40 protein-coding genes, 1 tRNA gene and 1 pseudogene are annotated in these 47,746 nt (G+C 54.4%); 22 read left to right on the top strand and 20 right to left on the bottom strand.

The genetic code is table 11. The features are described 5' to 3' along the window. From ABIE29_RS18710 to ABIE29_RS18660, 11 genes are all read left to right on the top strand, one after another. The coding region (locus tag ABIE29_RS18710; protein WP_429620199.1) for a hypothetical protein at positions 1-214 on the top strand (214 nt) is incomplete at its 5' end. Between the two features lie 32 nt (positions 215-246). Then, positions 247-630 carry a hypothetical protein gene (locus ABIE29_RS18705; protein ID WP_429620197.1) on the top strand — a complete coding sequence of 128 codons (384 nt, stop codon included), beginning with the start codon at positions 247-249 and terminating at the stop codon, positions 628-630. Positions 631-867: 237 nt separating this feature from the next. After that, positions 868-1,584 carry a DUF4123 domain-containing protein gene (locus ABIE29_RS18700; RefSeq protein ID WP_429620195.1) on the top strand — a complete coding sequence of 239 codons (717 nt, stop codon included), beginning with the start codon at positions 868-870 and terminating at the stop codon, positions 1,582-1,584. A gap of 21 nt (positions 1,585-1,605) precedes the next feature. Continuing rightward, positions 1,606-2,697 carry a hypothetical protein gene (locus ABIE29_RS18695; protein ID WP_429620192.1) on the top strand — a complete coding sequence of 364 codons (1,092 nt, stop codon included), beginning with the start codon at positions 1,606-1,608 and terminating at the stop codon, positions 2,695-2,697. Positions 2,698-2,715: 18 nt separating this feature from the next. Continuing rightward, positions 2,716-6,705: an RHS repeat-associated core domain-containing protein gene (locus tag ABIE29_RS18690; RefSeq protein ID WP_429620190.1), complete on the top strand. Its 3,990-nt coding sequence runs from the start codon at positions 2,716-2,718 to the stop codon at positions 6,703-6,705. A 15-nt stretch (positions 6,706-6,720) separates the two neighbouring features. Further along, positions 6,721-7,041 carry a DUF7716 domain-containing protein gene (locus ABIE29_RS18685; protein ID WP_429620188.1) on the top strand — a complete coding sequence of 107 codons (321 nt, stop codon included), beginning with the start codon at positions 6,721-6,723 and terminating at the stop codon, positions 7,039-7,041. 401 nt (positions 7,042-7,442) lie between these two features. Then, entirely contained in the window at positions 7,443-7,589 is a 147-nt protein-coding gene (locus ABIE29_RS18680; protein WP_429620207.1) for a DUF7716 domain-containing protein, read from the top strand. A gap of 280 nt (positions 7,590-7,869) precedes the next feature. Next, positions 7,870-8,055, top strand: a complete 186-nt coding sequence (locus ABIE29_RS18675) for a hypothetical protein (RefSeq protein ID WP_429620186.1) — start codon at positions 7,870-7,872, stop codon at positions 8,053-8,055. A 155-nt stretch (positions 8,056-8,210) separates the two neighbouring features. Next, positions 8,211-8,993, top strand: coding sequence for a DUF4253 domain-containing protein (locus tag ABIE29_RS18670; protein WP_429620183.1), 783 nt, complete (start codon positions 8,211-8,213; stop codon positions 8,991-8,993). A 93-nt stretch (positions 8,994-9,086) separates the two neighbouring features. Then, positions 9,087-9,419: a transposase gene (locus ABIE29_RS18665; RefSeq protein ID WP_112197747.1), complete on the top strand. Its 333-nt coding sequence runs from the start codon at positions 9,087-9,089 to the stop codon at positions 9,417-9,419. Next, positions 9,416-10,258, top strand: a complete 843-nt coding sequence (locus ABIE29_RS18660) for an IS3 family transposase (protein WP_429620180.1) — start codon at positions 9,416-9,418, stop codon at positions 10,256-10,258. The genes ABIE29_RS18665 and ABIE29_RS18660 overlap by 4 nt, the downstream gene beginning before the upstream one ends. A gap of 48 nt (positions 10,259-10,306) precedes the next feature. Here ABIE29_RS18660 and ABIE29_RS18655 read toward each other — a convergent pair whose 3' ends face one another. Together ABIE29_RS18655 and ABIE29_RS18650 are read right to left on the bottom strand one after the other, a co-directional pair. Beyond that, on the bottom strand, positions 10,307-11,500 hold the full coding sequence (locus ABIE29_RS18655) for a tyrosine-type recombinase/integrase (protein ID WP_429620178.1): 1,194 nt from the start codon (positions 11,498-11,500) through the stop codon (positions 10,307-10,309). Positions 11,501-11,663: 163 nt separating this feature from the next. Then, a tRNA-Sec gene (locus ABIE29_RS18650) sits at positions 11,664-11,758 on the bottom strand. Positions 11,759-11,932: 174 nt separating this feature from the next. On the opposite strand from ABIE29_RS18650, the gene ABIE29_RS18645 reads away from it, so the two are divergent. From ABIE29_RS18645 to ABIE29_RS18635, 3 genes are all read left to right on the top strand, one after another. Further along, positions 11,933-12,517, top strand: coding sequence for a DJ-1/PfpI family protein (locus tag ABIE29_RS18645; RefSeq protein ID WP_021181316.1), 585 nt, complete (start codon positions 11,933-11,935; stop codon positions 12,515-12,517). A gap of 504 nt (positions 12,518-13,021) precedes the next feature. Then, entirely contained in the window at positions 13,022-13,186 is a 165-nt protein-coding gene (locus ABIE29_RS18640; protein WP_429620176.1) for a hypothetical protein, read from the top strand. 10 nt (positions 13,187-13,196) lie between these two features. Continuing rightward, complete coding sequence (locus tag ABIE29_RS18635; protein WP_429620205.1) at positions 13,197-13,964, top strand: Rpn family recombination-promoting nuclease/putative transposase; 768 nt, start codon at positions 13,197-13,199, stop codon at positions 13,962-13,964. A gap of 367 nt (positions 13,965-14,331) precedes the next feature. On the opposite strand, the gene ABIE29_RS18630 is transcribed toward ABIE29_RS18635, so the two are convergent. The 4 genes from ABIE29_RS18630 to ABIE29_RS18615 form a co-directional block, all read right to left on the bottom strand. Further along, a complete protein-coding gene (locus tag ABIE29_RS18630) occupies positions 14,332-15,684 on the bottom strand; it encodes an amino acid permease (protein WP_059199219.1) in 1,353 nt (450 codons plus the stop codon). A 72-nt stretch (positions 15,685-15,756) separates the two neighbouring features. Then, the gene (locus ABIE29_RS18625) at positions 15,757-18,093 is read right to left on the bottom strand and encodes an Orn/Lys/Arg decarboxylase N-terminal domain-containing protein (RefSeq protein ID WP_429620173.1); all 2,337 of its coding nucleotides are present in this window, start codon (positions 18,091-18,093) and stop codon (positions 15,757-15,759) included. A 123-nt stretch (positions 18,094-18,216) separates the two neighbouring features. Continuing rightward, the gene (locus ABIE29_RS18620) at positions 18,217-18,906 is read right to left on the bottom strand and encodes a response regulator transcription factor (RefSeq protein WP_429620171.1); all 690 of its coding nucleotides are present in this window, start codon (positions 18,904-18,906) and stop codon (positions 18,217-18,219) included. Between the two features lie 260 nt (positions 18,907-19,166). Further along, positions 19,167-20,513 carry an esterase-like activity of phytase family protein gene (locus ABIE29_RS18615; protein WP_429620169.1) on the bottom strand — a complete coding sequence of 449 codons (1,347 nt, stop codon included), beginning with the start codon at positions 20,511-20,513 and terminating at the stop codon, positions 19,167-19,169. Between the two features lie 240 nt (positions 20,514-20,753). Here ABIE29_RS18615 and ABIE29_RS18610 point away from each other — a divergent pair, with 240 nt between their 5' ends. Then, positions 20,754-21,305: a cysteine hydrolase family protein gene (locus ABIE29_RS18610; protein ID WP_429620167.1), complete on the top strand. Its 552-nt coding sequence runs from the start codon at positions 20,754-20,756 to the stop codon at positions 21,303-21,305. A 2-nt stretch (positions 21,306-21,307) separates the two neighbouring features. Beyond that, positions 21,308-22,144 carry a GlxA family transcriptional regulator gene (locus ABIE29_RS18605; RefSeq protein WP_429620165.1) on the top strand — a complete coding sequence of 279 codons (837 nt, stop codon included), beginning with the start codon at positions 21,308-21,310 and terminating at the stop codon, positions 22,142-22,144. Here the strand turns inward: ABIE29_RS18605 and ABIE29_RS18600 are convergent. Continuing rightward, a complete protein-coding gene (locus ABIE29_RS18600) occupies positions 22,141-23,133 on the bottom strand; it encodes an acyltransferase (protein ID WP_429620163.1) in 993 nt (330 codons plus the stop codon). The genes ABIE29_RS18605 and ABIE29_RS18600 overlap by 4 nt on opposite strands. 230 nt (positions 23,134-23,363) lie before the next feature. Between ABIE29_RS18600 and ABIE29_RS18595 the strand changes: the two genes are divergently transcribed. Next, on the top strand, positions 23,364-24,596 hold the full coding sequence (locus ABIE29_RS18595) for an MFS transporter (RefSeq protein WP_429620161.1): 1,233 nt from the start codon (positions 23,364-23,366) through the stop codon (positions 24,594-24,596). A 55-nt stretch (positions 24,597-24,651) separates the two neighbouring features. On the opposite strand, the gene exaC is transcribed toward ABIE29_RS18595, so the two are convergent. The 8 genes from exaC to fdnG form a co-directional block, all read right to left on the bottom strand. Then, positions 24,652-26,190, bottom strand: a complete 1,539-nt coding sequence (exaC, locus tag ABIE29_RS18590) for an acetaldehyde dehydrogenase ExaC (RefSeq protein ID WP_429620159.1) — start codon at positions 26,188-26,190, stop codon at positions 24,652-24,654. 219 nt (positions 26,191-26,409) lie between these two features. Further along, positions 26,410-28,251, bottom strand: a complete 1,842-nt coding sequence (gene selB, locus ABIE29_RS18585) for a selenocysteine-specific translation elongation factor (protein ID WP_429620157.1) — start codon at positions 28,249-28,251, stop codon at positions 26,410-26,412. Further along, positions 28,248-29,639: an L-seryl-tRNA(Sec) selenium transferase gene (gene selA, locus ABIE29_RS18580; RefSeq protein WP_429620155.1), complete on the bottom strand. Its 1,392-nt coding sequence runs from the start codon at positions 29,637-29,639 to the stop codon at positions 28,248-28,250. Before selA ends, selB begins: the two co-directional genes overlap by 4 nt. Before the next feature lie 71 nt (positions 29,640-29,710). Then, entirely contained in the window at positions 29,711-30,361 is a 651-nt protein-coding gene (locus tag ABIE29_RS18575) for a DcrB-related protein (RefSeq protein WP_429620203.1), read from the bottom strand. 181 nt (positions 30,362-30,542) lie between these two features. Then, the gene (gene fdhE / locus ABIE29_RS18570; RefSeq protein WP_429620153.1) at positions 30,543-31,472 is read right to left on the bottom strand and encodes a formate dehydrogenase accessory protein FdhE; all 930 of its coding nucleotides are present in this window, start codon (positions 31,470-31,472) and stop codon (positions 30,543-30,545) included. Next, positions 31,469-32,107, bottom strand: coding sequence for a formate dehydrogenase cytochrome b556 subunit (fdoI, locus tag ABIE29_RS18565; protein ID WP_021181336.1), 639 nt, complete (start codon positions 32,105-32,107; stop codon positions 31,469-31,471). Before fdoI ends, fdhE begins: the two co-directional genes overlap by 4 nt. After that, complete coding sequence (gene fdxH, locus ABIE29_RS18560) at positions 32,104-33,015, bottom strand: formate dehydrogenase subunit beta (RefSeq protein ID WP_021807291.1); 912 nt, start codon at positions 33,013-33,015, stop codon at positions 32,104-32,106. The genes fdoI and fdxH overlap by 4 nt, the downstream gene beginning before the upstream one ends. Before the next feature lie 12 nt (positions 33,016-33,027). Next, positions 33,028-36,075: a formate dehydrogenase-N subunit alpha gene (fdnG, locus tag ABIE29_RS18555; protein WP_429620150.1), complete on the bottom strand. Its 3,048-nt coding sequence runs from the start codon at positions 36,073-36,075 to the stop codon at positions 33,028-33,030. A gap of 235 nt (positions 36,076-36,310) precedes the next feature. On the opposite strand from fdnG, the pseudogene fdhD reads away from it, so the two are divergent. From fdhD to yiiM, 4 genes and pseudogenes are all read left to right on the top strand, one after another. Further along, positions 36,311-37,075 (top strand): annotated as a pseudogene (fdhD, locus tag ABIE29_RS18550) (formate dehydrogenase accessory sulfurtransferase FdhD); the annotation flags it as partial. A gap of 127 nt (positions 37,076-37,202) precedes the next feature. Beyond that, a complete protein-coding gene (gene sodA / locus ABIE29_RS18545; protein WP_248945171.1) occupies positions 37,203-37,826 on the top strand; it encodes a superoxide dismutase [Mn] in 624 nt (207 codons plus the stop codon). 200 nt (positions 37,827-38,026) lie between these two features. Continuing rightward, on the top strand, positions 38,027-39,949 hold the full coding sequence (locus ABIE29_RS18540; protein ID WP_429620147.1) for a methyl-accepting chemotaxis protein: 1,923 nt from the start codon (positions 38,027-38,029) through the stop codon (positions 39,947-39,949). 101 nt (positions 39,950-40,050) lie between these two features. Continuing rightward, on the top strand, positions 40,051-40,722 hold the full coding sequence (gene yiiM / locus ABIE29_RS18535) for a 6-hydroxyaminopurine reductase (protein ID WP_429620144.1): 672 nt from the start codon (positions 40,051-40,053) through the stop codon (positions 40,720-40,722). 390 nt (positions 40,723-41,112) lie between these two features. Here the strand turns inward: yiiM and ABIE29_RS18530 are convergent, their stop codons facing one another. Continuing rightward, positions 41,113-41,475 carry a YibL family ribosome-associated protein gene (locus ABIE29_RS18530; RefSeq protein ID WP_024483275.1) on the bottom strand — a complete coding sequence of 121 codons (363 nt, stop codon included), beginning with the start codon at positions 41,473-41,475 and terminating at the stop codon, positions 41,113-41,115. Between the two features lie 67 nt (positions 41,476-41,542). Further along, complete coding sequence (locus ABIE29_RS18525; protein WP_429620142.1) at positions 41,543-43,012, bottom strand: PLP-dependent aminotransferase family protein; 1,470 nt, start codon at positions 43,010-43,012, stop codon at positions 41,543-41,545. 136 nt (positions 43,013-43,148) lie between these two features. On the opposite strand from ABIE29_RS18525, the gene ABIE29_RS18520 reads away from it, so the two are divergent. Next, on the top strand, positions 43,149-43,757 hold the full coding sequence (locus ABIE29_RS18520) for a LysE family translocator (protein ID WP_429620140.1): 609 nt from the start codon (positions 43,149-43,151) through the stop codon (positions 43,755-43,757). Here ABIE29_RS18520 and ABIE29_RS18515 read toward each other — a convergent pair. From ABIE29_RS18515 to ABIE29_RS18505, 3 genes are all read right to left on the bottom strand, one after another. After that, complete coding sequence (locus ABIE29_RS18515; RefSeq protein ID WP_024483278.1) at positions 43,754-44,311, bottom strand: MltR family transcriptional regulator; 558 nt, start codon at positions 44,309-44,311, stop codon at positions 43,754-43,756. The genes ABIE29_RS18520 and ABIE29_RS18515 overlap by 4 nt on opposite strands. Positions 44,312-44,474: 163 nt before the next feature. Further along, positions 44,475-45,623 carry a mannitol-1-phosphate 5-dehydrogenase gene (locus ABIE29_RS18510; RefSeq protein ID WP_429620137.1) on the bottom strand — a complete coding sequence of 383 codons (1,149 nt, stop codon included), beginning with the start codon at positions 45,621-45,623 and terminating at the stop codon, positions 44,475-44,477. 63 nt (positions 45,624-45,686) lie between these two features. Beyond that, positions 45,687-47,603 carry a PTS mannitol transporter subunit IICBA gene (locus ABIE29_RS18505; RefSeq protein ID WP_429620135.1) on the bottom strand — a complete coding sequence of 639 codons (1,917 nt, stop codon included), beginning with the start codon at positions 47,601-47,603 and terminating at the stop codon, positions 45,687-45,689. Positions 47,604-47,746 lie beyond the last annotated feature (143 nt).

The raw sequence follows: 47,746 nt of genomic DNA, 5'->3' as shown, positions 1-47,746 counted from the left end.
GCCCGGCAGTGGCTGGGCCTCGACAGGCGGTGTTTCTCAAGCATTGCCTAACGTTGGCTCTCTGCCCATCAGTGGACTGACCTCAATGGTTAACGTAGGCAACCTCTCTGGAGCCACAGGTAAAGACTATTTTAACAGGCTCGGCGAGCAACTAAAAAGCTCGCAATCTACTGATGTAGAAGAGTTATTCAAAAAGATGGGCAAAAAGCCATGAACAAAAGATCTATTTTTTTATTCTGGGGGATAATGGATATCTTTTATATCCTGCATTTCGCGTGGTTGAATATCACTCACGGCCGGGTCCCTTTGTATGATGATATCGTGGAGTTGAGCCGTTATCTCCCTGAGCAGGGATGGTATCGCATCGCGATCATCGTGATATTTTCCCTGTCGTTATTATTAACCGTATCAATAGCGTTCTCTGCATTTTTTTTCTTGGCCAGATACCCTATTGCGACCACATTGGCGTATGTACAAATTCCTGCCCGGCTATTGCTGATTGTGCCTTCTTTATCTTTTTTGCCCTGGTTAGTGAAAACGCTAGGTGTTAACCCTGACGTACTGGGCATTGGAGTGGTTTTGGTCCTCATCTCTGAGGCGCTCAAGATATGGACGCTAAATAGAAAATGAAAAATTTAAATGCATTTTCATGGACCATCCCTCTATACCTGCCGATCTGCATGTCCTTATGTATCTTGGGTTATTTTTGGTTTTCAGATAGCGTTAGCAGGCTTTTTAATTTTATGTTTTTTCATCTGTTGTGATGTTTGACTTTCTTATCGGCGCAATGAGCGCAGTACTTGTCAAATATCTCCGGTGTGAATTGGACACAGAGGGACGTACTTTTTAATCAGGGAGAAGATGACCATGTCAAATCGTGTACAGGACTGGGTAAGAAACACGGCGGGAACACAGTTGTACGCCGTACTGGCCAATACCAACGGTGCGCAAGGTATCAAAGCCTATTACCGAGAAGACGGAAGTCGCACACCGCACGGGCTTTACGCCAATACACCCTATGCCAACTGGTTCGAGGTGATGCCGGTGCTGGTGCAGCTCACTGACGGCAGCCCATTCTTACACTGGGTGGCGGAAACGCCCCTGCGCAACTGGGGTTGGCTGGCACGCTCGCCGTTGCCGCAGGCTGCCCTGGCGGACCATCTTGCGGGCTTGACCCAGGTGATCATGCCCAGCGGCAAAGCGGTGTTTTTCCGCTATTGGGATGGCCAATATCTGCCGGGCCATCTGGATTATTATGGCGATCACTGGTGCGATATTCTGCCAGTGTTCTCCGATTACTGGATTAATGGCCGAGCCTTCACCTGCCCGGTTATCCCCGATGCTTCGGTTCAAGCATTCCCCTGGTGGCACGTCCCGCAAGGGGTACTGGATGCGTTGCTGGATGAGGAGGTATTGCCTTTGGTGCTTAACATCCGCCAGACCCTGCAACAGGATTACCCCGATGTGGTTGCCCGTTGGCCCGACGCAATACTGGATAAAAAAATACGTCGCCTGCTGACCCCGCAGCGCCGTCGCGATCCCCAGATCCTGGCCGAGATCCTGCGTACCCTTGAGCACGCTTAATTATCATGGAGAACCAATATCATGGATTTCTTTTCTCAACAGGTTCGTACCCAGGAAGAGTATAACCGCCTATTGCGCGGGGAGTCGCCGCCGAAACCGACCCCGGCCGACAAAGAACGGGATTTTGATCGCATCCTGTCGGAATTCCGTCAGGTAATAGCGCACTACAAAAAGGCCAATGAGCATTGGTGGTATGGTTCACTGCTGAACATGAAGCAGCAGTTTCTTATTGGTGATATGCAGCGTGAGACAGCTGCTCTGAAGGATAAACAGGTCGATATCGCCATGACCTGTAGCCTTGCCCCCAAAACCATCACGGTCACCCACGGTTTTCGATCCACCCGGCTTATTCCTATTCCCAATGCAAGCTATCGCGTGGTCAAACGCCCGGTTATCACGCCTATGCACCACCCCTCGGGCCGGTATATCGATTTTCCCCGTAACGGATACACGCTCAACGACAAGCCGGTCACCCAAGGCAAGTTTGATGGTCAGGGCAAGGCCAATGTGGAATTGCCTGCCTGTGAAGCGGGCCATCAATACCACCTGCTGATCAATACCGATATTACCCCGCAAGACCGGGAGGCGTTATTTAGCGCTTATCAAGGGGTGATCGATAAATACGCGACCTGGTTAACCACCAAGTGGAACGATCAGCAACGGGCAGCCTGGGCGACTTATATTAAGGATGGGATCAACCTGGCAGAGGCGGCCAGTGCCTTTATTGATGGGATGGTATCACAGCTTAAACTGCTGTATGACACGGTCAAAGAGGTGTGGAAGTGGGTCAGTAATGCGGATAAATATGCCACTAAACTGGTCGACTTTATCGGCAGCACCGGGGTTGAACAACTGAAGGCGATGACCAAAAATGGCGAAGAAGCCGTGGGGAAAGCCCTGACTCTGCTCAGCGATGAAATCCTCGTTTTCATCCTGGCTGATGCGCTCTATTGTTATTTTCAGCTCCTCACCCCGCAACAAATCGTCAATTTTATCGCCGACGCCTTTGGCAGTCTGGTGGTGATGATTGTGCTGTATCTGGTGCTGCCCGGGGGCTTGGGCAAACTGGTACTGGATAGCGTGGACAACCTCAGCATGGCCGTCCCGGCATAAAAATAAGGAACGTTACCGATGGCAAAGATATTCAGGACGCCTAAAGACGCCCGGGCAGCAAAAGAAGCCACAGGCTTGGTGTCCGATGTAAAAACATTAGTCAGCATGGCCACCGAACCCGATGGGCATGTCGCGCGCATCAAGCCCGTGGCGGCCACCAAGATCGATCCGCAGAAACAGGTACCGGTGCAGCAAGACCTGTTGGGCAAGATTGAACACAATACCTCGTCAGAGCTCAACTATGACAAATCGGTCCATAAAACCGAATTTGGCAGTTCTGTGCCCAACGACAATGCCAGCGCAGTCACCCCCAATGGCAAGCCCGCCCAGCCCGTTGGCGAAACCCTGCAGCATGGCGATCCGGTGTCGCTGTTCTCCGGTGAGGAATTACTGACCCTGACGGATTTCACCCTGCCCGGCGTCCTTCCCTTTGCCTGGCGGCGGCTCTACCGCACCAGTGCCGTGGAACAACGCGGTGGAATGGGCCCTGGCTGGATGCACAGTGCCAGCCCTTATCTGTCCTTTGGGCGCGATAGCCAGAGTCAGGAAGAGATCGTCTGGTTCTGCGACGATGAAAACCGTGCTACCCGTTTCCTGTTGCCCACGCAGGAGATGCCGGTCGTCACCAACCGCGCAGGCGGCGGGCTGATGAGCCTGAAGCTGGATGAGTTTGGCAACGAATATTGCGTCCAACTCGCTGGGGGACAAGGTACCTACCATTTTCTGCGCGATGGTGACATGGCCTGGCTGCGCTGCATTCGCGATCGCCACGGTAATTCTGTGGACGCCAGTTACGACAGCGAAGGTCGCCTGGCTGCGATTGGGCATGATGATGCCCGGCTCTGTTTCAGTTATGACGACCCCGCGTACCCGAAAGGGATCAGCCAGGTGCTGTTACAGGCCCGCAATCCCGGCAGTACCCGCGCAGAGACTCACTGGCAATCCGGCGTGGTGGTGGCACACTACGGTTACAATGAACACCAGCAACTGATTAGCGCCACCAACGCCGCTGGCGACACCGAGCACTATCGTTACCGCGACGATCACGTGATCCTTTGCCGTACCCTGGCAGGCGGTGCGGAATTTCACTGGGAGTGGCAGGGAGAAGGTAAAGACGTCCGTTGTCTGCGCCAGTATGGCAACTTTGGCCAACTGGATACGCGTTATCACTGGGACGAAGCCAGCCATAGCGTCACGCTGACCCACCAGGATGGCAGCCAGCAGCGTTACCGACACTCGGCACAGGCACTGCTGCTACTGGAGAAAAACGCCGACGGTGCTGAAACCCACTACGAGTACAACGAGGACGGTGCCTGCATCCGGGTCACCGATGCGCTGGGGTATCACACTGATTCGGTGTACGGTGATGATGGCGCGTTGCAGTGTGTTATTACGCCGGATGGCCAAGTCACCACCTATGACTGGCTGTTTGACCGGTTGTTTAGTCGGACGCAAGGTGACGGTGACGAGGCGCAGACCTGGCGTTACACCTATTACCCCAATGGGACATTAAAGAGCGAAACCGGCCCAGCGGGTACCACCACGCATTACAGCTATACCCCTCGCGGCCAGGTCAGTCATATCCGCTTCCCTGATGGCAGCGAACAACATCTGCAATGGGATACGTTGGGCCGTCTGCTCAGTGATAGCTCACCACAGGGAAGCCGCCGGTTACGCTATCAGGGGCTACAGACTCAACCCAGCGAAGTGGAAGAGAATGAGCAGCTCACCCGCTACCAGTGGGATGCACTGGACCGGCTGATAAAGATCACCCACCCGGATGGCAGCACCCGGCAATATCAGTACAATGCCTATGGTAAAGTGACGCAACTCACCGACGAGGCGGGCCGCGTTACGCAATACCACTATGCAGCCCCCCTGCATCTGCTGACCGAGAAACGTCTGCCGGACGGCGGTAGCCTGCGTTATCGCTACGATAACGTGCATCTGCAAGTCAGCGAAATTGAAAACCAGTTGGGCGAAAAGTATCGCCTTGGCTACACCGGCAGCGGCCTGCTGAGTGAAGAGATTGGTTTTGATAACAGCAAAACCACCTATCACTATGACGCCTGTGGTCGCCTGAGCGAAAAACACGAGTACGGTAACGACCACCAAAGCCCGCCTCTCATCACGCAGTACCAACGCGACCCGATGGGCCGCCTGACGCGTAAAATCCTGCCCGATGGCAAAGAGGAAGAATACCGCTACGACGAGGCTGGCCGTCTGAGTGAGATATTGGACGGTGAAAACCCGCTAGCCTGGCAATATGACGCAGCCGGACGCCTAGAAGCAGAGCACCAGTCCTGGGCGACAATGCGTTACCGCTATGACGAAGACACCGGACGCTTGACCGGCATCAAACAACCTAACGGGCAATGGCAGGAGTTCCACTACCAGCACGGCAAACTGCAAGCCTCCAGCCTGGAAGGTCAGCCACTGACAGCATATGGCTACGACCATCACCAGCGTCTGCAACAACTGCGTCAGGGCAACCGACTGGTCAATACCTTCGGGTATGACCCATTGGGTCGATTGAGCCAACACAGCCTGCTCGAACCTGGGGCCATGCCGGAAGACGATCGACTGCACTGGCAACAACAGTATACCTATCAGGCAGACGGTGAACTGGCCAGCATCGAGGGCAACGATGCGCGCCAGTATCACTACAATGCCACCGGGGCGTTAACCTCGGTCAGTTACCTGAACCCGAAGTCAATCATTCCCCCTGCCAGGCAACCCGTTCACCGTTTACCGCAGTTTCAACCCGCCGCCAGGGCAAAGGACCAACACCACGCCAACCCGAACGAGAGCTTCCGTTGGGATGGCCGAGGAAACCCGGTCAGTGATGTCCAGCAGCACAGCGCACCGGGCAACCGACTGGCGTTTTATGCCGATCGCCATTTTGAGTATGATCGCTTTGGTAACCTGATTGCCGAACGGCGCGGCAAAGGCCACAAACTGGTGACACGCTATGAGTATGACTGCCGTCATCGCCTAATCCGTCACGAAACCCCGGACGGAAGCGTTAACACTTATACCTACGATGCCTTTAACCGCCGCTTAAGCAAGACCGTCAACGGCAAGCTGATGGAATTTGTCTGGCGTGGCAATCAGCTGGTGGCAGAAACCGATGGCAAGGGCTATTGGCAGAGCTACCTGTATGAGCCGGGCAGCTATCGCCCGATGGCGTTGGTGGTGGGAGAGCCTTCGCGGGATCCGCAGGACAAGCCCCCGGCGATTTACTGGTATCAGAACGACCATCTGGGCACGCCGCACGAGCTGACCGACGGGAACGGTAACTCGGTGTGGAAAGGCCGGTTCAGTGCCTTTGGACAGATACGGGAAGAGTGGCTGGCAGAGGATGCACCTGCGATTAACCAGCCACTGCGGTTTCAGGGGCAGTATGCGGATAAGGAAAGCGGGCTTTATTACAACCTGAACCGGTATTATGATCCGGGGATTGGGCGGTATCTGACGGCGGATCCAGTAAAACTTGGTGGCGGGCTTAACTCTTATCAATATGTTGATGGGAATCCGGTTGGCTGGGTAGATCCATTGGGGCTGTTTAAAACTGATGCCACAGGGATGGAAAAAAACTCCGTTATAACTGGTGAGCAACCTTTACCAACAGCCGATGCTACAGGCCGCCCTTTAGCCAGTGGAAATTATAGCGTTTGGAATCAATTTAATATTCCAAACGATTTACTGTTAAGTGGAAGGTCAGCTCACTTTAGAAATGCCAACGAACAGCTATACAACATGCTCAAGCTTAACCCTGAAATGAATAGTATAATTCCTAACAAAGTAGTGGAACATGTTCAACCAGGAGCCAGAGGAGGATTCAAATCAACGAGTCCACCAGAACATTCATGGCACCATAATGCGCAAAATCCTGTAAAAATAGAGCTTGTCCCTAGGGCGCAACATAAAGCACCAGGAGACGTACAAAAGAGTTTACACCCTAACCAACAGGGTGGATTTAAGAAGCTACAAACTGGTAACAAGTAAACATAGGAGATTAATATGCAATTAGTAACGATACGAGATGTATTATTGCACCCCAAAAAAAACCCAGAGGGATGGTTCTATTTACCCTCTGAAAAACAAGCATGGAGCCTTGATACATTAGGTATTTTTTCTCTTGATAGTTATGACTACCCTGCTGACTCTGATGAGTATATTCCTAAGCAGGCTAAGGAAGACGGTTGGATTGAGATTTTAGATAACGGAGCAATAGAGGAAGTTGTTGACAATGCTCACGAACAGTTAGGCAAAGTAAGTGATGACGAGTTATTTAAAGCTTTTGTTTTTTATTACGAAAATGATGCCTTCATAGAATTTTGATTTTTTAAGCGCGAATCATCACTCGCGCTTACCTATTATAGATTCACCTTGAAACAGGTCTGGGAATTATATCCAACCAAGATTTTTATAAAAATTTAGAAATTTTTCATCTAAATATTACTGAGGGTATACGGCCGGGTGCAAAAGGGGCACTCCCGAACTTATATGGCATCCCTCATAGGCAACTGAACCGAGGTATCATCTTATCCCAATCAAATAGCACAAAGCACCTGGTTCAGTTAAAAAAACATCACATCCGGATCAAAAAGGTGGTATGGAAAATTGGGGGGAAGAAGAAATAAAAAATGATTACATTAAAGCTAGCCGAAGTGTTGGACAATCCTGAAGGTATTGACTGGCGACATGCTCTTTATTTACCTTTAAATAAAGAAACCTAGAATATTAATGTACTTGCATTGGTTATGGATCCGGATGATGTTGATTCAGATGAACCTGACGCTGATCCTGAAGAAGTAAAAAAGATGGGATATATGTATGTTCTTACGATGCAAGATGTAACTTCTGTTGTTAAAAACATCCGTGAGTAAAAAAATATAATCTCATCGGAGGGGCTTTATGAGGCATTAATGTTTTACTATAGAAATGATGCATTTATTGTAGTGTGAAAATTTAAATTCAGCCCTGAGCATAAAAAACTAAACTCAGGGCCGTTTCTCTCAGTGGGGTTGCATGTCGATAGCATAAGAATCTGTAGGACAACGACTCATCAACAGAGAGTTATTTGTTCCCAAGTGGCGGTGTGATTATCCACTTTAATTTTATGCCCCCCTCCCGCTCTTACCAACTGGAGCAGGGATTATGTAGGTAATGAATTTAACCAAGGAAATAGGTATGGCATTCGCGCTAGGTTGGCTTGATCATGATGCAGACGCACAGGTCAAAACGTTACAGGCAGATCTGACCTTGATTTTGCAGGGTGAAACGGTGAACTGTGTGACAGAAAAAACAGGGATTTCACGAGCTACATACTTTCGGCTGAAAAGAAAAATTTAAATGATGATGAAAATTAACAACTTTCTCATTTAAATTCATAGTGATATGACGTGAAGGTGGGGGTTTTGGAGGAAATGTGTACGGAACCCCCTAGAGAGTCCGGGGCGATTTACTTATGATTGCTCACTCACTCGAGTAATGACAAGGGGCACTATATGGATATCGAATTTCGCGGCAATGGGATGAGTGAGAACCCGTCTGTAGGTACATGTGATGAGTACGGCGTGAGCGGGATTACCAGCTTTGACGATCTGACCGAAGCTCGTCGTAATATTGGTGCATCGCACCCAGGCTTTAAACCTCTGTTCTCGCTAGATGACCTGCACCAAGCCCGCTACACCTCATGGCATGTGCGCAATAATTTAGGGATGGACGATGCATCAGAGCAGGACATAGCGGGCTTACCTCCAGAGTGCTTCGAGAATGGCGAATACATAGGCTATCCGACTACGAAAGCGGAGTTCGCAATCTGCCTTCGCAATTTCACAAATTTGGTGGCAGCCACGTCTTTCGAGGATGCTTGCGCTCATGGTTTGACGCTTGATGAGCCTGCCTTGCAGGAATGGATCGGTTACCAACACAACCCTATCTCCCTTCTAGAGCAGCCTCTTTCAGCGCTCCTGGTACCCGTTCAGCATTCTTGCCAGGCACTTGCGGCTTTTCCGAATGGATATTTCACTTCCGACCTTGATCCTGCGAAAAACTTTGCGGTTGCGCGTCACTTTTCAGAAGCGCATGGCTATGAGCTGATAGGCATGGGGGCGTCTTACCTCGGCTTCATGCGTGAGGTGCCGTCTGATACATCAGTCGCTAACGCTGTGGCCAAAGACTTCTGTGCGCTCTACAACACTAGCGATGAAAACCTACAGGCACGTGTTTCCAAAGTTGCGCAGGCGATCTCAGGTCGGACGCATCTTTGGCTGCGTTACGTGGAATGAGCTCCGTGAATAGCCAAGGCCCAGTTGGTTAAATACCTTATGCCGGCTGGATTGTAATGGTCTAATCATTCCGGACACTTTGTTAGAGATATAATGAGCAACGCTAACGAGGTGAGAATGCGAAGAAAAACGTTTACCCATGAGTTCAAGCAGGAATGTGTCAATTTAGTTTTGCAGCATAAGTACCCGGTGACCCAGGCTGCTGAAACGATGAATATTGGTCTTTCAACATTACAACGCTGGTTACGACAATATCGCGGAGAAGTCAGGGGAGATACTCCCATCGCCACCGCGATTACGTCTGAACAGCGGCGAATACAAGAACTTGAAAAACAGGTACGGCAGTTACAAAGCGACAATGACCTGTTAAAAAAGGCTTCGGCCTTCTTCGCCATGGAAATGAACAACGACAAAAAGTCGCGGTGAAACTGAAGAAGGCTGGTGCAAATATCCAACAGGTATGCCGCTGCTTGTCGCTCACGCGCAGCGTGTTTTATGCCCGTAGTCGTCGGCCAATGATCAATCCCGATGTTCTGATGTTGCACGCCGCGGCCAAGCATGTTCACGTTGAAATGGATGCCACATATGGCAGCCGGCGTATGTGCATCGAGTTACGGGAGCAAGGTTTTAACGTGGGCAGATACCGCGTTCGGCAGATAATGAAAAACTTATTACTGGTGGCTAAACGCCCCGGACGTCATCGTTATCCACGCGGCGGTAAACCCGCTGTCGTTGCTGCTAATCTATTGAATCGGCAGTTTAATCCAGAGACATTGAATACCTGGTGGTCAGGTGACATTACCTATCTGCGTACCGCTCAGGGCTGGTTATATCTGGCTATCGTGATGGACTTATGTTCAAGAAAAATAGTGAGTTGGACCTTCTCAGACAAACCGGACAGCGACTTGACCGTCCGAGCTTTAAGGCTGGCAGTCAATAAACGACGACCAGCAGGGTCTGTGGTGTTCCATAGCGATCAGGGGGCGCAATATACCAGTGCTCAGTTCCAGTCCTGCCAGCAAGAACTGGATGTTACAGGTAGTATGAGTCGAAAAGGTAACTGCCTGGATAATGCTGTTACGGAAAGGTTTTTCCGCAGCCTGAAAGCAGAGAGGGTTAACTATCGTCGTTATGAAACCCGAAGTCAGGGTATCGCTGATGTTATCGATTATATCGACGGCTTTTATAATCTGAAAAGGCGGCATTATCGGCTGGGAAATATATCGCCGGATGAATATGAACGCCGATTACAACAATGTGCCTAAATCCGTGTCCGGTTTTAGTTGACCATTACAGTTTTGTATGACCGGTTACTACGCCGGAATAACTCCCCCGCACTCCAGTGAATCCATATAGTCCGCATACCACTGCAGCATCTCACGCCGCCCATCCAGATACTTCGCATGGTTGTAAGTACCACGAATGCTGTTCTTATCCACGTGAGCAAGCTGCGTCTCAATCCAAGCCGAGTTATAGCCCTGCTCATGCAGGATGGTACTCATGGTGTGGCGGAAACCGTGGCCAGTCAGTCGCCCCTTGTAACCCAACAGCTCAATAACTTGATTGACGCTTTCCTTGCTGATTGGCTTACGCTGATCGTTGCGACCAATAAACACCAAGGGATAGCCGCCTGTAATCGACTTGAGAGAGCTGAACAGTTCGATAACCTGCGTTGATAATGGAACGACATGTGGTCGCTTCATTTTCATCACTTCCGGCGGGATGCTCCATACGCCCTTTTCAAAGTCGATATCCTGCCAACTTGCGAATCTCAGCTCCTGGGTTCTTACGCCCGTCAGCAGGATGATCTTGGTTGCGGTTTTAGTGATGACACTGCCAGTGTAACCAGATAGGTCTTTGAGGAAATAGGGCAGTTCCTGAGCCGTCAGGAAGGGAAAATGCTCCTTCTTAGGCGTTGCCAGAGCGCTGGCGAGATCGGGAGCAGGGTTGTAATTAGCTCTGCCGGTGATAATGGCAAAACGAAAGACCTCTCCGCAGCGTTGGCGAACCTTACGCATTTTCTCCAGCGCTCCGCGCTTCTCCATTTTGCGTAGTGCTTCCAGCAACTCCATCGGCTTGAGACCGGCAATAGGCCGCTTGCCAATGTAAGGGAAGATGTCTTTCTCGAAGGTATCAATGATTTCATCACGGTAACGCAGTGACCAGCGGTCGGCTTTAGCCTGATGCCACTCGCGAGCAACGACTTCAGACGTGTTCTCCGAATTCAGTTTCTGTGCAAGCTTCTCTGCTTTTTTGGTTTCACCAGGATCGTCACCTGCAGCCAGAATCTTTTTAGCTACATCGCGTTTGTCACGGGCTTCTGCCAGAGATACATCGGGGTAAACGCCAAAGGCAAGGCGCTTCTCTTTTTCGCCGTAACGGTACTTCAATCTCCAGTAACGAGAACCACTGGTCTTTACTTCAAGGTAAAGCCCTCCTCCATCAAAGAGCTTGTACGGCTTGTCTTTTGGTTTAGCAGTTTCAACTTGTCGGGCTGTTAGCTTCATTGGGGGCACCTCAAAAATGAGGGTATCGCCAGTGCCCCCTATGGTGCCCCAGACTACACTTGATTTGGGTAGACATGAGTTGACACCAGAAGAACGAAAGTGGCTTTACTCACTGGTATTACAAAGGATTTATTGAGTTTTGTGAAATTCAGAAGAGGTCGAATGGCGGAAGATCACAGGAGTCGAACCTGCCCAGGACCGCTGGCGGCCCCAACTGGATTTGAAGTCCAGCCGCCCCACCGGGGACGAGGATCTTCCTCTGGAAACAGGAAGCAAGTCACAGATTATAGCGCGAATCCCCCTAGGTGCTAAGTGGGAATTCTAGTTTCCGCGATCCCCTTCGTACACTTGGCCTGCCGCACAAAACTCCCGCCTTTTATCTGCTACCCTAGCCGAGCCCGGGTTATTAACCCGTACATTGCTGGAGATGCTATGACCAAGAAAGTTGCCGTCCTGCTAAGCGAAGGATTTGAAGAGGCCGAGGCGGTTATCGTGATCGACGTGTTACGTCGTATGGAGATAGAGGTAGAGCTGCTGTCCTGCCAGGATAGGCTGGAGCTGCGCAGCTATCACCAGATACGTATGTTTGCCGATGCTCTGTTGGAACGCCGCATGGACCAACTGTACGACGCCGTGGTGATCCCCGGTGGGCCGCAGGCTACCGCCGCAATGGCGGAAAACGAGCTGGTCGTGGAGTTTATCCGCCGCCACGATCGTGCTGCCAAGCTGATCTGCCCGCTGTGCTCTGCCGCCGCTCGCGTGCTGGCTGCCAACAAACTGCTGCAAGGCCGCCGTTATGTCTGTTCTGGCGATCTGCATCAGGAGATCGAAGATGGTACCTACGTGGCTGAAAGGGTTGTGGAAGATGGCAATCTGATCAGTGGCCAAGGGTTGGGGGCCGCGTTTGATTTTGCCTTCACCGTGGCCTACCGCCTGACCGGTGATCGCACTACCACGCAAGAGCAAGCCGTACATATCTATCACGAAAACTGGCAAGCGCCACAGGCAGTGCATTAATCGCTACTGCTGCTAACTAGGCGCGGCACAGTTTGCGCTTTCCGGTTGTTGACCGGGAACGAAAATTGTTACCGCGCTTTCTGTTTTTTACGGCTACTCCTCGCTATCCAGGTACAGTGTTTTGATCCCGCTTTTGCTACGTTTAGCGGCAACCAACGCATAACATTTACCTATAACTGTTTTGCCAGATTAGGCGAAGCCGTGGTCAGTAATACCACGATCATCTGCATACCGGTAAAATCCCCCCTAACTGGTCTTTCATTTTTTAACCACGAAAAAGAAATGCGGGAATAAGCTGCATCTTTGGCGAAAATTATTCAGATTGATGACGATGCGGCTGTTTTTCTGAATTTTTCGGGGCAAACATATTCGACCGTAGGGTCGAAGTCGGTTGAAGGAAACGTGACGTCTCTAATACTTATTCCCCTGTAGTGATCGGTGGTACATAATTACACCATGCAATGCCTTCACGGGATCTATGCTAAAAAAGAGAGGGAATTCTTTATGGGTATTCCACAAACAAAATCTGAATTAATTTCATATCTTAATAAAAATCTCGGTAAATTAATAAATGGCCTGAATACAGCACAGCCGGAGTTTTCTTCAAATAAATCAATGGAGGGATATGCGAAAAATAATAACGTCAGCTTAAAATCAGTATCGGAGTGAAATGATTATGATGAAAAAGAAAAACAACACGCCAACGCCCCACGATGCCACATTCAGACAGTTCCTGACTCAGCCAGAGGTTGCCCGTGATTTCATGGAACTACACCTCCCGGCAGAGTTGCGTGCCATCTGCGACCTTAACACCCTGAAACTGGAATCAGGCTCCTTTGTAGAAGATAACCTCCGCCAGTACTTCAGCGACGTGCTCTACAGCCTGAAAACCACTGCAGGGGATGACGGTTATGTCCACGTGCTCATCGAACACCAGTCCACCCCGGATCAGCACATGGCTTTCAGGCTCATCAGGTACGCTGTAGCGGCCATGCAGCGCCATCTGGAGGCGGGCCACAAAAAGCTGCCTCTGGTAATACCGATGCTATTCTATACCGGTAAGCGCAGCCCATACCCCTATTCCACCCGGTGGCTGGATGAGTTTGCTAACCCAGAGCTGGCCGGATATCTCTCTTCATCACAGGTAGTATCGCTGGTACACTATATTGTACAGGCGGGCGAAACGTCAGACGCCGAAGCCTTTGTACGCCAACTGGCACAGCGAGTGCCGCAACATGGGGACACACTGATGACCATCGCACAACAGCTTGAACAGAAGGGTATCGAGAAGGGCATTCAGCTTGGTCGGCAGGAAGGGCATTCAGAAGGCGAGCGCGATGCTACGCTGAAAATTGCCCGTACCATGCTGCAGAACGGTCTCGATCGCAACACCGTCATGAAAATGACCGGTCTGACCGAAGACGAGCTGGCACAGATCCGCCACTAATCATATTAGATCAATGTTCTAGCCTTACTGTCAGACCTTACCAATAGTCGGAATAGTCGCAAAGGTACTATTTTATAGTGGGACTATTACCTGATGATATAGCAAGGTTTGGCAAATAACGGCGAAATGTAGAATTGCCGCGTAACCTCACCGCCAGGATATTACGCAAAATTGAAAGCAACGCGTTTAATTAAAATGAACAACTAATACTGGCAGGGTCTTATATCTCCCCGAAAAGGGGTGATTCGCTGTATTTTATTTTTCACCTTCATAAAAAGCCTCCCTCCAAGGAGAAGGCTTTGAGATAAAAGAGCCATTCACTGTTGCAGTAACGCCTTCATTGTTACCGCGCTTTCTGTTTTTACGGCTACTCCTCGCTATCCAGGTACAGTGTTTTTATCCCGCTTTTGCTGCGTTTTGCCGCAACCAGTGCATATAGCGGGATGGTGAGCATCATCATCAATACCCCCCAGAACATGGCATTGCCTCCCGATCCGAACAGGGCAAACAGACTGTAGAGAATGCCAATCACCGCCAGCGTGCAGTAGAAAATGAAGCCTCCGCCCTTATTCAAGGATTTGGCCACCATGATGATCGGTAGCGCGACCAGCGCATAGATATAGGGCAGTAAAGAGGCAAACACCGACATCAGCACAATCACCTGAAACTGTTTTGCCAGATTAGGCGAAGCCGTGGTCAGTAATACCACGGTCATCAGCACGCCGGTAAAAATCAGCCCCTTCATCGGTACATCGTTTTTGTTCACCACGGCAAAGAATTTCGGGAATAGCCCCTGCTTCGCGCCAGCTTTTGGGGCTTCAGACTGCAAGATCAGCCAGCCAGAGATCGAACCAAAACAGGCGATAATGCTCAGTGCGGAAACCACTTCCCCAGCGAACTCACCAAACATATAACGGGCGGCGTCGGCAAAGGGGGCGGCGGAATTCACCAATTCACTATGCGGTACCAACCCCATAATCACCGAACAGCTGGTGACATAGCACACGGCGGCAATCAGCAATCCCAATACCGTCGCCTTGGGCACAGTGGATTCGGGGTTTTCCACCTGTCCGCTAGACACCACTGCGGATTCCACACCCAGAAAGCCCCACAGAGCCAAAGACGCAGCGGAGAGGATCGCCGAAGCGTCGCTTCCCTTGGTGCCATTATAAACTTCGGTGAACAACGCGGGTTTGAACCAGAACCAGCCAATAAAACCGATGCCCAATACCACCACCAGCATGCAGCAGGCGGTGAATGATTGGGAGCGGCCGGCTACCCTGGCCCCTAAAGAAGCCAGAGCGATAAATCCCCAGAGGATAACAATGGCGGTGATAGAGCTGACAAGCGGATCTTTGAGAATGGGGAAGAAATAACTCAGATAGCCCACACCCGCCACCAGCAGCGCAACGTTACCCACCCAGGCACTGATCCAGTAACAGATGGTGGTCTGAAAGCCAATAAATGGCCCAAACGCGTCGCTGGCATAGGCAATAATGCCGCCATCACGCGGTGTGACCATGCTGTTCTTCGCAAACACCAGCGCCAGGGCAATCACGCCGACAATGGTAATCACCCAGCCAAATAAAGAGATAGAACCGATGCCTGCCAGATTGGTTGGCAGCATAAAGACCCCGGATCCCATCATGTTAGAGGCGGTCACCAACGTCAGGGCGACCAACCCCATTTTTTTCACGGAGGCAGTATTAACAGAAGCCATGATATTTCCCATCATTATTGAGTGGATTCAAATCTTGAAGAGGGTGCGAAACGCACCCATGGGGATAAACGACTAACGCATGGAATCAACAGGAGCCTTGCCGGCGGCGCTGGCAGGCTTTTCTTTTATGCACCGCACCCAATAAGTGCCGTTCTCATCCACTTCCACACCCTGCAATTCATGTTCAAAGCCGGGGAAGCGCTGGCCGAAGGTCTGCAAGGCCACCAGGTAATCGACGATGGCCCGTGATTCTGACGTCACCTTTTCACCCGGCATGATGAGCGGAATGCCGGGTGGGTAAGGGGTTATCATCACGCCCAGCGTGCGGTTGTTTATTTCGGCAGCCTTGACCAGTTCGGTTTGGTCGGAGATCAGGTATTGATACGCCTGTGAAGGAGTAAGAACGGGGATGGCCTCTGCAGAACAGGCAAGCTCCAAAAGCTCGGCAATTTTCAGTTCGATATTTGCCTGATGGATCGACCGGCATAAATCGCCGATACCCATATTGCGATAAACGGGGGAACTGTCCGCAACCTGCGGAAGCGTCGAGGTCAGCGGGGTATTATCGTCATAGTGATGTTTAAATATCATCAGCATATCGATCAGGGTATTCCATTTGCCCTGGGTAGAACCCAATGCAAATAACACCAGAATGGTGTAGTCGCCGTTACGGGCCGGGATAATACGCTGGGTATCCAGGAATTTTGCCACTACCGGCGCGGGGATGCCGAAAGCACTCATCTTTCCTTGTGCGTTCAGCCCAGGGCAGGTAATGGTGACCTTGATAGGATCCAACATCGCATAACCATCCGGCAAATCGCAGAAACCGTGCCATGCCTCTCCGGCTCGCAGCTGCCAGCAGGTGGGATCGTTAGCTAGTACTTCGTCGGCAACCTGGGTGAAGGGGATCTTTTTGCCCTCCTGCAGCAACGTGCTCGGTTGCCAGACATCGAAGAACCACCCCTTGGCACTGTCCGCTTTGAGCTTGTCTGCGACGGTAACCAGCGTCTTACGGAAGCTGATAGCATCGTGAATAGCTTCATCGACCAATGTCTTACCGGCTTGCCCCTCCATCATGGCGGTCGCCACATCCATCGAGGCAATAATCGGATAGAACGGTGACGTGGTGCCGTGCATCATAAAAGCCTGATTGAAAATGTCGAAATCCACCGGGGCACGCTTGGAATTGCGGATATGTATCATCGAAGCCGAAGAAAAGGCCGCCAGCATCTTGTGTGTCGATTGCACGGCATACAGCGTTGGGCCGTTGTCTTTATCTTCGGGGACATCCATGGCGAAACGCCCCTGATACAGGGGGTGGAATTTCGCATAGGCATACCAGGCTTCATCAAATTTGATCCGTGGTACCGACTTGGCCAGCGTTTGGGTGACGGCGGTCACGTCATAAATCAAACCATCGTAAGTGCAGTTAGTGATGATGGCATAAGCGGGGCAGCGGTCTTCTGCCTGATAAGCCAGCACGCTGTTATCGATTTTTTGCTGGATCGCTCTGGCCTCAAACTGATCGGGAGAGATCAGGCCAATAATACCTAGCCCATTACGCGAAGGCTGGAAATAGACGGGTTTAGCCTGGGTGATGGTCAGCTCATGGTTGACGGACTTGTGGCAATTGCGGTCAACCAGGATGATTTTATCTTTTAAATCAATTGAGTGTCCTACTATCTGGTTAGACTGGGAAGAGCCTCCTGTCACATAGAAGGTTTTGTCCGCGCCAAACAGTTTGGCAGCTCGCTTTTCCGATTCGCCCGGCGCTCCCTTATGTTCAAGCCAGTCCCCCATTTCCGGCGTAGAGATGCCGATGTCTGCCCGCATCAGGTTTTCGCCAAAGTAATTGATAAACTCACGGCCTACCGGGTGCTTAAGGTAGGCAACGCCCCCTTGATGCCCCGGGCAATCCCAATAGTAAGGGCTGTCTAACGCGTAACTTTTTAGCGCGGCGAAGTAAGGTGGCAGCAGGTTCTCAATATACTGACGTATAGCCAGATGAATGCGGCCAGCAATAAACCTGGGCGTATCTTCGCTGATATTGATGTACTCATGGATCTCTTTAATCACCTCCGTCGATAAACGCCCTAACAAAGGGACACTTGACGAAAAGAAGATTGGCACCCGGCTGTTTTTAGCGCGGATCACACGAATAATATCCTTGATAAAGGTAGAACCATCACCCAGGTTAGTCCCATCACACTCATTAATAATGATACAACCGATACCCGATTCTTTTCTGGCCATCGACAGGGCCGTTTCATTCGTCTCCGCGTGGATAAAATGGTGGTTATTTAATGCCAACTCCGCCTTAATCGCATGATATGCGTTATCGACCTGTATTTTATTATCGCGGACAGAAATAATTAATATTGGAAAATCAAGATTGCTTGCATAACTCATTGTATGACCTCTTCTCATCCATGTCATTGAGATATCAACTGGGATGCCAGATGATGAAGGTGAGCATACTCCTGAAGCGCAAAGAATAAACTGTACCAAAGGTACAGTTTTGTAGCGAGATGATTAGCGGATGATATAGCAGGGTTTAGAAAATAACGGTGGGATATAGAATTGCCATTGATGCCTTCTTGCAAAGAAGATAAAATCCCGTGTGGTTTCACAATGGACTTTCGCCAGAATATTACTTTTATGAAACTTTACCGTTCTCAACGCTCTGTTGAGAATATCGGCAATCTCTTTTTCCGCCATGCCTTGTAATAATAGAAAAGCCACGACCCATTCCTTAGCAGATAAAATCTCGGAGGGACAAGCAACGGTTAATTTACCGATATCATCACCAGCGACAAAAAAGCGCGGTGTGATTGAGTTCAGGGGTTTGATATGGCTGATAATACCGGAGCAATGAGCCTGTTTGTCGTAGTAGGGCATACGTTCACAATAAAACACGCTGAATATGCGCTTGCAATCGATAGGGAGGATCCCTACTGCCTCAATCTTCCTCACCTCATCAATAACGCGTTGGTCATGGATGGAGATAAAGGGCTTAAAAGGCGCTAGTGCAGAAGGCCTGCCTTTTTCTTCCGGCTTCAGTAATAGGCTATATCTGGCATTGGCATAAACAGGCTTTTTATGCACGTCCTTTAAACACCATGCCTCATCACTAGACTCCCATGCAATCAGGAGTTCCAAAGGAATAGCAATAGTTAACGAATTTAATTTCGCAATAATACTTTCGGTACTGACACGAGACATTTTCCCACCTTCAATCCTTGGTGCCATTATTCTCAATACAAATGGCGACATAGTGTAAAACGCCCAGAGCAGACTACCAGAAAGCCAACCTGAAGCGGTAAGATTGAAAGTAACGTTTTATTAATATACATACCAGAAAATGGCTGTGTCCTATATCTACTATGCTCTCCCTAAAACGGAGTCACTTAACGTATTTCTTCATCACCGGAATAAAAAAACCTTCACCCAATCAGGAGAAGGCTTGGAGATAAAGGAGAATTTTACGGCTGTAGCAGGGCTTTCACCTCTAACAGAATAAATTCGTTATCGTCTGCCACGTTGGGTTCGCGGCTGGAGGAGAACGGGAAGTTATTGTCGTTCCCCACGATGATATGGCTGCCATCCACCACGTCGACATTCTCGATAGTGAAGAACGGGAAGGTCAGCACGCCGTTATTCAGCGGTTTGCGCGCCAGCTTCTGCGGATCCTGAATGTTCAGCAAATCGATATACGCCAGTTTTTCTACCGGTTTGCCGACGTTGGCGTCGGAAAACGCGATTTTGTAGACCCGTTTGAATTTGGCGATCTGGCTGAAGCAGTTATCCGTTGGCGCGCCTGCCACACAGGCTTTATCGGCGGTGCCTTCACCATTATCACGTTCGATCACCAGCCCGTGGGTGGCGTCGATCATATTGAAGTCACCGATGGCATTCTGGTTATCCTCCAATACGTACTGCCAGCTGCGGCCAGTCCATGCCTGCTGTTTGACGTCAAACTCCAGCACCCGCAGGTAGCGTTTGCCCGCCACGTTCTCAAACCGTTCGCCGTCCCACAGCGCCCCTTCCAGCAGGGGATACAGCTTACTACCGTCTGGTGATACCGCCATTCCTTCAAAGCCTTTGGAGCGCGCGACCTGGAAGTTCTGCTTGCCGTCCGGCGCACCTGGCAGCGTCAGCGTCGGGTTATCCGGCGATTTCACTACCTTGCCATCAACCTGGGTATCAAACACCGCCAGCACCTTGCCGTTCAGATCCGCTTTAATCAGGTAAGGGCCAAATTCATCGCCGATCCATAGGGCATCGTCGGCAAACTGGAAGCTTTCCGGGTCGAAATCGCTGCCGGTCAGGTAGCGTTTGTCGGTGCTTTCATTGACGATATGGAACGGGACTTTTTTATCGGGATCGTGCAGGAACAGCGTTTTTAGCGGCGTTGCCGTGCCTTGCTTGAAATCGATACGGTAATGGTTGAGGTACAGCATGGCGTCCGGCGAGTTGGCTTTGCTGCCAAAGCCGTTATCGGTCAGCACCCAGTAGGTGCCATCCGGCATGTGCTTGATACCGGAGTGCCCCTGCAACGGCTGGCCATTGATGGGTAGCCCGATGCCGGTCAGCCGATCGGCCGATTTCCCCGCCACGCTGCCCAGTTCAGTGATGCGTTTGCCGCTGGTATATTTGCCGCTCTGTTGCAGATCGGTTGGTGCATCCTGCGGGGCCGTGACGCTGGACTTCACCGGTAATACGGCGTGCCCGGCCAGCACGGCGGGGACTTCCGGAACCTGTGCCCACAGCGTGGTGCTGAATGCCAGACAGCTGGCCAGCAGTGCCAGGCGGGAAGGTAATTTATGCATATTATGAATTCCCTAGTTATGGTTTTGCCCAAAGGTAAAAAGCAACGCCACTATAGGGAGCGGTAATGACAGAAATATTATCTGCCGCAACTCTGCCTATAGCTGCGGCGATAGGATCTGGGCACCACTTCATGCTGCCTCATCCGGTCCGTTATCGCCATCATGATGGCCGTTTTTGACCTTCTTTCCGCCCTGTCGCAAGTGCAATATGGTGTTACACCACATTGAGGAGGGCCGAAAATGTCACGTAGCGCACTATTGATCATCGATGTTCAACAATCTTTTCAACACCGCCCGTTCTGGCAGGAAGACGACCTGCCGGCATTTCAACAAGCGCTGACGCGCCTGATCGCGGGTTGCCAGCAGCAAGGGGTAGCGCTGGTCGACGTGTTCCACGTCTCGCCTGAAGGGCCGTTCTCTTTGGCGTCCGGCTATGTGAAACGCCTGCCGTTCCTGAGCCATCAGGCCGACGTCACGGTGCAAAAGCGGGTGCACAATGCGCTGACCGAATCTGGCCTGGATGCCTGGCTGCGCGAACGCCAGATCGACCATCTGATTATCAGCGGCATTCGCACCGAGCAATGCTGTGAAACCACTACCCGTGTCGCCTCGGATCTGGGCTATAAAGTGACGTTTGTGACCGAAGCCACGCTCACTTTCCCGATGCATCACCCAGACGGCAGCCTCTTTACCTCCGAGCAGTTAAAGCGGCATACTGAAACCGTGCTGGTTAATCGCTTTGCCACTATTGCCAGCGTCGATCAGGCATTGGCGCAACTTTCACAGGAATAATCATGCCCAAGGCCGTTTACTTTCTGATGCTCCCCAACGTGCTGTTACTGGATGTCAGCGGCCCGGCAGAGGTACTGCGGCTTGCCGGGCAGTTCCAACTGCACTATGTCAGCCCGGTGCCGCAAATTACCTGCTCCATCGGCATGACCATCGGCCAGCTAGCCCCCTTACCCCAACAGTGGAACGAAGGGGATATTCTGGTGATACCGGGTGTAGCGGACTCAACGCGTTACTTTGCTACCGAGGGAGCGGCTCTGGCTCGCAATTGGCTTCGGGCATTGCGCCAGGCTTTGGCCCAGCGGCAAATTGACCTGGTTTGCGTCTGTTCCGGCGCGCTATTGGCCGCACTGGTGAAGGAAAACCGCATCTTTGTTGAAGATCGCGGCGTGTTTACCAGTGCGGGCATCACTGCCGGTATCGATCTGGCCCTGCACCTGGTCAATCAACACTGTGGGGCTGACCGCGCGCTCGAGGTTGCCCGTGAGATGGTGGTTTATTTCCGCCGTTCCGGCGACGATCCGCAGCTTTCCCCGTGGTTACGCTATCGCAATCATCTGCATCCTGCCGTGCACCGGGCGCAGGATGTGATGGCCGCCGAGCCGGAGGCCGAGTGGTCGGTCCCCCTGGTGGCGGAGAAAGCCCACGTCAGCAGCCGCCACCTGGCCCGACTGTTCCGCCTGCATATCGGCCTCAGCGTGCGGGAATATCATGAACAGCTACGGCTGGCGGTCGCACAGCAACGGCTGCAACAGGGCTACGGCCTGGAAAAAGCGGCGCTAACCGCTGGCTTCTCCTCCGGCCGCCAACTGCGGCGGGCGCAGCAGCGCTGGCAGGCTTAGGACACCAGCCGCCGGGTATCCACTTTCTGTAACCCCATCGACAGCAGCAGGCTCACGCCAAGCGCCATGCCAAACACCCAGAAGATATCCAGCAGCGGGTAAGCCGGAAACTCCCAGTGGCGGTTACGCATCACATTAACGATCAGGGCGTGAAAACCGTAGATCGCCAGCGAATGGCGGGAGACCACGCCTAGCCAGCCGATCGGGTTCGGCAGGCAGTTCTTGCACCACACCAGCAGCGAGGCCGCCGCCACAAACACCAGGGGGCCGGTGTATATATAAAACGTATCGGCGAAGCTGCCATTGATAAACATCTGGTTTTTGGTGCCACGGATAATCAGTACCACGCTCGCGACAAAGCCCAGCACCGCCAACAGGCTCATACCGCGCCGTTGGGTAGCCATCATGCCGATCGCTCGCCCTGCCAAGGCATACAGCAGGTAATAGAAGGTATCGCCATAGATGTACAGGTTCACCGGCAGTAGCTGGACATTATCCAGGGTCAGCTTGCTGGTATTGGGGTTGGCGATAATTGCCAGAATGACAATCACCCCGGCCAGGTAGCGGCCAGACACCGGCTTGACGCTGATCAGCGGCGAAAGCAGGTAGATCACCGTAATGGCGTAAAAGAACCACAGATGATAAAACACCGGCTTTTGCAGGATGGCGCGCAACGAGGGCCAAAAGCCGATGCGGGTAAAGCAGGCAATATAAATCAGGGCAATGGCGCTGTAGAACAAAATACAGCAGGTAATGCGGATAAAGTGTTTTTGGTTGGCATTGCGCTCACCAAAAAACAGAAAGCCGGAAATCATAAAGAACAGCGGCACCGAAGCCCGTGAAAGCGAGTTCAAGACGTTAGCCATATCCCAGTTATGTTCACCCACTGCCACACCGTTGGTGACGTAGTAGGTGGTAGCGTGGATCATCACCACCATCATGCACGCCAGCGCACGCAAGTTATCTATCCAACCAATTTTATTGCTCATTGCTGCCCGTCAGTTGCCTATAATTCTTTCAAAAAGAAATGTTAATAAGAGGTTATAGCTCAGGAGGGCGCAGCACAACGCTTAAACGCGCTATTAAGAATAAACCTGAAAATCACCCTATGATTGCCAAGGTGAACAATTGACGGCAGAATAGCCGCCACAACTCGCTCAGTTCGCGCAACCCCGCCCTGACAGTTCCTTATTCCTTCTTTACTATCAGTAAAATAAAAATGAAAACATCATTACCCCCTGCGGCACTGTTGGGCCGACAGGCGCTTTTATTCCCACTTTGTCTGGTGCTGTTCGAATTCGCGACCTATATCGCCAACGATATGATCCAGCCCGGTATGCTGGCGGTCGTGGCCGATTTCAACGCCAGTGTGGAGTGGGTGCCTACCTCAATGACCGCCTATCTGGCTGGCGGCATTTTCCTGCAGTGGCTGCTTGGCCCGCTGTCGGATCGCCGTGGTCGTCGCCCGGTGATGCTGGCTGGGGTGCTGTTCTTTATCGTCACCTGCCTGGCCATTCTGCTGGTCACCAATATCGAACAGTTTATCGTGCTGCGCTTCCTGCAAGGGATCGGCCTGTGCTTTATCGGCGCGGTGGGCTATGCCACCATTCAGGAGTCGTTTGAAGAGGCGACATGTATCAAGATCACCGCGCTGATGGCTAACGTGGCGTTGATCGCTCCGTTGCTGGGGCCGCTGGCCGGGGCCGCCTGGGTTCACGTTGCCTCCTGGCAGAGCATGTTTGTGCTGTTTGCGGCGCTGGCCGCCATCGCCTTTGTCGGCCTGTGGAAAGCCATGCCTGAAACCGCCACGTTGCAAGGGGAAGCCTTCTCGGCGGCCAATCTGTGGCGCGACTATCGCCAGGTGCTGGTCAATCGCCGCTTTATCTGTGGTTCATTGGCTATCGGCTTTGCCAGCCTGCCGTTGCTGGCATGGATTGCACAGTCCCCGGTGATCCTGATTAAGGGAGAATCGCTTTCCGCGCTGGACTATGGCCTGTTGCAGATCCCGGTGTTTGGCGCGCTGATCCTCGGCAACCTGACGCTGGCCCGAGTGGCTGGCAAGTTCAGTATTGAACGCCCGATCAAACTGGGTGCATGGCCGATGCTGCTGGGCCTGCTGATCGCCACGCTGGCCACGGTATTTTCCGCCCACGCCTACCTGTGGATGACCGCCGGGCTGAGCCTTTATGCTTACGGCATTGGCTTGGCGAACGCCGGTCTGTATCGCCTGACGCTGTTTTCCAGTAACGTCAGTAAAGGTGCCGTCTCCGCCGTGATGGGGATGTTGAGCATGTCGGTGTTCACCGTGGGGATCGAGCTGGCCAAGGTGGCCTATGTTTGGGGCGGTAACGGGTTGTTTAGCCTGTTCAATCTGATCAGTGGCCTGTGCTGGCTGATGTTGGCGGCGCTGTTCCTCAGCAAACACCGTGGTGGCACCACTCTCGCTACGTAGGGGCGCCGCATGCAGCGCTCCTACGTTTCAAGCCGGTTGACGTTGGTCAGTCGGCTCAGAACAGCCCCATCGGTTTCTCGGAGTAGCTCACCAGCAGGCATTTGGTCTGCTGATAGTGCTCCAGCATCATCTTATGGGTTTCCCGCCCGATCCCCGACTGTTTGTAGCCGCCGAACGCCGCATGTGCCGGGTAGGCATGGTAGCAGTTGGTCCAGACACGGCCCGCCTGAATGTTACGCCCCATCTGGTAGGCAATGTTGCCGTTGCGGCTCCACACCCCAGCCCCCAGGCCAAACTCGGTATCATTGGCCAGCGCCAGCGCTTCATCCATATCTTTGAAGGTGGTCACCGCCAGCACCGGACCGAAAATCTCTTCCTGGAATACCCGCATGCTGTTCTTACCGTACAGAATGGTGGGTTCCATGTAGTACCCTTGCGCCAAGCCGCCATCCAGCGCCTTGCGTCGGCCACCGGTCAGCACCTTGGCCCCTTCCTGCTTGCCGATCTCGATGTAGTTGAGGATGGTCTTCATCTGCCCTTCGGAAACCTGCGCCCCCATTTGGGTGCTGGCGTCCAGTGGGTTGCCGCTACGGATGCTCTCCACCCGTTTGATCGCCCGCTCCATAAAGCGCTCGTAGATCGACTCCTGCACCAGCGCCCGGCTCGGACAGCTACAGACCTCCCCCTGGTTAAAGGCAAACAGCGCAAAACCTTCAAGCACCTTGTCGAAGAACGAATCCTCTTTGTCCATCACGTCGGCAAAGAAGATGTTGGGTGACTTGCCGCCCAGTTCCAGCGTCACCGGAATGATGTTCTGGGTGGCGTAGCCCATGATTTGGCGGCCCACTTCGGTCGAACCGGTAAAGGCCACTTTGGCGATACGCTTGGAGGTGGCCAGATATTCCCCGATCTCGCCGCCTGCGCCGTTGACCACGTTGATCACCCCTGGCGGCAGGATGTCCTGGATCAGTTCCATCAGCACCAGCACCGATAGCGGCGTCAGCTTGGCCGGTTTCAGCACGATGCAGTTGCCCGCCGCCAGCGCCGGAGCCATCTTCCAGCAGGCCATCAGCAGCGGGAAGTTCCACGGAATGATTTGTGCCACCACGCCCAGCGGTTCGTGGAAGTGATAGGCCACCGTTTCCGAGTCGATCTCACTGATACCGCCCTCTTGCGCTCGTACGCAGGCAGCAAAGTAACGGAAATGGTCGATAGCTAACGGGACATCGGCATTGAGGGTTTCGCGGATCGGTTTACCGTTATCCCAGGTTTCTGCCGCCGCCAGCAGATCGATATTCTGCTCCATGCGATCGGCGACCCGATTAAGCAAATTGGCACGTGCCTGTACCGACATCTTCCCCCAGGCCCCTTTGGCATCGTGGGCCGCATCCAGCGCCAGCTCGATATCCTGAGTGGAAGAGCTGGCCACTTCGCACAGCGTCTGGCCGGTGACCGGTGTCAGGTTGGTGTAATACTCACCCCGTACCGGTGCCACCCAGGCACCACCGATAAAGTTGTCATACCGTTTTTTTAGCTTGAGAGGAAAACCGGTGTTTTCAGGCGTGAGGTGACTTGCCGTAGTGGTATTCGCCATTTGTATCTCCTTTTAACGTGGCTGCAACCTTACCGCCCGTAGACGGTAAGCGGGTTCACGGCACCAAGGCCGCTGATCCCGTGATAAAGCATAAGAAGCAGTGAACTATCCCTAGCCGGAATAATAATTGTTTATGAGGAGGAATGGCGAAACAATGCTCAAACGCATGAGGAATGTCACAATTTTTCAAACTGGGCCCAACAGTATGCACCCATACTGTCAACCGCCAAACAGCCCGCGATCCCGCAGCAGGTGCTGATTCCCCTTGCGCCGGGTAAAGCCGCTGCGATCGAAGAATTCCAATACCTGGATTGCCAGCTTGCGGCCAACCCCCAGCCGATCGCGGAAGTCACCGGCATTGGTGCTGCCTTGCGTGGCGTCCAGCTCGCGGATCATCGTGGCAAACTGTTCGATACGCTGGCTGAGGTAGTAGCGGTCGACCACCACGGCGGTGACATAGCCAAGCTGTGCCGCCTTGCGCAACGCGGCGCGAACGCTGTTTTCCTCTTCGCCCAACGAGGCGGCCAGATCGCGCACCCACCATGGCTCTTCACCAAACAGCGGTTCAATACGGCTCCACAGTGCCTGTTGCTCGCTGCTGAACGCCAAACCGTGGTCTGGCAGGTGCAGCCAGCCGCGCGTATTGCGCAGCAAACCCGCCGCCAGCAGCCGATCGATCATCATAAATACCAGCGGTTCATGCAACGCCGGTAACGCCATACGGCGCAGACGAGCGCGCCCCAGACCTAGCTGATCGGTATGTTGCTGATGGTATTCGGCCAACACCTGCAACAGGCGCTGCTCATGCGCTTGCACGTTGGCCGGGGCCAACGCCATCTCGCCGGAGATCATCAGGGTATAACCCGCCAGCAGTTCCCGCAGGCCGTCATCCGTCAGTTGCCGCGCCCAGGCAAAGGCGGCCAAATCCAGTGCGCCGCCCGGCAAGCGCAAATCCAGCACCTGCCCATCGCTGGATGCCTGAGCCAGCGCTGCCAGCCAGGCCAGATACTCCGGCTGACGCTTGCCCCGTTTCGGCGAGGAGAGCCCCAGCACGCGTGCAGCCCCCAACGTTTGGCGCGCGCTGATATCACGCAGCACCAGCCGATCGTTTTCCACCAGCCACAGCGGACGATCGAGGATCAGTTCCGCCAGGTTGTCGGCCAGCAGCGCAATGCGCCCGGTGATATGGCTGGCGGCATGGTGAATATGCAGCGACTGCCAGTGTTGTATCGGCACATCGGCCTCTATCGCTACCAGAATGCGCTCTGCCGCCGCTGGCGGTTGCTGCGCCAACAGCCAGTCGCCGCGCGTTAGCTGGTCTTTGCTGACGTCACCGCTGATATTCAGCGCAATGCGCTGTCCGGCAACCGCCTGCTCTGCCGCCTGATTCTGCGCATGCAAGCCGCGCACCCGCACCGGGACATCCACACAGGTCAGCCATAGCGTATCGCCTACCGCCACGCTGCCGCCCAGCGCCGTCCCTGTCACCACCAGCCCGGCACCTTTGACGCTGAAAGCGCGATCCACCGCCAGCCGAAAACGGCGTGATAGTAAGTGCTCACCGGGTTGCAACGCCAACAGGTGCTGGCGCAGCTCATCAATACCTTCCCCTTGTGCCGCCGCAGTAACAAACACCGGCACATCATGCCAGCCCTGCTGCGCCAATTCGGCCAGCACCTGGGTTTGCACTTCGGCGACTCGGGCAGCATCCACACGGTCGGCTTTGGTTAACGCCACCGTCAACTGCGCCCTGCCACTCAGGCGCAGGATCGCCAGGTGCTCGCGGGTTTGAGCCATTACGCCATCGTCGCAGGCCACCACCAGCAGCGCATGATCGATGCCGCCAATGCCCGCCAGCATATTAGCGAGGAATTTTTCATGGCCGGGAACGTCGATAAACCCCAGCACGCGGCCATCTGGCTGCGGCCAATAGGCATAACCAAGGTCGATGGTCATGCCACGGCGTTGCTCCTCCGGCAGACGATCGGCATTGATGCCGGTGATCGCCTGTAGCAGGGTGGTTTTGCCGTGGTCGACATGGCCAGCGGTGGCGATAATCATGCGCTCAGCGCCTCAACCAGTGCGCCCTCCTGTTCCAGGCAACGCAGATCGAGCCACAGTTTGCCGTCGTTGATACGGCCAATGACCGGCTGCGGCAAGCTACGCCACTGCTGGGCCAAGCCTTCTAATGTTGCTCCCCGGCCATCGAGCGGGGCAAAGGTCAGCGCGTAGCTAGGCAGGCGATCTACCGGCAGCGATCCGCTGCCAATCTGTGACCAGCACGGCTCGCTGCGCAACTCGAAACGGCCAGCAAACTGTGGAGCCAACTGGCTGTGTAAACGTTCCGCTGTTTCCTGCATCTGCTGCTGCGGACGGGTCAGTAAGCGCAAGGTAGGTAAATGTTCTGCCAGCAATTCAGGCTGTTGATACAACCGCAGCGTGGCTTCCAGCGCCGCCAACGTGATTTTGCCGACGCGCAGGGCGCGCTTGAGTGGGTGCTGTTGCAAACGGGCGATCAGATCTCTTTTACCGACAATAATCCCTGCCTGCGGCCCGCCCAGCAGTTTATCACCGGAGAAGGTCACCAGATCGACACCTGCGGCAATCAGGCGTTGCGGCATCGGTTCGGCTGGCAGGCCGTATTGCGCCATGTCGATCAGCGAACCACTGCCCAAATCGGTCGCCACAGGGATGCCGTGCTCGTGGCCCAACACCGCCAGTTCGCTTTCATCGACTGCGGAGGTAAATCCTTGAATGCTGTAATTACTGGTGTGTACCTTCATCAACAGGCCGGTTTGCTCGTTGATGGCGGCACGATAATCTTTCAGATGCGTACGGTTGGTGGTGCCCACTTCCACCAGTTGGCAGCCCGCCTGGCGCATGACGTCCGGAATGCGGAATGCGCCACCAATTTCCACCAGCTCGCCGCGTGATACCACCACCTGCTGGCCCGGAGCCACCGCCGCCAACATCAACAACACCGCCGCCGCGTTATTGTTGACGATGCAGGCATCTTCCGCCCCGGTGAGCTGGCAGAGTAGATCCGCGATGGCCCGATCGCGATGCCCACGGCCTGCGCCATCCAAATCGTATTCCAACGTCACGGCACTACTCATGGCACTGACCACCGCATCAACTGCCGGTTGCGCCAACAGCGCTCGCCCCAGATTGGTGTGCAGCACGGTGCCGCTGAGGTTAAACACCGGTTGCAACGCCGGGCGCTGTTGCTGCTCCAGGCGGGCATGTAGCGCCTGCGGCCAGTCCTGACACCAGGCGGGCAGCTGTTGCTGCGTCTTGATGGCTTCACGCGCCTGCGCCTGCATCTGGCGCAGCAGTTCGCTGATGAGCGTCTGGCCGTGTTTGGCGACGGCGGGTTCAACGGCAGGATCGCGCAGCAGGCGGTCAATGGCAGGTAACTGGCTGTATAGGTGCTGGGATTCAGTGCTCATGGTCACTCGATTTTTCAGTGTCCGGTTATCGGCAAACTGGCTTATTGGCGTGCCGAGTCAAACCAGTCAGGTTATTTAACCTGCATGGTATCAATAATTCGCTGTACCAGGGCATGATGCAGATCCGGTGTTTTAGCCGGCGTTAACAGCTGCAACGTGACAACCCGTTTATTGAACACCGTCAGCACGATGGTGGAAACCAGTTTTTGCCCGTTGACCGTCTGTTCGGTATCCAGACGATGGAACTTCTGCTTACCAACGGTGAAATTCTCTTCTTTGGTTTTCTGGATGTTCTGATAGCGGTCAGACAGCTCGGTAATGATGCTTTGCGTCAGCTCTTTGAGCATCGCATCGCTGGTATTGATCTTCATGTCTGCCGGCGGGATCACTTCCGAAGCGACGGTGCGCTGGCGCGATTTGCTGTCGAGGAACAGCTGAATGGTCGATTTATTATCGTTGATGATGCCACTCAGCTTGGTCTGATCGCTGAAACCCGGCGGCAGTTCAAAGGTGATTTGGCCTTTTTGCAGCGAGACGTTCAGGCCAGGGGCGGGCTTGGGTGCTTCCACCGGTGGCGCTGGGGCTGGCGTTACGGGTTGTGTCACGACCGGTTTTGGCGCGGGTGCGGGGACTTCCGGCTTTTTGCTGTCCTGATTATCGCAGGCTACCAGCCCGGTAAGCAGCACGGCCAGCGCCGCGCCTTTGGCAAGGGTCTTCAACATCATTTCTTCCTTTCGCGTTACGCGTCTTGGCGTAACGGTAGCAACTCGCCTCCCGGTTTGCCAGATGTCTAATCCGAAAGTCGTTGCGGCCCCCTCCCACAGGGAGAGGGAGCTGCAAAAGTGATGGACTTGAGTTGGGCAATTACAGTGGCAAGGGGCGAACGAACAAGCCCAACTGTAATTACTCGCCAGGGAACAGGAACGGATTGATACTGCTGCGCGCGAAGCCTTCTTCTTCCATCTTGGCATCAAGAATAAGCGAAGCCAGATCGTCGGCCACCGCTTCGACCTTCGGGTCCTTCTCCTGATAGAGGATCTTCAGGTAGGTGCCGCAGTCGCCACAGCTTTCCGCTTTCACCGCCGCCTGCTCACTTTCCAGCGACCAGTAGTTGAGATCGCCGGTTTGCTCGCAGTTGCTGCATTTCACCCGCACCACGTGCCATTCGCTCTCGCACAGGTTGCAGTGCAGATAGCGCAGGCCGTTCACGGTACCAAGATGCACCACGCTGGAAACCGGGATACTGCCGCAAACCGGGCAAAACTGGCGATGCTCGCCGTACTCGGCCCGCGCCTTGCCAGGGATCTGGCTGGCCATCTGCGCCCAGTACAACGACAGCGCCGCCCACAGGAACGGTGCCTTGTCGCTACCTACTTTGGCAAACTCGCCTTTCAGCAGGGCGCTGGCCAACAGCTCCAGCTCATGGGACGAGGATTTCTCCAGGTTATCCAACACCGCCAGCACGTGTTCCGGTGCCTGCGGACGCAGTTCTGCGATCAGCGAGGCCAGCAGCTTGTGCCAGTGCTCGCTACGCGGATAGACGCTGATGTCCAACGGAGGTTTGCCGCTGGCGGCACTCTGGGTCAGCGTTTCGCCGAGATCCAGCTCCAACGGATTATCATGGCAGGCGTTGTGCTGCGCTTGCGCAATGCTGGCAGCAAAATTGAGATAGTCACCCAGCGGATGGTCTACGGCCAGTTGCTGCAGACGTTCGGCTCGGCGGGTATAAAGGCTCTTCAAGTTGGCGAAAAGTAACGGCGGAATAGTTTCCGCCGTTGAAGACTTTTCACGCTGTGCCCCTAACTGCTCTTTAGGAACGATGCGGATACTCATCTGGGTTTGTCTTCCTGTTGTTTCTCGCGGACCTCACGGTACCAGCGCGGATGATGCTTCTTGGCCCAGGCAGCCGGCACCCAACCTTCCACCATCGCGGTAATGGTGCCTTTTACCCACAACGCGGCGTAAATGTGCACCATAATCACGATGATCAACCCCACCGCTGCCAACGAATGCACCACCAACGCGATGCGGATCAGCGGAATGGAGAAGGATGGGGCAAAGTATGGCCGCCAGATAACGATACCACTGGCCAGCAACAGCACCAGACTGATGATCGCCGCCCAGAATACGCACTTCTGACCGAAATTATAACGCCCAGTGTCACCCACTTCCTCATTCATGGCGATTTTGTGGATGTTTTTCGCCCAGACGATATCTTCCCGGTTGATCAGGTTGTGCTTCCAGTAGCGCAGGAACATCAGCAGGAACGCGACAAACATCAACACCCCGGTGAAGGGGTGAAGGATCCGTGCCAGCTGTGGCGTACCAAAGATATTCATCAGCCAGTTGAAGGACGGGAACAGGAACCCCAGCCCGCTGATGGCGGCAAAAATAAAGCAGAACGCCACAATCCAGTGGTTAATCCGCTCCGGCGCGCTATAGCGCTGAATTGGCTTTTCCTTCCTCATTTGCGCGTCTCCTCATCATGATGCTCGTCCTTCGGATCCTGCTCTTCCTCTTCTTCAACGCGGTTTGGCCCCACGCCGACGTAGTGGAAGATACTGGCCGCGAAGGTGGCAGCAAACCCGATGGCGGCCAACGGCTTCCAGACCCCTTTCCAGAAGGTCACCGCCGGGCTGATGGTCGGGTTATCCGGTAAACCGTGATACAGCTGCGGTTTATCGGCGTGATGCAGTACGTACATCACGTGAGTGCCGCCCACGCCAGCCGGATCGTACAGACCGGCATTCTGGTAGCCACGGGTTTTCAGTTCATCGACACGTTCCGCCGCGACATTTTTCATCGCTTCTTTAGTGCCGAAGTGGATCGCTCCGGTCGGGCAGGTTTTCACACAGGCCGGTTCCTGGCCAACGCCAACGCGGTCGACGCACAGGGTACATTTGTACACCCGGTTGTCTTCCGCATTCATGCGTGGCACGTCGAACGGGCAACCGGCGATGCAGTAGCCGCAGCCGATGCAGTGTTCGGACTGGAAATCGACGATGCCGTTGGCGTATTGGATGATGGCCCCTTCCGATGGGCACGCCTTCAGGCAGCCCGGATCGGCGCAGTGCATGCAGCCATCCTTGCGGATCAGCCACTCCAGCTTGCCGTGCTCCTCAACTTCCGAGAAGCGCATCACCGTCCACGATTTGGCGGTCAGATCGGCGGGGTTATCGTAAACCCCGACGTTGTGCCCCACTTCATCGCGGATATCGTTCCATTCAGAACAGGCCACCTGGCAGGCTTTGCAGCCGATACAGGTAGTGACATCGATCAGCTTGGCCACTTCTTCCTGGTGATCGCGCGCGCGCGGTGCCGGGGTGAAGCCATTGGTGGCGGATTTACGAATGATGTCTTGAGATTGCATTGCCATAATTCGTCTCCGTTACACCTTTTCCACGTTAACCAGGAACGCCTTGAACTCTGGCGTTTGCGTATTGGCGTCGCCGACAAACGGCGTCAGCGTGTTGGCGATAAAGCCCTTCTTCGCCACCCCTTCGTAACCCCAGTGGATCGGGATGCCGATGGTGTCCACATCCTGGCCATTTACCTGCAGAGTACGAATACGTTTGGTCACCACCGCCTTGGCCTTGATATAGCCACGGTTGGAGCTGACTTTGACCGTATCACCCTGCTTGATGCCTTTCTTCTCTGCCAGCTTCTCGCCAATTTCGATGAACTGCTCTGGCTGAGCGATGGCGTTGATCAACGCGTGTTTGGTCCAGTAGTGGAAATGTTCGGTCAGGCGATAGGTAGTACCGACATACGGGAACTTGTCGGATTTGCCCATCGCGGCCAGATCGTCTTTGAACACGCGCGCCGCCGGGTTGGACACCACGTTCGGGTGCAACGGGTTGGTGCCGAGCGGCGTTTCAAACGGCTCGTAGTGTTCAGGGAACGGCCCTTCCGCCAGTTTGTCGAGGGCAAACAGGCGGCCCATGCCTTCCGGCTGCATGATAAACGGCCCGACGTCGCTGCCCGGTGCGGCGGCGCTGTAGTCCGGGATATCAACCCCGCCCCACTTGGCACCATCCCACTCCAGCAACTGGCGTTTGGCATCCCACGGTTTACCCGCTGGATCCGCAGACGCACGGTTATACAGGATGCGGCGGTTCAGCGGCCATGCCCAAGCCCAGCCCAGCGTGTTGCCAAGGCCAGAAGGATCGGCGTTATCACGGCGCGCCATCTGGTTGCCCGCTGGCGTCCAACTGCCTGCGAAGATCCAGCAGCCACTTGCCGTGGTGCCGTCATCACGCAGGTGCGCGAAGGTGCTGAGCAGTTCGCCTTTCTTCGCCAACACTTTGCCGTCCGGATCGAGGACATCCGCCAGTGCCCGGCCGTTGCTCTCCATCGCCACTTCTTCTGGCTTCGGATTTTCCGGGGTCAGGTAATCCCAGGACATGTTCAGCAACTGCTCAGGGACCGCACCGCCATCACGGGTGTACATTTCGCGCAGGCGCATCAGCAGCCCCGCCAGAATTTCACCGTCGTTCAGCGCTTCCCCTGGGGCATCGGCCCCTTTCCAGTGCCATTGCAGCCAGCGGCCAGAGTTAACGATTGAACCGTTCTCTTCGGCAAAGCAGGTGGACGGCAGGCGGAATACCTCGGTCTGGATTTTCGATGGGTCGACGTCGTTGAACTCATCGTGGTTCTGCCAGAAGTTGGCGGTTTCGGTGTTCAGCGGATCGATGGTCACCAGGAACTTCAGCTTGGCCAGCGAGGCCACCACTTTGTTCTTGTTCGGGAACGAGGCAACCGGGTTAAAGCCCTGGCAGATATAGCCATTCACTTTCCCCTGCGACATCATCTCGAAATACTGCAGGACATCGTAGCCTTTGTCCCACTTCGGCAACCAGTCAAAGCCCCAGCTGTTATCTTTCTGCGCTTTGTCGCCGTAGAAGCTCTTCATCATGCTGACGAAGAATTTCGGGTAGTTGCTCCAGTAGTTTACCTGGCCCGGCAGCAGCGCCTTCGGCGTGTTGGCTTTCAGGTAGGTATCCAGATCGGCCTGTTTCTCGGAAGGCAGCGTCATATAGCCCGGCAGGCTTTGTGACAGCAGACCCAAATCGGTCAGCCCCTGGATATTGGAGTGGCCACGCAGGGCGTTCACGCCACCACCCGCCATGCCCATATTGCCAAGCAGCAGTTGGATCATCGCCATGGTGCGGATGTTCTGCGCACCGACCGAGTGCTGTGTCCAGCCCAGGGCGTAGAGGAACGAGGCCGTTTTGTCGTTGGCGCTGGTTTCGGCGATATATTCACACACCTTGAGGAAGTCTTCGGTTGGCGTGCCGCAGATGTTGGTTACCACCTCTGGCGTATAACGGCTGATGTGCTTTTTCAGCAGGTTCCACACGCAGTTCGGATCCTGTAGCGTGGTATCACGCTTGGCGAAACCGTTCTCGTCGAGCTGGTAATTCCAGGTGGTTTTATCGTATTTGCGATTATCCGCGTCGTAGCCGCTGAACAGGCCGTCGTCGAAGGTGAAGTCTTCCCGCACCAGCAGGCTGGCGTTGGTGTAGGCGTCCACGTATTCGCGGTTAATCTTGTTATTGGTGATCAGGTACAGCAAGACGCCCGACAGGAAAGCAATGTCGGTACCTGAACGGATAGGCGTGTAGAAATCCGCCACGGATGCAGTACGGGTAAAGCGCGGATCGATGACGATCAGCTTGGCTTTATTATGAATTTTGGCTTCCATCGCCCAGCGGAATCCCACTGGATGCGCTTCTGCCGCATTACCACCCATGACAATAATTAAATCGGCGTTCTTGATATCAACCCAGTGGTTGGTCATCGCACCGCGACCAAATGTTGGAGCAAGACTTGCTACCGTTGGTCCGTGTCAGACACGCGCCTGGTTATCTACGGCAAGCATGCCGAGAGCGCGACTAAATTTTTGGGTCAGCATACCGGTTTCGTTGCTGGAGGCCGAAGCACACAGCATCCCGGTGGTCAACCAACGGTTGACGGTAACGCCTTGATCGTTGGTGTTGACGAAGTTGGCATCGCGGTCTTCTTTCATCAGTTTGGCGATGCGGGTGAAGGCGTCGTCCCAGCTGATGCGTTGCCACTTGTCTGAGCCTGGAGCGCGATATTCAGGGTATTGGAGACGGCTTTCGCTGTGGATGAAATCCACCAGACCTGCACCTTTCGGGCACAGTGCACCACGGTTTACCGGATGGTCTGGATCCCCTTCGATATGGAAGATGCTCTCTTTGGCGTTTTTGGCGCCATCACCAAGGCTGTACATCAACAGCCCACAGCCGACGGAACAATACGTGCAGGTATTACGGGTTTCACGGGCGCGCAGCAGTTTGTACTGCCGGGTTTCCGCCAATGCCACCGCCGGGCTAAAGCCCAGTGCGGCCACCGTGGTTCCTGCCATACCGCCAGCGCAGATCTTAAAGAACTGCCTTCTGCTGACCTGCATGGGGGTCTCCTTTCTCTCTCGTGTTGTCACATTGTTTCAAATGACGCTTCCCCCCTCAAAGCGGGACGCGCTAAAATCACTATTCTTATGTGGGTATTGGCCAAATGGGCCGCAACGGCGCCGCAATAATACCATAGCAGGCGTAGGGTTGTTACAAACAGGTGCCAGGAAAGTGAACAAAAATAACCAAGAGCAACCCACAAATGTGAACGCGCTCACGGGCCTGATCCAGGCTCCGGTGTACCAGCGCGGACAGTTGGCCACCACAGAGCAAGATTGGCTCGCCGAAGAAGTGCCGGTCGCGCTGGTGTATAACGGCATTTCTCACGTGGTGATGATGTGTACGCCAAAGGATCTGGAGGCGTTCGCCCTCGGTTTTTCCCTGTCGGAAGGGATTATCGACTCGCCACGGGATATCTTCAGTATAGAAGTTAATCCCACCTGCAACGGCATGGAGGTGCAAATTGAACTTTCCAGCCGCCGTTTTGCCGGGCTGAAGGAGCGCCGTCGGGCGATGGCGGGCCGCACAGGCTGCGGCGTTTGCGGTATTGAACAGTTGGCGGATATCTTCCGCCCGGTCACACCGCTGCCCTTCACCCAGACCTTCTCCTTGGCCAATCTCGATCGCGCCCTCGGCCAGTTACGCCAGGTGCAGAAGGTCGGCCAACTGACAGGCTGTACCCACGCTGCAGGTTGGATCTCACCGCAGGGTGAACTGCTGGGCGGCTGTGAAGACGTTGGCCGCCATGTGGCGCTGGACAAAATGCTCGGTATACGCGCCAAACAAGACTGGCGACAAGGGGCGATCCTGGTTTCCAGCCGGGCCAGCTACGAGATGGTGCAAAAATCCGCCATGTGCGGTGCAGAGATCCTGTTTGTGGTCTCTGCCGCCACCTCGCTGGCGGTGGAAATCGCCGAGCGCAGCAACCTGACATTGGTTGGCTTTAGCAAACCTGGCCGGGCAACGGTGTTTACTCATCCGCAACGTATTACCGATTAAAGGATTATCCACACTATCCGCAGGGCATTGATAATCATTTTCAATATCATTTAATTAATTATAATGCATCATACTGCTTACGCGGTGCTCACATTTTGCGCCGCCTTACCCTACTGGAGATGATGTTATGAGTTATTCACTGCCATCCCTGCCTTACGCTTACGACGCACTGGAACCGCATTTCGACAAACAGACGATGGAAATCCATCACACCAAACACCACCAGACCTACGTCAACAACGCCAACACCGTGCTGGAAGCTTACCCTGAGCTGGCTTCGCTGAGCGTAGAAGCGCTGATCCAGGATCTGGATAAAGTCCCTGCAGACAAGCGCACCTTTATGCGCAACAACGCAGGCGGCCACGCTAACCACAGCCTGTTCTGGAAAGGTCTGAAAACCGGCACCACGCTGGGTGGCGATCTGAAAGCCGCTATCGAGCGCGATTTCGGCAGCGTAGAGAAATTCCAGGAAGAGTTCGAGAAAGCCGCCGCCACCCGTTTCGGTTCTGGCTGGGCTTGGCTGGTGCTGAAAGGCGACAAACTGGCCGTGGTATCTACCGCTAACCAGGACAGCCCGCTGATGGGCGAAGCCGTCTCCGGCGCTTCAGGCTTGCCAATCGTTGGCCTGGACGTGTGGGAACACGCTTACTACCTGAAATTCCAGAACCGTCGCCCTGACTACATCAAGGCATTCTGGAACGTGGTGAACTGGGACGAAGCGGCCAAACGCTTCGCCGAAGCCAAGAAATAATTTGGCGTTCCCCTATGGATTTCAAAGGGGTGAGGTCCATGGATGGGCCGAATAGCTATGTGCAGGTAACAACGCTGCAGCTTGAAACACGACGATGATGCCCGCTGATGCGGGTATCTTTTTGCCCATTGTCCGCTAAAGTTTAACCGCCTCTTGCCGATGCTTTGTTCAATTGACTAACGCCTAAAGAGGGAAAAATCATGGCGGCATTGCAAGCTTTGGCAGGAAAAATCATTCATCTCACTGTAGGTAAAAAGCTCGGACTCGGATTCTCTCTGATGTTAATACTGGCGATCATTATCGCTGGCACCGGAATAACCTACCTCAATCTTATCGAATCACGCAGCAATCGCATCGATTTCAGCTATCAGCTGACGGGCGAAATCGGCCAGGCGAAATACTACCGCGCCATGTTTAGCCAAAAGTACAAGCCTGAGTTCCTCGAGCGTAACCGCAAACATATCGAGAACGCGTTACAGCTGGCCAGCCATGCACAGAACCTGGATTGGGATACGCAAAGCCGCAAGGATCTGGAGTTGCTGGTGGTGTTGCTAGGTAACTACGATCAGCAACAGAAAATGTTTGCCAAAGCCGTGGCGGATAAAGACGCGGTGCGAGCAAGCTGGAACATGTCCGAAGTTCAGGACAGCCTGAGCCAGGTTGAACGTCAGGTGGGTACTGCCGATCTGCAACTGGCGTTTACCCAGTTAAACCAGAAGTTGACCCAGATCCGCTACTATGCCCGTGGCCTGGTGCTGCAACCCACTCGCGACGCCGAAACCCCATTGCTCAGCGCTATCGATGACGCCCGTAGCGCCGCCCACACGCTCAGCCAACGCCTGAACGAGTCACAGCGCCCATTGCTACAGCCCCTGTTGAGCGTGCTTGACGAGTATAAAGGCCACATCGCGGCCTACCTGCCCGCCGTTGAGAATGAGTTCAAGATCAGCAAACAGCTCGGCGGCTACGCTGACGAGATCGGTACGCTGGTTAACAATTTCATGAAAGATGAGCTGACGCAGACGCACAAAAATATCAATACCGCACAGTGGCAAATGGGGATCACCACGGCGATCGCCATTCTTGCCGGCCTGCTGGTGTCATGGCGTATCACATTGCAGATCACTCGCCCACTCAGCAGCACCTTGGAACTGGCAGAACGTATTGCCAAGGGTGATCTACGCCAGGCGCAAACCAGCACCCGCCGTGATGAACTGGGTCAGTTGCTCAATGCCGTCGCCGCCATGAGCCAGAACCTGCGCGATATGATTGAGAAAATCCAGATGGGGGTCAGCCAAGTCTCCACCGCCGCCGGGGAGATCGCAGCAGGCAATACCGACCTCTCTTCACGTACCGAACAGCAGGCCGCTGCGGTGGAAGAAACCGCCGCCAGCATGGAACAGCTCACCGCTACGGTGAAGCAGAATGCCGACAACGCCCATCACGCCAACCAACTGGCAACCGATGCCTCACAAACCGCACAGCAGGGCGGCAAACTGGTCAACAACGTCGTCAGCACCATGCGGGATATTTCCAACAGTTCGCAGCGGATCGCCGAAATTACCACCCTGATCAACGGTATTGCCTTCCAGACCAACATCCTGGCCTTGAATGCCGCCGTAGAGGCGGCCCGGGCAGGCGAGCAGGGGCGCGGTTTCTCGGTTGTCGCCAGCGAAGTCCGTAACCTGGCTCAACGCAGCGCCCAGGCGGCAAAAGAAATCGAAGGGTTGATCAACGAATCGGTCAGCCGAGTACAGAGCGGTACCACACTGGTGGAAGACACCGGCAACACCATGGAGCAAATCGTCCGCTCGGTCACTCACGTGCGCGATATCATGGCTGAAATAGCCGCCGCCTCCGATGAACAGACCAGAGGCATCGCGCAGATTGGTCAGGCCATCGTGGAAATGGATCACACCACGCAGCAAAACGCCGCACTGGTGGAGGAGTCTGCCGCAGCAGCCGATTCACTGGAAGAGCAGGCCGAGATGCTGCTGCAAAGCGTTGCGGTATTCCGCCTGGCGGATAAGGCTGCGCCAATGGAAACCAAAGCCACCCAGCTCAAATCACCACCAGTGGCCAAACCGAGCACCAGCGCCGAAGATAACTGGACGACCTTCTAATCCCTCCCGCCCGCCCGATGATTTCCGGGCGGGTTATTCTGTTCCTCCCCCTCAACTCGGGCTATGCTAGACGGCATTAACGAGCGTGAATGGAGGCTAGCATGCACCACCCAGACGTCTATCTCGGTTCGATTCAACCTTATGAAGGTGGCCGCCCCAGCGCCATCGCCAAACGCCTGGTGGAGGGCACACTGAAGCTTACCCCACTGGGTCTGCCAAGCGATGAACAGGCAGAAAAAAGCTATCACGGCGGGCCTGACCGCGCGTTGTGCCACTACCCGCGCGAACACTACGACCACTGGCGTAAACAGTTCCCCGCTCAGGCAGAACAGTTCTGCGCACCAGCCTTTGGTGAGAATATTTCGACCCTCGGCCTGACCGAACATAACGTGTTTATGGGGGATATTTTCCGCTGGGGCGAAGCGCTGATCCAGGTAACCCAACCGCGCTCCCCGTGTTTCAAGCTCAATTACCATTTCGCTATCGACGATATTTCGGTGCTGATGCAGCAAACCGGCCGCTGCGGCTGGCTGTACCGCGTGGTGTCGACCGGATCGGTCAGTGGCGATCAACCGCTGGAACTGGTGACCCGCAATAGCGATGTTTCCGTCGCACAAGCGATCAGCATCGCCTGGCACATGCCGTTCGATGAAGAGCAATACCGTCGTTTACTGTCGGTCGCGGGTCTGTCGGCCAGTTGGAGCAAAACCATGCTGACGCGCATTACCAGTGGCAAAATCGAAGACCTCAACCGCCGTCTGCTTGGCCGTTAATCGGTGCTTTACCAGACCTGTACGGACTTTACGACCAAGGCCGGATAAAGCATATCAGTTGGCTATCCCCTCACCCTAACCCTCTCCCACAGGGAGAGGGAACCGATCGAGTGCGTTTGAAATTGCAGCGATTCACCTTGGATGAGGAGCCGATCGGGTATGTTTGAAATTGCAGCGATTCACGTTGGATGAGGAGCCGATCGGGTATGTTTGAAATTGTAGCGATTCACGTTGGATGAGGAGCCGATCGAGTATGTTTGAAACTGTTGTGACTCACTTTGCACTTTGGCTCAGGGGTGATCGAATTTGCTGAGGCTATCTGCTTTCCCCCAAAAGAGCAGGGGCTATCCGCTCCCTCTCCCTATGGGAGAGGGTTGGGGTGAGGGGTAATCAGAACGCTTTTTTCGCGTAGCCGGTAACCACTTTCAGACCCATTTCGCGGCCAAGTGCGGTCATTGGGTGCACCACGATCAGGCCACGGGCGCTTTTCTTCAGCGTGCCCATATCCGCCTGCTCTTTCTTGGTAATCTCACGGCTGAACGGCAGCTGGCTCAACTTTTGCGCTTCCGCACTCAGTTTTTCCACACGCACGTTTTTCAGGCGCTCAATCTCGGTCTTCAGCTTCTCTTTTTCTTTGAGATGTTGCGCAATCAGGTCGGTGTTACCCTGCTGGATCACCACGGTGTCTTTGTGGTTCAGTGCGTCCAGCAAATCGCTCAGGCGCTTAATCTCGGCTTTTTCTTTCTCTTTCATCGTCTCTGGCCTGTTTTGTTCTATGGCTTAAAAAATATTTCGCTAGTGTAGCAAAATGCACGGCAGGTTACTCCTCACCTTGCGCAATTCCCGCAGGCAGACCGCTCATCTCGCAGGCTTTTGCCCCCACCCGCGCCAGCGCCTGGGTATAACGGGCGTTAAATGGATAGCAGCAGGAAAGCCGCAACCCATTATGATAACGCCCACTTGGAGAATACAGCGTGCCGGGCGTCAGGCAAATCTGCTCATCCAGCAACTGATGGAACAGCGCTACCGTGTCCACCCCCGGTGGGAACTCCACCCAGAACACAAACCCACCGGCAGGCTGGGTAGCTCTTGTCCCGCGCGGGAAATGGCGGGCAATCAGCGCCCTGGCCTCTTCCACCTGCGCCGCATAGCGCTTGCGCAAATTGCGCAGATGATGATCGTATCCCCCTGCCTCCAGGAACATGGCCAGCGTTTCCGACAGCAAGTGCGACTCCGACATCGAAGACACCGCCTTCAGCTTGCGCAGCGCCTCACTGAAACGCCCGCCGACCACCCAGCCGATACGGAAATCCGGTGCCAACGTTTTGGTGAAGCTGGAGCAAAACAGTACCCAGCCGTCGCTATCGAACACCTTCACCGCCGGGCTAAGCGCGCTGTCAAATTGCAGCTCGGCATACAGCCCATCTTCGATCAGTGGCACTTGGTGATCGTTCATCAGGCGTGCCAGCCGTTTTTTCGATGCCAGCGGCATGGTGCAACCCAACGGATTCTGTATCGTCGGCATGGCGATAACCGCATTCAGCCGTTTCTCCTGCAACAGCAACTCCAGCGCATCCAACGACAGGCCATGCTGTGGGTCGGTGGGGATTTCCAACGCTTTCAGCCCCAGGCTGGCGAGCAGCGGCAACAGGTAAAAATAGGTCGGAGACTCCAACCCCACGCAGTCACCCGGCTTGGTGGTCACCCTGAGCGCCAGCTGCAAGGCTTCCATGCAACCGTGCGTCAGCGTGATGTCACTCGGCTCCAGCAACATGCCCAACGTCATCGAGCGCCGGGCAATCTGTTGGCGCAACCGCAGGCTACCTGGCGGCAAGGCGTATTGGCCAATCAGGTTAGGCTGGCGGCGCAACTGCGATGACAACATCCGCCCCAGCTTGCCTCCGGGATAAAAATCCACGGTTTGCGGGCAGGCGAGCGACAAATTGGTGAAGGCCGGGTTCTGCTGGGCGGCGAAAACCGTATCGATCAGGGCCAGCACATCATCCGCCGGTTGCTCTACCCGGTTACTGGGTGCCGACGCCGTTTTCAACGCAGGCAAGGTCGCCCGCACGTAAAAACCAGACTGTGGCCGCGCCTCGATCAGCCCCCGGTCTTCCAACTGGCGATAGGCTGCCACCACGGTATTGATACTGACGCTGTGGCTTTGTGCGCAGCGGCGAACAGAAGGCAGCCGGCTACCGGGCGGTAAAGTGCCACGGTGGATAGCGACCGATAATGTCTCCGCCAGTTGCAGGTAGCGGGTTTCCGGGATCTCGTCGAGCAGAGTCACAATTTCTCTCCAGGTAATGGGTACAGTTAAAAATTATTGCAACTGTAACCATGACAATAACTGATTTCTGATTCTGTCACCATCATCCCATAGCCCTTATGCTGGTGATCACCACCAATCATGTATGGAAAACCTCATGCTGGACTCTGCTTTTATCAGTTACGTGACCGTGATGTCGATTACTCCTGGCCCCAATAACCTGCTGCTGGCCTCGTCCGGCGTCAATTTCGGCCTACGGCGTACCTTGCCGATGATGTTTGGTATCAGCCTGGGCTGTGCGGCACAGTTAGCACTCACTACGCTATTGCTGGCGCTGATCCTTAACTGGGCCGATACCATCCGCTTCCCCCTGGCGGTGACGGGCTGCGCATACCTGCTGTGGCTATCATGGAAGCTGTTTAAAGCGGCCTCACCGGATGCAAAACAGCAGACGCGGCCAATGCACTTTATTGGCGGAGCCTTGTTCCAGGCGGTCAACCCGAAAGCCTGGCTGATGGCCATCAACGTGGCGATCCTGTTCACGCCTCAAGAGGGGGCGACGCTGCATCATACGCTGTTAACCATCGCAGGCTTCACCGCGGTGAATGTTCCCTGCATCCTGATCTGGGCGCTGATGGGTGATCGGTTACGCCACGCTCTGCGTGTGACCTGGAAATTGCGGTTATTTAACGGCGTGATGGCGGGCTTAATGGCAGCAACCGCGTTATGGCTGCTGTTTGACGAGTGGCGTGCGCTGATGGCTTAAGGCTTTTGAGCACCGAGAGGGGAGAGCCGGGAGGGCTGTTTGGCGCCGATTTCCGCCAGCAGCTCGGTAATCGACAGCACCATGGTGGAGCGTACCATCTGCTGGTAACGCTGGTGTTGCATGGCGATCAACGATTCATCCGCCTCGCCGGGTTGTAGAAACGTGGGGACCGGCGGCAAAGCGCTGACGCAGTGGAGCTCACCGAAGGGGCCGAGTATCTCATCATCAATAAAGCGATATTCCGAACCGTCGTGGTTCAGCTCTTCACGCATCGCCATCAGCAGTTCGGCATCTTCGTATTCGTGGCGGGAAATCACCCCCAGCCCGTACATCAGCTTCAGACGAACCGAAAGTTCACCAAGCGGCCCGGCACCGGACAACAGAGGTTCGACGGCATATTTCACCGCATAGTCATCTTTACGGAAAACCTGCACCACCAGGACGTTAAGCGCTTCTGCCAACAGCTCGACCGCTGCAATCAGAAAACTGCGCACCGTCTTGCCAGCGTTCAGCTTTTCCAGAACCTTGTTTTCGAATGCCTGTGTCTCGATCATCTTCGCTTTTCGAATCGCGTGGGTGGTGTGGTCACTCGGGCGCTCCCCGTTAACCGCAGGGAGTGAGCCCGAATGGGGGCAAAGACGCCTTGCCCCCTCACCCTACCCCTTATCCGTGGGGAAAGGGAATGAGTTTGCTTACACTGGTTTGATATCACAGCGTTTACTGCATGGCGTTATACACAGCAACCGCTTCTTCCACAACCTTGCTGTCGGTCGGTAAACCGGAAATTTGCGCCAGCGCGGCTTTTGGACCCAGTTTTGCCAGCAAGTCTACCAGCTCTTGTGCCTGTGGGTCCTGTTCGCTGCGGTAGCTCATGGCGGCGGCAATCCCCTTAATCAGGTTGGCGTGCGGTAAACCGTATTCCAAGGTGCCCAATAGCGGCTTGATCAGGCGATCGCCTGCGCTCAGTTTACGCAACGGCTGACGACCCACGCGCTCTACATCATCATGCAGATACGGGTTTTCGAAGCGGGACAGGATTTTGTTGATATAGGCAGCATGTTTGTCGGCGTCAAAACCGTAGCGCTTGATCAGCACCGCACCGCTCTCTTCCATCGCCCCTTTGACCACCTGGCGGATGACCGGATCGAGGATCGCATCACGAATGGTCAACAGCTTGGCGCGCTGGCCCAGGTAAGCGGTGATCGCATGGCCGGTATTGAGGGTAAACAGCTTGCGCTCAACAAATGCCATCAGGTTGTCGGTCAGTTCCATGCCTGCGATAGCTGGTGGTTGCCCTTTGAATTGGGTCTGATCGACGATCCACTCGCTGAAGGTTTCCACCGTCACTTCCAGCGGATCGTTGCTGCCCGCCTCGGCTGGCGGCACGATACGGTCTACCGCGGAATCGACAAAGCCGATATGCTGCTCAACCCAGGTCTGCTCATCCTGCGGCAGTGCATCGAACACGTGCTGTTTGAGCTGGCTGGTGCCGCGCACCATGTTTTCACAGGCGATGATATTCAGCGGTTGAGTATTACCTTGCTGATGGCGCAGGATCAGGCCTTTGGCGATAGTCCCGGCGATTCTCGCGAGGATCTGTGGGCCTACGGCCGTCGTCACGATATCGGCTTGGGCAATCAGTGCCACCGCCCCTTCACTACCGCTATTAACAGCACTGACGTTGTTCACCTCTTCAACGCGTGCCTGCTCACCCACCACATGTACCTGGTAGCTTTTGCGTTGGTTCAACGCGTCCAGCACCGTCTGGTTAACGTCAGCAAAAGTCAGTTCGGCGTGCGCGTCAGCAAGCAGTTTGCCAATAAAGCCACGGCCAATATTACCGGCTCCGAAGTGTAATGCTTTCATATTCCACCCTTTCTTAAATGTAGAAGGGTGCAGCAAGCTGCACCCTTTAAAATAATTCTGTTATCAGGCTTTCTTACCGCCCAGCAAATCCAGCACTTCCTGGACGCTGGTGGTATTTGCCAGCCGCTCGATGACGCTTTCATCATCCAACGCATTGGTCAGGCTGGTGATCACCTGGATATGCTCGTTGTTACGCGCCGCGATACCGATAACCAAGCGTGCAACTTCATCCTCTTCGTCACCGAATCGCACGCCCTGCGGATACTGGCAGAACACCACGCCGGTACGCAGTACCCGGTCTTTGGCTTCGATGGTGCCATGCGGCACAGCAATGGATTCGCCCAGGTAGGTAGAGGTCAGCTTTTCACGTTCCAACATGGCCGGAACATATTCGGGCTCGACGTAGCCCCCCTTCACCAGTTGCTCACCGGCAAAGCGAATGGCCTGCTCTTTATCAATGGCCTGCAAGCCGAGGAACACGTTGCTTTCACCCAGTTTGAACAGGTTCTGTTCGCTGGCGTCAAAGCTGTCATCCAGGGTGGAGATAACCTTCTGCTCGGTTTCGCTGGTCTTGTTAGCGGCCACCAGACGGGCGGTCAAATCACTGTACAGATGGCTGTCCAGGAAGTTGGTCAGCGAGATGTGCTGGGCCTGCGGCGCATGGCGCATCGCACGCTCGGTCAGATCGCGGTGAGTGATCACCAGATCCACATCTTCCGGCAGGCTGTTGATTGCGCTATTGGTTACGGAGATATTCTTCAGCCCCGCGTCCGCCACTTTCTTGCGCAGCACGCCGGCACCCATGGCGCTGGAGCCCATACCCGCATCGCAAGCTACGATGATTTTACGCACGGTGCTCAGATCGCCGTCTACCGCTGCGTTTACCGCGGCACCACCTTTAGACTGGGCTTTCATGTCCTGGATACGGCGGGTCGCCTCTTCCAGATCGTCTTCCTCTTTCACTTTCGAGGTTTTCAACAGGAAAGATGAGACCACAAAGGAGACCAGGAACGCCGCAAATACCGCCGCCAGGTTGGCGAAGTAGGCGCCTTTTGGTGTCATCGCCAGCACCGCCAGGATAGAACCAGGGGAAGCAGGAGATACCAGGCCGCCGTTCAACAGGGTCAGGGTGAATACGCCGGTCATACCGCCCAGAATAACCGCCAGGATCAGGCGTGGATTCATCAGCACGTATGGGAAGTAGATTTCGTGGATACCCCCCAGGAAGTGGATGATCGCCGCACCGCCAGCAGACTGCTTGGCACTACCACGGCCGAAGAACATATAGGCCATCAGCACGCCCAAACCCGGGCCTGGGTTGGCTTCGATCAGGAAGAAGATTGATTTACCGGTTTCCGTCGCCTGCTGGATGCCCAGCGGTGAGAAGATGCCGTGGTTGATGGCGTTGTTCAGGAACAGGATTTTCGCCGGTTCAACGAAGATCGAGGTCAATGGCAGCAGGTTGTTGACCACCATGATATGCACGCCAGCCGCCAACACTTTGGACAGCGCTTCGACCAATGGCCCGATCCCCATAAAGGCCAGGATCGCCAACAGCATACCAATGATGCCGGCGGAGAAGTTGTTGACCAACATCTCGAAGCCGCTCTTGATCTTGCCGTCAACCCAACGGTCAAAATGCTTGATCGCCCAGCCACCCAGCGGCCCAACAATCATGGCACCCAAGAACATCGGCATGTCTGCCCCGACGATCACGCCCATGGTGGTGATGGCACCGACCACGCCGCCACGCTCGCCGCCCACCAGTTTACCGCCGGTATAACCGATCAGCAGTGGCAGCAGGTAGGTGATCATTGGCCCAACCAGCTTGGCTAACGTTTCGTTTGGCAGCCAGCCGGTAGGAATGAATAGCGCAGTGATGATACCCCAGGCGATGAATGCGCCAATGTTGGGCATCACCATATTACTCAGGAAACGGCCAAAGTTTTGCACTTTAACCTTGATGTCTGGTGAAAACATAAACACACCCCTATTGTTACGCGCTGACAATAAGAGCGCGCGATAATTGTTGTAACGTTCTAGCCCTGTTGATGCTGTTTGCGAAACGGACTCTACCACGCTCTTTTTACTACGCGAACTCTACGGGGGTAATGTGATCCAGA

The sequence above is a fragment of the Serratia sp. 2723 genome, assembly GCF_050434425.1.
Lineage (GTDB): Bacteria > Pseudomonadota > Gammaproteobacteria > Enterobacterales > Enterobacteriaceae > Chania.
Note: the sequence above shows the minus strand (reverse complement) of the source record. Positions and strands in the feature narration are given on the sequence as shown.

Bases quoted from the DNA above. Each gene is read 5' to 3' on its own strand.
- ABIE29_RS18705 (WP_429620197.1), top strand. From the start codon at position 247: ATGGATATCTTTTATATCCTGCATTTCGCGTGGTTGAATATCACTCAC.
- ABIE29_RS18700 (WP_429620195.1), top strand. From the start codon at position 868: ATGTCAAATCGTGTACAGGACTGGGTAAGAAACACGGCGGGAACACAG.
- ABIE29_RS18695 (WP_429620192.1), top strand. From the start codon at position 1,606: ATGGATTTCTTTTCTCAACAGGTTCGTACCCAGGAAGAGTATAACCGC.
- ABIE29_RS18690 (WP_429620190.1), top strand. From the start codon at position 2,716: ATGGCAAAGATATTCAGGACGCCTAAAGACGCCCGGGCAGCAAAAGAA.
- ABIE29_RS18685 (WP_429620188.1), top strand. From the start codon at position 6,721: ATGCAATTAGTAACGATACGAGATGTATTATTGCACCCCAAAAAAAAC.
- ABIE29_RS18675 (WP_429620186.1), top strand. From the start codon at position 7,870: ATGAATTTAACCAAGGAAATAGGTATGGCATTCGCGCTAGGTTGGCTT.
- ABIE29_RS18670 (WP_429620183.1), top strand. From the start codon at position 8,211: ATGGATATCGAATTTCGCGGCAATGGGATGAGTGAGAACCCGTCTGTA.
- ABIE29_RS18665 (WP_112197747.1), top strand. From the start codon at position 9,087: ATGAGCAACGCTAACGAGGTGAGAATGCGAAGAAAAACGTTTACCCAT.
- ABIE29_RS18655 (WP_429620178.1), bottom strand. From the start codon at position 11,500: ATGAAGCTAACAGCCCGACAAGTTGAAACTGCTAAACCAAAAGACAAG.
- ABIE29_RS18645 (WP_021181316.1), top strand. From the start codon at position 11,933: ATGACCAAGAAAGTTGCCGTCCTGCTAAGCGAAGGATTTGAAGAGGCC.
- ABIE29_RS18640 (WP_429620176.1), top strand. From the start codon at position 13,022: ATGGGTATTCCACAAACAAAATCTGAATTAATTTCATATCTTAATAAA.
- ABIE29_RS18635 (WP_429620205.1), top strand. From the start codon at position 13,197: ATGAAAAAGAAAAACAACACGCCAACGCCCCACGATGCCACATTCAGA.
- ABIE29_RS18630 (WP_059199219.1), bottom strand. From the start codon at position 15,684: ATGGCTTCTGTTAATACTGCCTCCGTGAAAAAAATGGGGTTGGTCGCC.
- ABIE29_RS18625 (WP_429620173.1), bottom strand. From the start codon at position 18,093: ATGAGTTATGCAAGCAATCTTGATTTTCCAATATTAATTATTTCTGTC.
- ABIE29_RS18620 (WP_429620171.1), bottom strand. From the start codon at position 18,906: ATGTCTCGTGTCAGTACCGAAAGTATTATTGCGAAATTAAATTCGTTA.
- ABIE29_RS18615 (WP_429620169.1), bottom strand. From the start codon at position 20,513: ATGCATAAATTACCTTCCCGCCTGGCACTGCTGGCCAGCTGTCTGGCA.
- ABIE29_RS18610 (WP_429620167.1), top strand. From the start codon at position 20,754: ATGTCACGTAGCGCACTATTGATCATCGATGTTCAACAATCTTTTCAA.
- ABIE29_RS18605 (WP_429620165.1), top strand. From the start codon at position 21,308: ATGCCCAAGGCCGTTTACTTTCTGATGCTCCCCAACGTGCTGTTACTG.
- ABIE29_RS18600 (WP_429620163.1), bottom strand. From the start codon at position 23,133: ATGAGCAATAAAATTGGTTGGATAGATAACTTGCGTGCGCTGGCGTGC.
- ABIE29_RS18595 (WP_429620161.1), top strand. From the start codon at position 23,364: ATGAAAACATCATTACCCCCTGCGGCACTGTTGGGCCGACAGGCGCTT.
- exaC (WP_429620159.1), bottom strand. From the start codon at position 26,190: ATGGCGAATACCACTACGGCAAGTCACCTCACGCCTGAAAACACCGGT.
- selB (WP_429620157.1), bottom strand. From the start codon at position 28,251: ATGATTATCGCCACCGCTGGCCATGTCGACCACGGCAAAACCACCCTG.
- selA (WP_429620155.1), bottom strand. From the start codon at position 29,639: ATGAGCACTGAATCCCAGCACCTATACAGCCAGTTACCTGCCATTGAC.
- ABIE29_RS18575 (WP_429620203.1), bottom strand. From the start codon at position 30,361: ATGTTGAAGACCCTTGCCAAAGGCGCGGCGCTGGCCGTGCTGCTTACC.
- fdhE (WP_429620153.1), bottom strand. From the start codon at position 31,472: ATGAGTATCCGCATCGTTCCTAAAGAGCAGTTAGGGGCACAGCGTGAA.
- fdoI (WP_021181336.1), bottom strand. From the start codon at position 32,107: ATGAGGAAGGAAAAGCCAATTCAGCGCTATAGCGCGCCGGAGCGGATT.
- fdxH (WP_021807291.1), bottom strand. From the start codon at position 33,015: ATGGCAATGCAATCTCAAGACATCATTCGTAAATCCGCCACCAATGGC.
- sodA (WP_248945171.1), top strand. From the start codon at position 37,203: ATGAGTTATTCACTGCCATCCCTGCCTTACGCTTACGACGCACTGGAA.
- ABIE29_RS18540 (WP_429620147.1), top strand. From the start codon at position 38,027: ATGGCGGCATTGCAAGCTTTGGCAGGAAAAATCATTCATCTCACTGTA.
- yiiM (WP_429620144.1), top strand. From the start codon at position 40,051: ATGCACCACCCAGACGTCTATCTCGGTTCGATTCAACCTTATGAAGGT.
- ABIE29_RS18530 (WP_024483275.1), bottom strand. From the start codon at position 41,475: ATGAAAGAGAAAGAAAAAGCCGAGATTAAGCGCCTGAGCGATTTGCTG.
- ABIE29_RS18520 (WP_429620140.1), top strand. From the start codon at position 43,149: ATGCTGGACTCTGCTTTTATCAGTTACGTGACCGTGATGTCGATTACT.
- ABIE29_RS18515 (WP_024483278.1), bottom strand. From the start codon at position 44,311: ATGATCGAGACACAGGCATTCGAAAACAAGGTTCTGGAAAAGCTGAAC.
- ABIE29_RS18510 (WP_429620137.1), bottom strand. From the start codon at position 45,623: ATGAAAGCATTACACTTCGGAGCCGGTAATATTGGCCGTGGCTTTATT.
- ABIE29_RS18505 (WP_429620135.1), bottom strand. From the start codon at position 47,603: ATGTTTTCACCAGACATCAAGGTTAAAGTGCAAAACTTTGGCCGTTTC.